At 41.3% G+C, this 57,671-nt stretch carries 56 protein-coding genes, 3 pseudogenes and 2 CRISPR repeat arrays (1 of these 61 running past the window's edge); of the genes and pseudogenes, 13 read left to right on the top strand and 46 right to left on the bottom strand.

Annotation, left to right across the window (positions count from 1 at the left end; all coding sequences use genetic code 11):
* The 13 genes and pseudogenes from H580_RS0111860 to H580_RS0111920 all read right to left on the bottom strand — a co-directional run.
* Positions 1-218: pseudogene (locus H580_RS0111860) on the bottom strand (RNA-guided endonuclease TnpB family protein); the annotation flags it as partial.
* 5 nt (positions 219-223) lie between these two features.
* The gene (tnpA, locus tag H580_RS0111865; RefSeq protein WP_028594981.1) at positions 224-622 is read right to left on the bottom strand and encodes an IS200/IS605 family transposase; all 399 of its coding nucleotides are present in this window, start codon (positions 620-622) and stop codon (positions 224-226) included.
* A 300-nt stretch (positions 623-922) separates the two neighbouring features.
* Entirely contained in the window at positions 923-1,681 is a 759-nt protein-coding gene (locus tag H580_RS0111870; RefSeq protein ID WP_028594982.1) for a glycosyltransferase family 2 protein, read from the bottom strand.
* A 90-nt stretch (positions 1,682-1,771) separates the two neighbouring features.
* Complete coding sequence (locus tag H580_RS0111875) at positions 1,772-2,956, bottom strand: aminotransferase class I/II-fold pyridoxal phosphate-dependent enzyme (protein ID WP_028594983.1); 1,185 nt, start codon at positions 2,954-2,956, stop codon at positions 1,772-1,774.
* A 1-nt stretch (position 2,957) separates the two neighbouring features.
* The gene (locus H580_RS0111880) at positions 2,958-3,887 is read right to left on the bottom strand and encodes a D-alanine--D-alanine ligase (RefSeq protein WP_028594984.1); all 930 of its coding nucleotides are present in this window, start codon (positions 3,885-3,887) and stop codon (positions 2,958-2,960) included.
* A gap of 9 nt (positions 3,888-3,896) precedes the next feature.
* Positions 3,897-5,375: an aminotransferase-like domain-containing protein gene (locus H580_RS0111885; protein WP_028594985.1), complete on the bottom strand. Its 1,479-nt coding sequence runs from the start codon at positions 5,373-5,375 to the stop codon at positions 3,897-3,899.
* Positions 5,376-5,445: 70 nt separating this feature from the next.
* A complete protein-coding gene (locus H580_RS0111890) occupies positions 5,446-5,784 on the bottom strand; it encodes a CHY zinc finger protein (protein ID WP_028594986.1) in 339 nt (112 codons plus the stop codon).
* A gap of 132 nt (positions 5,785-5,916) precedes the next feature.
* A CRISPR array of direct repeats spans positions 5,917-6,416; the repeat unit is 32 nt; unit sequence GTTTCAATCCACGCATCCATGTAGGATGCGAC.
* 315 nt (positions 6,417-6,731) lie between these two features.
* On the bottom strand, positions 6,732-7,610 hold the full coding sequence (gene cas6 / locus H580_RS0111895; RefSeq protein WP_028594987.1) for a CRISPR system precrRNA processing endoribonuclease RAMP protein Cas6: 879 nt from the start codon (positions 7,608-7,610) through the stop codon (positions 6,732-6,734).
* A 9-nt stretch (positions 7,611-7,619) separates the two neighbouring features.
* Complete coding sequence (locus H580_RS0111900) at positions 7,620-8,408, bottom strand: hypothetical protein (RefSeq protein WP_028594988.1); 789 nt, start codon at positions 8,406-8,408, stop codon at positions 7,620-7,622.
* Positions 8,386-9,411 carry a hypothetical protein gene (locus H580_RS0111905; protein ID WP_051217430.1) on the bottom strand — a complete coding sequence of 342 codons (1,026 nt, stop codon included), beginning with the start codon at positions 9,409-9,411 and terminating at the stop codon, positions 8,386-8,388. Before H580_RS0111905 ends, H580_RS0111900 begins: the two co-directional genes overlap by 23 nt.
* 1 nt (position 9,412) lies before the next feature.
* A complete protein-coding gene (locus H580_RS0111910; protein ID WP_036605157.1) occupies positions 9,413-10,132 on the bottom strand; it encodes an RAMP superfamily CRISPR-associated protein in 720 nt (239 codons plus the stop codon).
* Positions 10,129-12,291: a Cas10/Cmr2 second palm domain-containing protein gene (locus H580_RS0111915; protein WP_028594991.1), complete on the bottom strand. Its 2,163-nt coding sequence runs from the start codon at positions 12,289-12,291 to the stop codon at positions 10,129-10,131. The genes H580_RS0111910 and H580_RS0111915 overlap by 4 nt, the downstream gene beginning before the upstream one ends.
* Positions 12,291-13,163 carry a DUF6602 domain-containing protein gene (locus H580_RS0111920; protein WP_028594992.1) on the bottom strand — a complete coding sequence of 291 codons (873 nt, stop codon included), beginning with the start codon at positions 13,161-13,163 and terminating at the stop codon, positions 12,291-12,293. Before H580_RS0111920 ends, H580_RS0111915 begins: the two co-directional genes overlap by 1 nt.
* Before the next feature lie 365 nt (positions 13,164-13,528).
* Positions 13,529-13,825: a CRISPR direct-repeat array (repeat unit 32 nt; unit sequence GTTTCAATCCACGCATCCATGTAGGATGCGAC).
* A gap of 914 nt (positions 13,826-14,739) precedes the next feature.
* On the opposite strand from H580_RS0111920, the pseudogene H580_RS26660 reads away from it, so the two are divergent.
* Positions 14,740-15,199: pseudogene (locus tag H580_RS26660) on the top strand (glucan biosynthesis protein); the annotation flags it as partial.
* A gap of 118 nt (positions 15,200-15,317) precedes the next feature.
* On the opposite strand, the gene H580_RS0111935 reads toward H580_RS26660, so the two are convergent.
* The 7 genes from H580_RS0111935 to H580_RS0111965 form a co-directional block, all read right to left on the bottom strand.
* Positions 15,318-16,979: a DUF6138 family protein gene (locus H580_RS0111935; RefSeq protein ID WP_028594995.1), complete on the bottom strand. Its 1,662-nt coding sequence runs from the start codon at positions 16,977-16,979 to the stop codon at positions 15,318-15,320.
* 100 nt (positions 16,980-17,079) lie between these two features.
* Positions 17,080-17,772, bottom strand: coding sequence for a DUF4274 domain-containing protein (locus tag H580_RS0111940; protein ID WP_028594996.1), 693 nt, complete (start codon positions 17,770-17,772; stop codon positions 17,080-17,082).
* A gap of 70 nt (positions 17,773-17,842) precedes the next feature.
* Positions 17,843-18,202: a hypothetical protein gene (locus H580_RS0111945; protein ID WP_028594997.1), complete on the bottom strand. Its 360-nt coding sequence runs from the start codon at positions 18,200-18,202 to the stop codon at positions 17,843-17,845.
* Between the two features lie 83 nt (positions 18,203-18,285).
* Positions 18,286-19,083: a hypothetical protein gene (locus H580_RS0111950; protein ID WP_028594998.1), complete on the bottom strand. Its 798-nt coding sequence runs from the start codon at positions 19,081-19,083 to the stop codon at positions 18,286-18,288.
* 403 nt (positions 19,084-19,486) lie between these two features.
* On the bottom strand, positions 19,487-20,044 hold the full coding sequence (locus H580_RS0111955) for a GNAT family N-acetyltransferase (protein ID WP_028594999.1): 558 nt from the start codon (positions 20,042-20,044) through the stop codon (positions 19,487-19,489).
* 189 nt (positions 20,045-20,233) lie between these two features.
* On the bottom strand, positions 20,234-20,527 hold the full coding sequence (locus tag H580_RS25885; protein ID WP_245583559.1) for a transporter: 294 nt from the start codon (positions 20,525-20,527) through the stop codon (positions 20,234-20,236).
* 327 nt (positions 20,528-20,854) lie between these two features.
* Positions 20,855-21,760 carry a copper amine oxidase N-terminal domain-containing protein gene (locus tag H580_RS0111965; RefSeq protein WP_028595000.1) on the bottom strand — a complete coding sequence of 302 codons (906 nt, stop codon included), beginning with the start codon at positions 21,758-21,760 and terminating at the stop codon, positions 20,855-20,857.
* Between the two features lie 254 nt (positions 21,761-22,014).
* Here H580_RS0111965 and H580_RS0111970 point away from each other — a divergent pair, with 254 nt between their 5' ends.
* A complete protein-coding gene (locus H580_RS0111970; RefSeq protein WP_028595001.1) occupies positions 22,015-22,575 on the top strand; it encodes an NAD(P)H oxidoreductase in 561 nt (186 codons plus the stop codon).
* A 187-nt stretch (positions 22,576-22,762) separates the two neighbouring features.
* Here the strand turns inward: H580_RS0111970 and H580_RS0111975 are convergent, their stop codons facing one another.
* The 7 genes from H580_RS0111975 to H580_RS0112005 form a co-directional block, all read right to left on the bottom strand.
* Complete coding sequence (locus H580_RS0111975; protein WP_028595002.1) at positions 22,763-23,077, bottom strand: hypothetical protein; 315 nt, start codon at positions 23,075-23,077, stop codon at positions 22,763-22,765.
* Positions 23,078-23,183: 106 nt separating this feature from the next.
* Positions 23,184-24,698 (bottom strand): ABC transporter permease/substrate-binding protein, encoded by a 1,515-nt coding sequence (locus H580_RS0111980; RefSeq protein ID WP_028595003.1) that lies wholly within the window; start codon positions 24,696-24,698, stop codon positions 23,184-23,186.
* A complete protein-coding gene (locus tag H580_RS0111985; RefSeq protein ID WP_028595004.1) occupies positions 24,695-25,666 on the bottom strand; it encodes an ABC transporter ATP-binding protein in 972 nt (323 codons plus the stop codon). Before H580_RS0111985 ends, H580_RS0111980 begins: the two co-directional genes overlap by 4 nt.
* 197 nt (positions 25,667-25,863) lie before the next feature.
* Complete coding sequence (locus H580_RS0111990) at positions 25,864-27,753, bottom strand: alkyl/aryl-sulfatase (protein WP_028595005.1); 1,890 nt, start codon at positions 27,751-27,753, stop codon at positions 25,864-25,866.
* A 273-nt stretch (positions 27,754-28,026) separates the two neighbouring features.
* The gene (locus H580_RS0111995) at positions 28,027-29,868 is read right to left on the bottom strand and encodes a M56 family metallopeptidase (protein WP_245583554.1); all 1,842 of its coding nucleotides are present in this window, start codon (positions 29,866-29,868) and stop codon (positions 28,027-28,029) included.
* On the bottom strand, positions 29,865-30,275 hold the full coding sequence (locus H580_RS0112000; RefSeq protein ID WP_028595007.1) for a BlaI/MecI/CopY family transcriptional regulator: 411 nt from the start codon (positions 30,273-30,275) through the stop codon (positions 29,865-29,867). Before H580_RS0112000 ends, H580_RS0111995 begins: the two co-directional genes overlap by 4 nt.
* Positions 30,276-30,435: 160 nt before the next feature.
* Positions 30,436-31,173 (bottom strand): hypothetical protein, encoded by a 738-nt coding sequence (locus tag H580_RS0112005; RefSeq protein ID WP_028595008.1) that lies wholly within the window; start codon positions 31,171-31,173, stop codon positions 30,436-30,438.
* A gap of 555 nt (positions 31,174-31,728) precedes the next feature.
* Here H580_RS0112005 and H580_RS0112015 point away from each other — a divergent pair.
* Positions 31,729-32,283 carry an SMI1/KNR4 family protein gene (locus H580_RS0112015; protein ID WP_028595009.1) on the top strand — a complete coding sequence of 185 codons (555 nt, stop codon included), beginning with the start codon at positions 31,729-31,731 and terminating at the stop codon, positions 32,281-32,283.
* A 127-nt stretch (positions 32,284-32,410) separates the two neighbouring features.
* Positions 32,411-33,796 (top strand): SMI1/KNR4 family protein, encoded by a 1,386-nt coding sequence (locus H580_RS0112020; protein ID WP_028595010.1) that lies wholly within the window; start codon positions 32,411-32,413, stop codon positions 33,794-33,796.
* Between the two features lie 237 nt (positions 33,797-34,033).
* On the opposite strand, the gene H580_RS0112025 is transcribed toward H580_RS0112020, so the two are convergent.
* The 3 genes from H580_RS0112025 to H580_RS0112035 form a co-directional block, all read right to left on the bottom strand.
* The gene (locus H580_RS0112025; RefSeq protein WP_028595011.1) at positions 34,034-34,234 is read right to left on the bottom strand and encodes a hypothetical protein; all 201 of its coding nucleotides are present in this window, start codon (positions 34,232-34,234) and stop codon (positions 34,034-34,036) included.
* Positions 34,235-34,280: 46 nt separating this feature from the next.
* A complete protein-coding gene (locus H580_RS0112030) occupies positions 34,281-35,573 on the bottom strand; it encodes a dicarboxylate/amino acid:cation symporter (protein ID WP_028595012.1) in 1,293 nt (430 codons plus the stop codon).
* A gap of 180 nt (positions 35,574-35,753) precedes the next feature.
* Positions 35,754-36,818, bottom strand: coding sequence for a DctP family TRAP transporter solute-binding subunit (locus H580_RS0112035; RefSeq protein ID WP_028595013.1), 1,065 nt, complete (start codon positions 36,816-36,818; stop codon positions 35,754-35,756).
* Between the two features lie 84 nt (positions 36,819-36,902).
* On the opposite strand from H580_RS0112035, the gene H580_RS0112040 reads away from it, so the two are divergent.
* Together H580_RS0112040 and H580_RS0112045 are read left to right on the top strand one after the other, a co-directional pair.
* Positions 36,903-38,531: an ATP-binding protein gene (locus tag H580_RS0112040; protein ID WP_036605159.1), complete on the top strand. Its 1,629-nt coding sequence runs from the start codon at positions 36,903-36,905 to the stop codon at positions 38,529-38,531.
* A 71-nt stretch (positions 38,532-38,602) separates the two neighbouring features.
* A complete protein-coding gene (locus H580_RS0112045; RefSeq protein WP_028595015.1) occupies positions 38,603-39,337 on the top strand; it encodes a response regulator in 735 nt (244 codons plus the stop codon).
* A gap of 65 nt (positions 39,338-39,402) precedes the next feature.
* Here the strand turns inward: H580_RS0112045 and aiiA are convergent, their stop codons facing one another.
* The 8 genes from aiiA to H580_RS24110 form a co-directional block, all read right to left on the bottom strand.
* Positions 39,403-40,161 carry a quorum-quenching N-acyl homoserine lactonase AiiA gene (gene aiiA / locus H580_RS0112050; RefSeq protein WP_028595016.1) on the bottom strand — a complete coding sequence of 253 codons (759 nt, stop codon included), beginning with the start codon at positions 40,159-40,161 and terminating at the stop codon, positions 39,403-39,405.
* 143 nt (positions 40,162-40,304) lie between these two features.
* Positions 40,305-41,303 carry a hypothetical protein gene (locus H580_RS0112055; RefSeq protein WP_028595017.1) on the bottom strand — a complete coding sequence of 333 codons (999 nt, stop codon included), beginning with the start codon at positions 41,301-41,303 and terminating at the stop codon, positions 40,305-40,307.
* Between the two features lie 257 nt (positions 41,304-41,560).
* Complete coding sequence (locus H580_RS0112060; RefSeq protein ID WP_028595018.1) at positions 41,561-42,094, bottom strand: hypothetical protein; 534 nt, start codon at positions 42,092-42,094, stop codon at positions 41,561-41,563.
* A 100-nt stretch (positions 42,095-42,194) separates the two neighbouring features.
* Positions 42,195-43,082 (bottom strand): CPBP family intramembrane glutamic endopeptidase, encoded by an 888-nt coding sequence (locus H580_RS0112065; protein ID WP_245583555.1) that lies wholly within the window; start codon positions 43,080-43,082, stop codon positions 42,195-42,197.
* 82 nt (positions 43,083-43,164) lie between these two features.
* On the bottom strand, positions 43,165-43,785 hold the full coding sequence (locus H580_RS0112070; RefSeq protein WP_028595020.1) for an ABC-2 transporter permease: 621 nt from the start codon (positions 43,783-43,785) through the stop codon (positions 43,165-43,167).
* The gene (locus H580_RS0112075) at positions 43,778-44,644 is read right to left on the bottom strand and encodes an ABC transporter ATP-binding protein (RefSeq protein ID WP_028595021.1); all 867 of its coding nucleotides are present in this window, start codon (positions 44,642-44,644) and stop codon (positions 43,778-43,780) included. The genes H580_RS0112070 and H580_RS0112075 overlap by 8 nt, the downstream gene beginning before the upstream one ends.
* A complete protein-coding gene (locus H580_RS0112080; RefSeq protein ID WP_028595022.1) occupies positions 44,641-45,024 on the bottom strand; it encodes a GntR family transcriptional regulator in 384 nt (127 codons plus the stop codon). Before H580_RS0112080 ends, H580_RS0112075 begins: the two co-directional genes overlap by 4 nt.
* 221 nt (positions 45,025-45,245) lie before the next feature.
* A complete protein-coding gene (locus H580_RS24110; RefSeq protein ID WP_051217431.1) occupies positions 45,246-46,478 on the bottom strand; it encodes a phosphatidylinositol-specific phospholipase C in 1,233 nt (410 codons plus the stop codon).
* A 232-nt stretch (positions 46,479-46,710) separates the two neighbouring features.
* Here H580_RS24110 and H580_RS24115 point away from each other — a divergent pair, with 232 nt between their 5' ends.
* Positions 46,711-47,055: a hypothetical protein gene (locus H580_RS24115; protein ID WP_051217432.1), complete on the top strand. Its 345-nt coding sequence runs from the start codon at positions 46,711-46,713 to the stop codon at positions 47,053-47,055.
* A gap of 189 nt (positions 47,056-47,244) precedes the next feature.
* Positions 47,245-47,946, top strand: a complete 702-nt coding sequence (locus H580_RS0112095; RefSeq protein ID WP_028595023.1) for a MerR family transcriptional regulator — start codon at positions 47,245-47,247, stop codon at positions 47,944-47,946.
* A 91-nt stretch (positions 47,947-48,037) separates the two neighbouring features.
* Here H580_RS0112095 and H580_RS0112100 read toward each other — a convergent pair whose 3' ends face one another.
* Genes H580_RS0112100 through H580_RS0112110 form a run of 3 tightly spaced genes read right to left on the bottom strand, consistent with a single transcriptional unit; the run spans position 48,038 to position 49,457 of the window.
* Complete coding sequence (locus tag H580_RS0112100; RefSeq protein ID WP_028595024.1) at positions 48,038-48,568, bottom strand: GNAT family N-acetyltransferase; 531 nt, start codon at positions 48,566-48,568, stop codon at positions 48,038-48,040.
* Between the two features lie 58 nt (positions 48,569-48,626).
* Positions 48,627-49,100 (bottom strand): GNAT family N-acetyltransferase, encoded by a 474-nt coding sequence (locus tag H580_RS0112105; RefSeq protein ID WP_028595025.1) that lies wholly within the window; start codon positions 49,098-49,100, stop codon positions 48,627-48,629.
* Positions 49,101-49,115: 15 nt separating this feature from the next.
* Positions 49,116-49,457 (bottom strand): DUF1904 family protein, encoded by a 342-nt coding sequence (locus H580_RS0112110; protein WP_028595026.1) that lies wholly within the window; start codon positions 49,455-49,457, stop codon positions 49,116-49,118.
* A gap of 142 nt (positions 49,458-49,599) precedes the next feature.
* On the opposite strand from H580_RS0112110, the gene H580_RS0112115 reads away from it, so the two are divergent.
* The gene (locus H580_RS0112115) at positions 49,600-50,736 is read left to right on the top strand and encodes a serine hydrolase domain-containing protein (RefSeq protein WP_245583556.1); all 1,137 of its coding nucleotides are present in this window, start codon (positions 49,600-49,602) and stop codon (positions 50,734-50,736) included.
* Positions 50,737-50,823: 87 nt separating this feature from the next.
* Here the strand turns inward: H580_RS0112115 and H580_RS0112120 are convergent, their stop codons facing one another.
* The gene (locus H580_RS0112120; RefSeq protein ID WP_028595028.1) at positions 50,824-51,846 is read right to left on the bottom strand and encodes a serine hydrolase domain-containing protein; all 1,023 of its coding nucleotides are present in this window, start codon (positions 51,844-51,846) and stop codon (positions 50,824-50,826) included.
* A gap of 74 nt (positions 51,847-51,920) precedes the next feature.
* On the bottom strand, positions 51,921-52,775 hold the full coding sequence (locus H580_RS0112125; RefSeq protein ID WP_028595029.1) for a MerR family transcriptional regulator: 855 nt from the start codon (positions 52,773-52,775) through the stop codon (positions 51,921-51,923).
* A gap of 279 nt (positions 52,776-53,054) precedes the next feature.
* On the opposite strand from H580_RS0112125, the gene H580_RS26665 reads away from it, so the two are divergent.
* The 4 genes and pseudogenes from H580_RS26665 to H580_RS27005 all read left to right on the top strand — a co-directional run.
* Positions 53,055-53,492, top strand: a complete 438-nt coding sequence (locus H580_RS26665) for a transposase (RefSeq protein ID WP_245583557.1) — start codon at positions 53,055-53,057, stop codon at positions 53,490-53,492.
* Positions 53,468-53,656: an IS3 family transposase gene (locus H580_RS25890; protein ID WP_245583558.1), complete on the top strand. Its 189-nt coding sequence runs from the start codon at positions 53,468-53,470 to the stop codon at positions 53,654-53,656. Before H580_RS26665 ends, H580_RS25890 begins: the two co-directional genes overlap by 25 nt.
* Before the next feature lie 718 nt (positions 53,657-54,374).
* The gene (locus H580_RS0112135; protein ID WP_028595030.1) at positions 54,375-54,821 is read left to right on the top strand and encodes a DUF6386 family protein; all 447 of its coding nucleotides are present in this window, start codon (positions 54,375-54,377) and stop codon (positions 54,819-54,821) included.
* A 261-nt stretch (positions 54,822-55,082) separates the two neighbouring features.
* Positions 55,083-55,287 (top strand): annotated as a pseudogene (locus tag H580_RS27005) (hypothetical protein); the annotation flags it as partial.
* Between the two features lie 10 nt (positions 55,288-55,297).
* Here H580_RS27005 and H580_RS0112140 read toward each other — a convergent pair.
* From H580_RS0112140 to H580_RS0112150, 3 genes are all read right to left on the bottom strand, one after another.
* Positions 55,298-56,158 (bottom strand): TniQ family protein, encoded by an 861-nt coding sequence (locus tag H580_RS0112140; protein WP_028595031.1) that lies wholly within the window; start codon positions 56,156-56,158, stop codon positions 55,298-55,300.
* A gap of 133 nt (positions 56,159-56,291) precedes the next feature.
* Positions 56,292-57,413 carry an NAD(P)/FAD-dependent oxidoreductase gene (locus H580_RS0112145; RefSeq protein ID WP_028595032.1) on the bottom strand — a complete coding sequence of 374 codons (1,122 nt, stop codon included), beginning with the start codon at positions 57,411-57,413 and terminating at the stop codon, positions 56,292-56,294.
* Positions 57,414-57,576: 163 nt separating this feature from the next.
* A protein-coding gene (locus H580_RS0112150) for an HAD-IIB family hydrolase (protein ID WP_028595033.1) crosses the window boundary here: on the bottom strand, positions 57,577-57,671 show its 3' portion. 667 nt of this gene lie beyond the right edge of the window; the window shows 95 of its 762 coding nt (coding positions 668-762); its start codon lies beyond the right edge, outside the window; the stop codon is at positions 57,577-57,579.

Consider the following 57,671-nt stretch of genomic DNA (forward strand, 5'->3'; position numbering starts at 1 on the left):
AAGACACTTTTCGCATCCTTGATCGCTTGGTTTTTTACCGCACTTGGCAGATTAGCAAAAACGTCCTTTGTCGTCTTCTTTGTACTTTTCATTTCTTCTACCATTTCGGCTACAAGTGCATTAATGACTTGAATATATTCTTGTCCACTTCGCTTCAACATCTTGATTTGTTCTGAGGTTGGAAGTAGTTTTACTTTGACTGTCACTGTTTGACTCATGCGTATCACCCCCTCGTCTTTTGTTGCTCTACATAACGTTTAACTATATCATTGGATACATTTCCTGCCGTAGAAACAAAGTATGATCGTGTCCAAAGACTAGGCAAATGCCGAAGATGTGGAAATTCTTCGCGTAGTTGTTTAGATGTGACGCCTTTCACTTTTGCCATAATATCAGCAGGACTTAAAGAAGGCAGAGCATTCAGAAACATGTGGGTATGATCTTTGTCGCACTCAAGGGCTACAATTTCAATACTTAGTTCCGAACATACGTCCTTCACAATCTCCTTGAATCGTTGCTCAACTTCTGACTTTAGAAATATCTTTCGCCTGTATCGTGGACAAAACACAAAATGATAGTTAAGCAAGGATACCGTTGTGGATGTTCTTCTATATTCATTCATGCTAGCATTGTATCAGTTTATAGATAAAACTGAAACAAAAAAAGACAAAAGTCAACAACTTTCGGATACTTAAAGCACCACAAACCTTCGGTTGAGTGGCACTCCGTATACGACCTCACTTTCATCCCATATCTAAAGAAGTGGGCTTTCCCGTTTGGGAAGGGCTGTAAAAATTACGTTGACGGGGCTGTATTTGTGGCTTAGTGTTATTTATTAAATCGTATATTTGCCCAATAACTTAAAAATAAAGGTGGCCGTTGTTGAACGACCACCTTTTCTTACGCTTATCTATTTCCCCGCTTATTTCCACAATCGTTGATAGGCAGGATAAAGTCTTAAATCACTGGATTGCTGCACATAATGCATATACGCCTGCTCCAGTTCTTCACGATTAACCATGTGTTGATGTCCTAACATGCTGCGAATACTATTCTTTGACATCGTTGGGCCAATTTGAAGCTTACGCAGCTTCATTTCATCCGTCCATGGACTGAAATAGCATTTAATAACAAACGCAGGATCCGGAACATCAACAAATGGAAAGTGTGAAAAAGATTGATTCGTGGAATGTCTGCCAACCGTATAGCCTCCATGTGTATAACGATGGATGAACCTTCCGGCTTGCGGTAATAGGAAGCCATGATGTCGCTGTTTCACGAGAGAAACTTCGGGGTTAGGTGCTGTATAACCATAGTCAGGATCATCGACTAGAAAAATAGTTCGCAAATGATACATAGCACTACCCTGCGCTTCAAGTTTTGAAAAAAATTGCTTTTTATCTGTAAAGCAAAGAAACTCCGTCGTATTCAACACCATTTTCCAACCGTTGCACTCCGCTTCGATTTCCATCACTTCACGATCAACGAGAAAAGCGTCGAACTCTGCTACTTTGGAATCTCGAACTTCCCAATGCGGAGCAAGCTTCTTGCATATATCAACTGAGCGGTCGGTAGAACCACGATTAATCAGAATACCATGCTCAAACAACGGGATATGATGATTTAGCCACCATGGAAGTAAATACTCTTCATTGTAAAAATGAGAAATAATCGTATTCATGCTACGATCCCCCTTTCATGTTTACAATATGACCGTAGCATGAAAAATGGTATCTGCTATTATCCTCGTGACATGCATCTTATCGGTTCATCAAACAAACTGTATCATTTGCATAAATCTTCCCATCCGCTCCAACACTCTCTCCAAATCAACGAGCGACGTTGCGTAAGAGCAGCGGATAAAGCCCTCTCCACCAGTGCCAAATACATGTCCCGGCACAACCGCCACTTTCGCTTCACCCAGCAACCGAAGAGCAAACTGCTCAGAGGACATACCTGTAGATACAATGGAAGGAAAGGCATAGAAAGCTCCCTCCGGCTCGTGACAGGTTAACCCGATTGCATTTAGGCCAGCTACAAACAACTTGCGGCGCTCATTGTAACTCGCCATCATTTCATCTTTGGCCGCCAAGCCATACCGCAATGATTCAAGCGCAGCAATTTGTGAAATGGTAGGAGCGCTCATGGCCGTATATTGATGGATCTTCAACATACCAGCTATTAATTCATTCGGCCCGCATGCATAACCGACCCGCCAGCCTGTCATCGCAAATGCCTTAGAGAAGCCGCTGATGACAATGGTGCGCTCTTTCATGCCTGGCAAAGAAGCAATACTGACGTGCTTACTTCCATAAGTCAATTCTGCATAAACTTCGTCCGAGATAACAACTAAATTGTATTTGATCATAAGTTCAATAATGGGTAACCAATCTTGCTTAGTCATTACTGTTCCAGTCGGATTACACGGATAATTAATCATCAAAACCTTTGAATGCGGCGTAATCGCTGCTTCAAGTGCTTGTGCTGTCAGCTTAAACTGCTCTTCTGCAGTAGCGTGCACCTCTACAACTTTTCCTCCATGTAAATGGGTAATCGGTTCATAAGCGATATAGCATGGTGCTGGGATTAGCACTTCATCACCGGGATTTAGCACGGTTCGCAGCGCTAGATCAACCGCTTCACTGCTCCCCACTGTCACGATAATTTCTTGCTTTGGATCATAAGATAGTGCAAAGTTGCTTGAAAAATAAGCCGAAATCTCCTCGCGCAGTTCCATTAATCCAGCATTTGAGGTATATTTCGTGTCACCTTCACGTAATGCCTGAATACATGCCTCACGTACCTTTTCCGGTGTCAGGAAATCGGGTTCACCAACCCCAAGGGAAATGGTATCCCCGCCAGTTACATTAAGATCAAAAAATGCGCGAATTCCAGATGGTCGAATATCCTTTACACGTGAGGATAAAAATTGTCCTGAGCCTTCTACTTTAAGCATACTACACCATCTCCCATTCCTGTTTCCGTACGTGCAGTGAGCTGGATATAATACGATCTAACAACTGTGCAAAGCTCATACCTGCTGCGGCTGCACTCTTCGGAAGGAGGCTGTTGGCGGTCATCCCCGGTAACGTGTTGATTTCCAATACATACGGTATATCCTGACGCAATATCATATCAACTCTTGCATATACTTTACACTGAAGCAGCTGATAGCTGGCAAGTGCAGCCTCTCGCACACGCTGCTCTATGAGAGGAGGAAGCTCAATCACTTTCTCCTCAGCCCCGCCATTCTCATATTTTGCTTTGTAATCGAACCACTCCGAGTGGGCAGCACGAATACCGATAATCGGGAATACTTCACCATCGACAATCGAGCAGGTAAGCTCAGTACCTTTTATATAAGGCTCAATTAAAATGGCTTGGGCCAAGCGGAAAGCCTCTTGAACAGCTGGCAGCAGTTCCTTCTCATTATGCACAATTTGAATACCGATGCTAGATCCACCCATATTCGGTTTTACAATAATCGGATAACCTAGCGATTCCACAGCTTGAGGATTACAGTCGTCCATCCCCTGCCAGTATAGGCCCGCAGGCGTATACACGCCTCCTGCCTTCAACAACATCTTCGACAATTGTTTATTCATACACAGGCTGCTAGCAAGAACACCGCTCCCTGTATATGGAACGCCCAACGTTTCCAGCGCTCCTTGTACCGTGCCGTCTTCACCATATTGACCATGCAGTGCCAATAGTGCGAGATCAATACCCGCCTGCTGTACCAATGTAATTACATCCGCTCGTTGGTCAATAACAATTGGAACTACCTCATACCGAGTGCGATCCAAATGATTAATCATCTCTTGACCTGTCTGTAAAGAAACCTCACGTTCGGTAGAAATACCACCCATTATGACACCAATCTTCATCATGACACCTCATTTTTTTAATTGATCGCCGATAATCTGAATACCACGTTGGATATTTTCATCCGATACTCGTGAGAAACCAAGCCGCAGTGTGTTCGTCCCTTCGCCTTCTTGAATAAAAAATTTGTCTCCCGGGGTAAAAATAACGCCCTGTTCTGTGCAGGCTTCCAATAGCTCGCGTGTATTCACGCTTGACGGGAAGGTTAGAAATAAATGCAATCCCCCGTCGCCAGACAGCTGCGCATCAGGTAGATAGGCTTCGCAGCATGCCTTGGTTAACTCGTATTTGCGCTTATATTCCATACGCGCTTTTTTTACATATTTATCGAAATTTCCATTGAGCAAGTATTGATAAAGTATCGCTTGATCAAATGTTGATGTATGAATCGTTCGTGCTCGCTTGATACTTTCTAAATTGTCGATTAGAGCCCGATCTCCCAGCACCCAACCTACTCGCAAGCCAGGGAACAGCACCTTGGAAAGACTACCAATATAGATGACTCCGTTGCCCTGTCCTGCTGTCGCAATTAATGGCGCAACATGCGCTCCCGAGTATCGCAGCTCCTCATTGAACCCATCTTCAATGACCGGAATTTGATAGCGTCTCATTAATTTCATAACAGCGCTGCGTTTCGCAGGCGACATGACAATACCTGTAGGATTATGATAGGACGGTGTCAAATAAGCTAGGTCAAAGCTGTTTGCTTGCTTTTGCAATACAGACTCAAGCTGTTCTACATTAATACCATCACGCTCCATCGGAATGCCGGTAATGTCAAATCCATGCAGCTTCAAGTTTTTTATTGCGGTATGATGCGTTGGATTTTCACAAATGGCTCTCCCTCGACGTCCAGAAGGTCGTAATGCGGAAAGCACAATGTCAAAGCCTTCAGTGAAGCCACTAGTAATCAGCATTTCCTTACCGCTTGTATCGACGCCCTTGTTCTCCATATAATGCATCAGATAATCAATTAATGGTTTGTAGCCCTTGGCATAGCCATAGTTCAACAGCACTTGCCCTTCGATTGCCATCCGATCCATAAAGGCGCGCTTTACATCTCCGAGATCAAACAATTGTTCATCTGGAGCAATGCTTGTAAAGGAGATCGTTCCTTTTTGAGCGCGAATTCCCTGCTTCATCAAATCCAATTCCACTGCTGATACAGCATAATCGTTCATTCTCGCCTTCCAATCGATCTGCCAAGCTGTAGAGCTATCGCTCTCCCCGCTACTCGTATCCAAATGACTGATCATCGCAGCTACATAACTGCCTTTGCCGGGAATGGTGTATGTAAATCCGTCATCCTCTAATCCTTCATAAGCAGCAATAACGGTATTGCGACTCACCTTAAGCATATCGCTCATTTCTCTTGTGGATGGCAGCTTCTGATCGGCTTGATAGGACCCTTTTATAATTAAACGTTTGACGTATTCTTTTACTTGTAGCGCGACCGGACGGTCACGAACGACTTCAAAATCTTGGAACATGCTTCATCGCCCCCATACATAATGATGGCATACCAACGGAGAGAAAAAAAGAACCACCGCATTGGATTTTTCATCCGTGGGTGGTTCTGTCGCTTTCGTTCGATTCAAAATAAATCGAATAGTGCAGTGAGCAGCGCTCATTGAATGCAGCCTGGCAATAAGGACAATCGTTCGTATTCATATACTGCAGGATCGTCATCTGGCCACGACAACTTCCGCACAAAACAGCTTTTTCGTCAAATTGTTCCTGCGGCCAAGCTTGAATGTCGTGGTCTTCATTCTCTTCGTGGCATTTGTAACATGGGTAATAGCGATTACAACAATAAAATTTGATAGCGATAATATCTTTCACTGTATGATAGTGCGTGCACCGGGTCTCACTATCTATGATTGCGCCGTAAATTTTCATTTTTACTTCCCCTATGTCCACGGATTTGTGGACGGATTTAATCGGATACATCATTGGTTTTGTATACATCCATATTAATTCTCCTAGGATGCGACTAACAGCATCCAGACAAGTACTTGTATATCCCAAGCTGTTTCAATCCACGCATCCATGTAGGATGCGACAGAGACAATGACGACCGTTTACACCGTTCACTATAAGTTTCAATCCACGCATCCATGTAGGATGCGACAAAAAATTTGTCTCCAGGCCAAACGGTTTGATTCGTTTCAATCCACGCATCCATGTAGGATGCGACAGAAGCAGACCACAGCGTTGCGGCTCTTATCGCAGTTTCAATCCACGCATCCATGTAGGATGCGACTTGAGCTAACGATAGGGACGTCTACTTACCTGATAAGAGTTTCAATCCACGCATCCATGTAGGATGCGACTAATGGCGTTGCGCCATCCACGCTTGAAGTAAAAGTTTCAATCCACGCATCCATGTAGGATGCGACCCTGTATTTTTCAGGATATATTCTTGCAGTTGGTGTTTCAATCCACGCATCCATGTAGGATGCGACTGATGGCCTGAATGACTTCGGTCGGTATAGTATCGTTTCAATCCACGCATCCATGTAGGATGCGACAGCGAAATTACAGCAATAAAAGAACATTAGTTCTTCTTTTGCTGGGAACAGTCAATCAAATAGTGCACATATCCCCAAATCAATAGACGTGCATGCAACAAAAAAGTAAATAACTAGAAAATAATTGGTGCGAATGTCCCAAGGATTTTATGTGCACTTCACATTCGCACCAAGCAATGATAGTTCGATCAATCAGCAAAAGTCGTGCTTCCATCATACTCTATTCCACTTTTAAATGCTATCTGGTAACTTGAACATGCATTATCTATTAACTTTTAAAGTCTATAACCATGTATCTAAAGAACATAGTCATTTTTACGCAAATACAACGTCAACCTGACCGCATCCAAAAGTCGTATTACGACCAATATGAAGCGTCCGTGCAGCATTCAGCCAAGGAACAAAAGGAGTCAAATCCCCTTCTAGCGTCATTGCACCCAACATACCGCTCATATCCATCGTTTTACTACGACGATTAGAATAGCGCTGGACTTCGCTCAAGTACAAACCTGATGAAATTGTGCGAACGGCGGATGACCATTCAACTAGCTCCGAGATAGTATCTGACGATGCATGTCCTCCATAGCGTTCGGTTACAGCTGCTACTCTTCGAGTTATATTTCGGATTACAGTAGGAAAATCGATATATTGCAGCAACTCCCCATTACGACGTATTCGCAACGGCGTTATACATTGAATCGAACAACGTGTAACATTGGATTGAGCAGATACTGTAAGCACTTCGGAGGTAGCTGCGGCTACATCTACCTCACCATTGCGCCAAATCGGACTAAACTGCTCTCCGTGCAAAATATCGACCAGTCTAAATTTTTTTCTGCTGGCTCCGAGTTCGTAGCACCGTTCATTCGTCAAAGCCTTTACCACATCGTTAAAGTAATCAGTTGCATTGCCCAACAGAATTAGCTTGAAAGATAACATATCCCCATGTCGGTACATGGATCGATATCTTGGAACCTCGATTAGATAAGGATTGACGATGTCCTGATTGCCAGCGCCAAAGCGACGATTTTCAAATAAATACTTGTATGCTGCGGCTTGCTTCGATAACTTCCATCCGATTACACCATGAAGGGTTGATCCCAGAAAAGGCGGTAATTGAACGGGATCACAACATTCCAGACGAATCATTAACGGCAAATAAGATAATGAAAATGCTAACGTTTTACTCGACATGAATTCAACTTACTCCCATTTTATCTGTACGAGACCATGAGGCAATTTCTGTTGCTTATCGAAATAGATTGCACTCTTCTGTTCTGTATCATTGTTATCGATATATAGACCTGATAGAATTGCCCCTTTATAACCACCGAGCAGTATGATCAATTCAGATGTACTATCGTCTTTTAATTGATATAAGCAACCCTCTGAACGTTCCTTTACCTCTTGCAAATCAGCCCTATCTTTCGTATCTCCCATATTTAGCATACTGAACTTCAACTGCTCAACATACTGATGAAGGGTATGTGCTGTCTTCTGTTTCACACGTAACAAATACTCTTTAGGATCTTGATCACAATACACTACCCCTTGGTACTGTACACCTGCATTCAACATCTCTACAGCAACATTTGGGAAAAATACCTCTATCTTTGCAGTCGACTCCGTATCCGTTCCAGCATGCTGCACTTTATACAAATTACGCAGTCGAATATCTTTACGATCAACGCTAATATCATCTACCATCAACTGCGTTGGAAGAGGAGCAAACCCGCTAGCTCTAAGCGCCCCTTTCATAGAGGACCCTGGTATGTAATATTGTGCGCTTTGCGGATTGTATTTATTATAGGAACCATATTGGTAAAATGGATAGATGACATTTGCTTCCTTCATTTCTTCTTCTGAGTCAACTATGATCGCTTCAGTAGCAAAGTCCCCAGCAATACGATAGAAGCTATGTTGCTCTCGCGGGGAAAGCACTAAGCTGGAAATTGTCTGTAGTTGAAAATTATACGTTTTTAGTGATGCCAAGTAATGACCTCCCTTCGATGTCTAAGGGGAACAAACATGCATGTCCAAAAACAACATCCCGAGCACGATGAGGGAACGGCGATGAAATGGATCGACCTGCCTGTTGCCAGCTGTTGTTTACAGATACGATACTGCCTGCATCAATAAAGCTGATGAACTGCCCTGATAATTCGTTATTGTCCCACTTACCGAAAGCTTCATATGGTCGACGCTCCGATGTATACAGTTGGATGAAAGATTGTTCGTAATTGATATTTTTGGGCAACAGCATCCCCATATTTAAAAAAGTCCGCAATCCATCCTTTACCGCCCACTCCTCTGCTCGTATCGCAGTAATCATATATTGATTTAATCCTTGAGAGGCGCGAGCACCTAAGAAAAATCGTCTGCTGTCACTTTGAGCATGGTGCAACGCATCTAGTAGCTCCGCTGATTCCAGGCTATCATCGAGACATAGGTAGAAGGAAAATGCAGTGACATGCTTATCTTTTCCTGTTTTAGATTCCTTCTCCAAAACAGTAACTTCAGGTACAGAATATAAGTTAGGATCAAGACCCGGTATGTTGAACCTCACACTATCGATTGACGCATGAATTTGTTGCCCTGATCGAATATGCACATACGGAAAAACATTGGCTGCATGCTCAGGATTAACAATAAAATTTTCGAGCTGCTCCTTTTTGACATACACGCGCTTTTTAATCGCTTGGTATATTTGTTTGGCCGTAAGGCGATCCCCAGCGTTATCATGCTTAGGTAGTCTAGCTGCTTGATCTAGTAAATAAGATTGCGGCACTGGTAAGTGATCTAGCGGCATCATATTAGACAATGATACATACATTTCCTCTTCCCGAATTTTCGAAACTAGCAATGCCGCTTTCTGAGAGGAGTAGTAGTCAGCATACATGTATATGAGCGCACCAAAAATCTTCTGTGAGTCGGGTAATTGAGTAAGCCGGCCTTGCAGCGACATTTCAATCTTATACGTCTTGATAGCGGTCAACCTACTCGTCCTCCCCCATAATCTCTACTTGTATTTTACCGTATCCACGACTTCCAGAGTTACCAAGACGATACACGCCATCATTAAACTGCTGGATCGCATCAATGATAAGTGTTCTCACCGTCTGAGGTTCAATCGATAATTTGTTCATCATGTACATGTTAATTTCGCCTGTAAACTGTACGCCAGGACGTACGGTCTTATAAGTTCGTGGATTAGCTGAGATAGCAGATGCTGCTCCATCATTTCTGATTTCAATCGTGTTTTTAGAGTCGATGGAAAATGGATCAGCTGCGTGGCAAGACAGTCGCAAATCATTAAATAATAACTTCGGCGTATGATTGAATCCTTCCAGTCCAAACAAACATTCCGCAGATGCTTGTTTCTTTACACGCTTAAATCGATCCGACACTTTCTTTTTTCGTTCCTCTTCAATTTTCATTTGCTCTAACTGCACTTCGTTTTCTTTTTCCGTTCTTTTCAAATAAGTTAGGTAACTTTGTTTAATTTCATCCGCATCCGATAGAACACCTTCATTTACTAGATCGCGAACGATTGTACGCAAACTCCCTTTGAAGGAAGAGGCAGGAATGTATGGATTGCCTTCATGATCCGTAACAGTAAACAAATCGACACCGCCAATTTCAAACGTGGCTGGCGATCCTCCGATAAATAAATTCGAAAGCGTAGTCACTTTAAAACGAATCGTTTCGATACTCATCTCTTTTTCCCCCTGTATGACTGCTGTCCTTTGTTAAATGATCGTTGTGCATTTTTATGTGGTGGCTTCGTGTTTTTCGCTTCTTGCCCGGGTGATAATTTGGGATTGCTTTTAAATTGGATCGATAACTCATTGTACTGATAAAGGATGTATAGAGAGTCGATATAGTCCTGGGTCCACAGTTGTGAACGTTTTGCCGTACGTATAAAACTGTCCTTGTCAAAAAATAAGTTGGGAGGTGCTTTCTTCTCACTCGCTCGTTGCTCCTCTAACTCATTGATCGTTTCTTCTGTTCGATCATTAAAATAATGAATCATCTCAGCAGCCTTGTAGATATCGATTTGCTGCCTATTCTTTAGTCGATGAAACATAGAGCTAGAAATGCGAAGCGTGCGATAAATTTTAACGTTTTCCGCTTCCCTCGTTGTTTCCTTAGCTGAATACTCTGTATGTTTCACTAATATGTCTCGAAACGTCTTCCTATTATCTTGACTGGAAGCACTTCCCGTTTTCTTAAGTGAGTAAAGCAGACTTTGTTCATACAAATACCGTAACGCCTTATTGAAAAACGTTTTGCGGATATCGTTACCGTTATATTCCACGCGGGAATTAGATTGTTGGTCTTCGCTAATATTGAATCTTGGATCTGAAAACAATAACAGTAAGCGAACGTAAGACTCTAGACGCTTACGCTGTTCAGGCTTAACATTCAAAAAATGTGGAGCTTTCTGGTACGTCCCCCGCTTCACTAAAAGCTGTTTGATAAGTGATTCGAGAATTAATAATTCGGATTTTGCTAACTCTATGTTGCTGCTGCCGAGATTCGCAGGCAACAAATGATAGAGTACGGCGTTGCTGTATTTCACATCGGTCTTACATATCGTAGGGTCAGTAATTTTTTCAAGCAAATGATAGAAGAAGTGATGACCTACATACCCTTGGCTTATTGCTTGCTTCAGACGCTTAACCATGTTTAAGAAGTGTCTCCAGTTCGGAATGTCTGCGTAGACTTCCTTCTTATCTTTAGGCGGATCAAAGTCATAAAACACATACTGATTGATGCTTACTTTGACATACGAAGCAGATAATTCCTGTAATGGAGGTACCTGTTTGGCACACTCTACTTGTTGCTGTACCCGCTCATAGTAATAACGAATTGGCTCACGATTGAATGTAAAGTCAATGCCGATACTCATGGAAAGCGGTTGAAGATTGGTACCATACGTTATGTTGATTGCTTTTATTCCTTCATTTAATTGCTCCAACAGATTTTTACATATGTTCACACCTTCAGTCAGCCACGGTGAAGCGACCGCAAAGAAAATGTCATCGCCTGCTATGTAGAGCGGATAGAGAGTAAAATGATTGCGTTTATCATTCTGCGTGTCCTTAGATTTATCACGTTGCTTGCCTTTATTTTTATTTTGATAACTCTGTGCTTGACGATGTAAGGATTCCAAAGAAATATCGCTTGATAACAGGTCACTTACCGCTTTATACCCCTCATATGTCTTGATTTGTCCAAACCAATCACCCATTCCATCCAAATCGGCTTTTATCACCGCAATACGGAAATGGTTCTCATTCCCCTTCTCCTCATTTGAAAAAAGCTCGTTGATCGTACGAGAAAAAGCGGGATACTTGCTGTCATCAATAGTGGATTTACTTTTCCTATAAGATGGAGGAACTTTATTAAATTGAAATAACAGCTCATGTTGCCTTTCAATCATCGCATTTAGACATGATGTTTGTCTAAGTCTCTCTTTACTTTCTTTGATCGCTTCTAGCTTGTGCTGACCATTTACAATCTCTTTCTCAAAGTAAACATATTTGACCAACAGTTGTCCTGCAAACGATTTATAGTAATCTTGAAATAAACAATCTGCTCTATCTATAATTTCGTTCGGATGTAACGAAGTCATAAAAATACATATTCCCGAGCACTTCAACAGTTCTTTTGACACGTGACTGCTAAATACCCCAGTGTCCCCTTCCAGTCCGATATCTTGAAAGAACTGTTCAGAGATCAGTTTCGAGGAGTTCATAATGTCTTTTAACGTGCCGCTGTTCGACTGATTTTCTTGTATATTTACGCACAGGACATGATAGAGAAAGGTTTGTACTTTGTCGATTGAAAAAGCTACGATGTACTGCTTCATCAAATTCCCTCCCTCTGAAAATCAAATAGTTTGGCATATGCTCGATGTGGGAAAAGGATCGGATTGTTAATCAGCATTAGTAGCTGGTTAAGTTGGAAGTTGAAAGTAAGCAAGGATATTTCGTTTCCATCGGAATTATATACTTTATATTGCTCTAGATCGATATCTGCTAATTTCTTGTTTTCTGCCTCAGAAAGTTTTTCGACACACTCATAAAAATTAAGTTGTTCAAACCAATCGGATAAGTTCTTATGATCAGTATACTTAATATCAATCCGTCCTTGACCTGATGATTTATCTTCTTGAACCGCAGATAAGACAATATCAAAGCCGTCGGAAATGCCCTCTTTAACTTGTGACTGAAGAGCACATAGGATGCGAATCGGTCTTGTAGAAGCTTGTGTTGACGCTGGTTTATTCGCTATTGAAGTCGCCATTCTTGCTGTGGAATCATCAGAAGTACGCAATTTTTTTATACTTTTAGTCCACTTTTTAATGGCTATTGGAGTAAGACTTTTACTTTTGCACTCCACGACGACAGCAACCGCTTCAATCGGGATAAATTTAATACGTCCATTTCGGAAGATATAAGGGGTATACGTTTCATCCATAATCGCTAGATCTACCTCTCTAGAAACATTACCTTTCGAATCGATGATAAACACAGACGACTCGATAACAAACTTTTTCGGAACAATCATCTCAAACAATTGCTTCCATATATCTTCTCGATTCGAACCGACAGTCGTCCCATGTAAATCATGCTTCATGTACAACTGCTCTACAATCGACTTCTCTAATTGGCGATAATTTGCACGAATGTTTTCAATCATGATTTGTTTTGGTGGCTTAGTGTTCGATTTCGTTGTCATTTGACTCCTCCATTGCGTTAAATGTTGGCATGATTATTACGTTGAATAAGTGGGCTCTATAAGCTTGGTAACCTGATTTAATACTCCATATAACACCATATTTCTACGTGAATCACCTGAACTCCTCTCTGTTCAAATCAAATTTCGGTTGAATTCCCCTAAAGTCGACAATCATCAACCATATATGCTGCATTTACGTGAATAACAAAAAGACGGACCTTCTCTCTAGCATACAAGCTAGACTTAGCGAAGGTACCGTCTTTTCAAACTTATTTTATCAACACAACTATTCTCGCTTTTATTTCAACCATCATTGTAGGATGCGACTGTTTGCAAAAGGAACTATCCACGTATGGTTCAAAGACATTTCAATCCACGCATCCATGTAGGATGCGACTGGGATAGTCGAGCATGTCTTCCAGAGGGCAGAATATGTTTCAATCCACGCATCCATGTAGGATGCGACGAACGGCGAGGACACGCCGGAACGTAAGGCGATGTTTCAATCCACGCATCCATGTAGGATGCGACCACATCTCTAAAGCATTTGTTGAGGAGGCAGAGGTTTCAATCCACGCATCCATGTAGGATGCGACTCAGCGCTTTGATCGCGACGTTTACACCATCAATGTTTCAATCCACGCATCCATGTAGGATGCGACTCACAGCGAATTTCCATCAAAAGAAGAACGTTAATTCCCCTTTTGATGGAAACATTAAAATAAAAATTATATTTATTACCAAAAAAGAAGGTGTGCACGAAACGAAAAAAGTAAATAACTAGAAAATAAATGGTGCGAATCTCCCGGGAATTTCATGTGCACTTCACATTCGCACCACGAAATAAATAAAGAGATCGCTTTTACTATCAACTCTATACATCAGATCGTGGTTTCGAATTCATAGCAAGGTCGCTAAATATTCCACTTACTCTTTCATACTGTCTCAGTGTTCCCTCAAATGTAAAGTTCAACTTCTGTAATACTTTGGTTGAATTCACATTCCCCAGCTCTACATTGGCTTCAATCAGATTAAGCCCTAAAATTGAAAATCCGGTTATCTATTAAAGAGCGAATAGCTGTCCTCTTCCCCAAAATGTTTTAGCAATGTCATATCCGATTTCTGCTGTTGCATGTTCAAAATTTTTATCATGTGTTTGAATCTATAATATGGAACTCTCTATCGGATGTGTATTATGTTTACATATTCTCAGAGCCGAATAAAAGAATATTCATACTATAGTATAATAGTGGGATGTTTGCGTCAACTTCTCACGTTAAAATAATATAGTATTTTGTACATATATTTATATGTTTCACTAGGTTTCGTTTAGCTTAAACCTGTTTCTGATATATACACGCAATAAATTCCACTGATACATTCAGTAAATCTCAACTAGGAAGGAACAAACTAATGATTTGGGGAAATGTATGATTTTTTTTGCTTTTGATAGCAGGATCGTCTGTGAATACTACCTTATCCGTTCAATTGAAGAAGAACTTGGATGCAAGCTCCCCTCTTCTTATATAGCCCTAATGAAACTGAAAACGACGGAGTGCCGAAGAACACCTGCTTAGGCCTTGTGAACGAAGAAGAATATGATACTTCTGAAGAGGACAAGACAAAAGCACTTTACAAAGTAGCTCACGGCAAATTTTCTCCGTTATTTGGAGGAACTTTGCTCTCGAGTAACAGAAGTTGATCAGATTGAGATGAAGATTCGCACAGTCTGTACAAAAATTGTTGAGGAAAAAGGTTATTTTTCCTTTCATGCCAATGAGTTATCATATTTAATGTATGATGTGCAGTTTTGGCTGTACACCAAATCATATCCAGAAACGAATCGCGAGCAGTACCTTGCTGTTTATGAGAAGATGATTGCCTTCGGTGGCGAATTTGGTCAGAGCGGCTACGCACCTAGCAGTATTAGCGAATGGTTGGATCGGCGAAAACAAGAAGGAGGAATCGTGAAAGATCATGAGCAACTTCGCTTTACAGATCGGTTCACAGCCGAACTGTTTAAAACCAATTTCTGACATCTGAGTAATATAGCCGTAACAGAAATAACACCTATTCCCTTCCATCTGTTGCAAGAAGATAGGTGTTATTTTTTCTTATCCATGCCCGATCAATGATTTTTAAAAGGATATACGTTTAAAGTTGTCCCAACAGCTCCTCCAAGCTTTCTTTTAGGGGCGAATCTGCTTTCTTGGCTGCTGCGCTCAGTTTCTTCACACTCCCGAAAATCCGGCACACAACCAGCTCGACTTCATAGACTTCTTTACCCTTTAGTGCCTCGACAAGTGCATCGGCAAGCTCAGGACGATCGATGATCAGATTTTTGACCTGTCTTCCTTCTTCATTGCCTCCTAGCAAAATGGAGACAATCACAGGCATATGCTCTGCCTTTACGCCATGAGCCTCAATAAATGCTTCTGCATAGCTATCCTGCACCATTTGATGCTCTGTATCCACCAGTTCCATATAACGGCATACTAATGGAAAATAAGCTTCGCTGTACAATCCGAGGCCAAATACGGCGTAAGTGCCCGGCATGACGGATTTTTCTCCCGGCTCCACATCGTTGTACCACGCGAACTCTTCCATCGCGGTATCCGCATATTCCGCAAGCTTAGGAAATAGGCTCGGATAGCTGAGCGCATTGGCAAAAAACTGATGCAGCTTGGACTTCGCCAGTTTTTTCAACGGTAGAAAATGTTTTTGACTACTTTTTAACTTTATATGGTAGCCTTTCGGGAAATCTTGTCGCAACAGTTGGATGATATAATCAAGTGCTTCCCTGTAAGCCGTCTCTTCTTCAGAGAGGATTCGGATGTCGATCGTCTGCATGACATCATTGTTTCGGGCCTCTATCTGTTCTCCTCGATAGGTACTCTCAAATTTTCCACTGCCTATTTTTAAATAGTCCGCTGCTTGTTTAGAACCTAGAATGACCGCCAACTCTAGATACTTCTTCCGAGTATCCGGCTCTGTAAAGCCAATCTGCAAGGCTGCATATAGAAAGAATTCCATTTCTTCTGCATCCACAGAAGGATGATCCCCCTGTTCCTTCGCGACCCAATGGGATCCGTAATCTTCAGAATGGTTAAAATGCTGCGGTAAAAAATGCTCCTCAGACCATTCGCTGAAGGCTCTTGTATATTGAGTAATCCAATCATGTTTACGTTCTTGATTCGTCGTAAGCTTGTCGGAGAGCCGACGAATCAGAGGCTCAATCTCTTCAACTTTCTGCTGCATCATATCTGGATTGACCAAATGATAGGCAAAAAAGAATATATCCTTTTCTTTGGGCAGCACGGGCGGATCGGACAAAATCTTCGTTTGGATAAATTGCTCCAAAGATTGTTGAAGTTGAATCCATTTAGGTTCATTCAGCAGCTTCTTTGTTAGCATGACCTTCGACTGCTCCCACTCGAATTCAAATACAACCTCAAACTTGTAATTAAAGAACCGAGGGCCCCATTCCTCTGAAAGAAATAATTGCTCCATACGTCCGCATAATGCAGGAAAAAACTGTTCCGTCAAAAGCTCATCGGTTAACTCCGTAATATAGGAGCCAGCTTCGATTTTATACGAGTCGTCGCCCCAAGAAAATGGTTCATAAACATCAATATGAATCTTCCCATTCGCCCATGCAAACTTACCCTTGCGCCACGCAACACGAACATAGTCCTTAATACCTGCTTGCAAGCTGCTTCGGTCTTTTAATTCATCAATCCTCTTTCTTTCTTTCGCATAGATTGACATAACTTCCTGCCATACATCGTCCAAAAAAGCTTCAACAGCCTGATTCAACGGTTTCTCCCCTTTCATAGGTGCAAAGCGCTGCCGTCCGTTTTATTGTTCTACATTGCTGTATGTGCTGCTTGCAGCGCGGTTCTCCCCGCAGTAAAGATTAGGACAATCTTGCATTTATCCTTAAGGCAAGCTCTTTCCAACGCAACCCCGCTACTGTTTCCTTGAGCTCCGAATCGTCCTTCTCCAACCAGTAATCACCTTCTAGCAGCTCGTACATGTCAAGCAGTGTAATCTCGGAAATGGCCGAGTTCTCGAAGGCTGACATCATTGGTTCTGGACCGTCATCCCAGTTATACCGATTCACAATCGCATGCAGCAGAACCGAGGAATGCAAGCGACCGATTTTTTCGCACACTTTTTTTAGAGACTCCTCATATAAAATCTCATCTACGATCTCTTGTTCCTGTGCCGTCAAAGTTAGGCGAATCGCCCCCTCCGTCTCAAGCAGCAAATCGGCCATTTTGGTATCGCTGCGTGCTGCATTCCAAGCCGTCGCTAAAATACCACGCGTCGAATTAAGCTCCGCACCTGCTTCGATTAATTTATGAATCGCATCGGTCTGCTTGAATTTAACTGCCTTTTTAAGTGCTGTATCTCCAAGCTTATCCTCTAAATCAAGCGCTGCCCCCTGTTCGATTAACAGTTCAATCGCTTGGATAGGCATTCGATTGGTTAAAAATAGCATGAGAGGCGTTCTTCCCCGCTCGTCCTGTTCATTCACATTTAGCTTGGTTAGAGCTTTGCTAATCTCTTCTAGGTCCCTCATCTTGCTGACTTCTTTCCAATCCACAAAAAGTCGACCTCCGTTATCAATCTAGTATTTCTTGAACAATTGTATATGTATTTGATCTGAACTACGTTCAGCTTGGAAATTTTCCTTGAAGATAGGACTTCCACAAGTCATAAATAAATGGAATATCGATCTTGTTATCAACTGCTTTGGAAATAAGACCAAAATCATCCGACGTATATCCTGCCAATTCTGGATTTTTCGTAATACGAAACGTTTGCTTAAACGCAAATTCCCTAATATCTCGAATCATCTCATGTTCATCGGGAACGAGATGATTTAATTTTTCATAACTCAAACGCCATACACTATCAAATTCAGCAGCATCTCTTGCGTCTAACTCTGCGTCCCAATCTACTTCTTTATCGAAAATACTTTCAAAGAAGCCGTCTGTGCGGATGATTGCGAAAATTTCATTTATGGTTGTCAATGGAACCCTCCTCTTGAGTTGTACTCGTCCCTCATTACTATTTTAGTTATGCGCTCTTACCGTTGCAGCTCCACATTCAGGAACTACAAATATTCCCCAAAGTAGTCTTTCAACCTATCCGCACAGTACCGATCCTCGCCTCTCCAGGTTGCCATTGAGACAAAGTCAGTTCCACGTCCACGCTCTTTACGGTAATCATTCTGGGACTGTAACAGACCAGCGTAGCCCCATATTTCCATCACGCGATCTCGTTCATGCTGGTTGCTAGGAAAAATTTCTTTCCAGCGCTTCTCCAACTGTCGGGCTGCATCCTTTTCCTCGCATGCCTCTACGGCTTCGATCATTTGCTTGAGAATATCAATATCTTCGCTTCTAACCTCAAACTCCGCTTCCTGACTAAGTAGATTCAAGTCCATCATACAATAGAGCAGCCAGTTCAAACGGACGCCGCCCCATTTGATTCGCTCAAAATTAAGTACATTCAGATCCTCATCATCATAATGTTCCTTCGCCATCAGTTTATTGTCATTGCAATCGCCACAAGCACAGTAGTTTATTTGTTCTGCCGCCCGTTCTGCGAAAGTATGTATCGGTAATTGATGTGTCAAGGCAAAGCTGGACAGGGCGCTTCGTAAATAAACCTTGCGCGTGGATAAACTGTGTAGAAAGGCACGAACTACTATTTCTTTTGTTATTTTTCGCTCGTGCAGTTCTCTTAATGCCAGCACGCATTCCTCATGTGATAGCGTTATTGGATCGAACATTAGTCCTTTACTTTTCGCATATTGAAAGTCTTCTTCCGTATAGGAGTAACCGCCTGACCTCCATCCGCCAGAGCTCCAGAACGTGTTAATCAATATTTTTTTTGCTTTAGCATCCATTGCAATTCGACTCCTACTATTGAAATGTATTGTCTATCTTTTATGATACACTTGCAAAGCTATACGGTGACAGAGACGAATTTCACAAAAAAGATGAACAATTGCACACTTTATCAAAAAAATGCTAGTTCATCTCCACGTTACAAATAATTTTAATAGCTGAATGAAATATATCGAATACAAAGAAACCCTGCACCATTAAGTAGGCAGGGTTTCTGTACGACTTATCCTTACCTTTCCAAGTAAGTTTTCGTTTTTATTCGTTGTATCTTTTTTCGCAGCGAAGTATTCATACTCTTTCTTTTTATCCCGGGGATTTCATGTGCAATTCACATTCGCACCACGAAATAAATATAGAGGACGTTTCCTATAAGGTATGCTAATCTTTGAACCTTTTAATCATCTATGCATCAGATCGTAGCTTCGAATACATAGTAAGGTCATTAAATACACCATTTATTTTTTCATACTGTCTTAATGTTCCCTCAAATGAGAAGTTTAACTTCCGTAAGACCTTTGCGGAGTTAACATTCTCCGGTTCTACTTTTGCTTCAATTCGATTAAGCTCTAGCGTTGAGAAGCCGTAATCTAGCAAAGATTGAATCGCCTCCGTGGCGTATCCTCTACCCCATGATGTTTTAGCAATGTCATAACCGATTTCTGCTTTGGCATGTTCAAAATCCAAGTAATTGAAGCCACAAGAACCTATAATTTCATTCGATACCTTATCAATAATTGAGTAACGAATGGCTTTGTTATCTTGAGAAAGTTCATCTAGAAGTTTAATTAGATCTTTCGCTTGACTTTCCTCAGTAAAACTACTAACATTCATAAATTCGGTGACATCTGGATCAGACCAAATTTTAAATAAGCTCGGTGAATCCGACACCTTCATTTTCCTCATGTGCAAGCGTTCAGTGTGTAGCTCCGTATTCCAAGTAATCAATATTTTTACCTCCATTTTATAGTTGAAATAGTTGGTTATAAAATATTGACCATCTGCGCATAGTTCAGTCCCTTCATACAAAAAGATAGTTCCATTATACAAGGGAATACAAACTTTATCTATCATATTTACCCAAAATGTGGTTTTTAAATATGTATCTAATACAAATGGCTGCCTGCAGATGTGGCAGCCATTTCGAATGTTTTAAAAACAAGTAAATGAAACAATTTGTCTCAAATCAACCCCAAAGAACATCCATCTTCCGCGGAAAAATCTAAATCCTGATACTGAAGTTCGCCCTACAAAGGTTGGAAAAAACCAGAAGCTATCCCCATTTCTCAACCAAACGTACGTATTGCGAAACAAACAGCGGGATATGGCTCCGGGATCAATAGCAAGAGGAGACATTTGAGGAATAAATGGTGGAGGTGGAGCTGCTGGTACCTGTTGACCGGGTCCTTGAGGTCCCTGTCCTGGACCTGGCGGTGGAGGCATCATCGGTCCAGATGGCCCTGGCAATGGTACAAATGCCAATAGATTTCACTCCTTTTACAAGTAGGCTAAAACAATGTATGTTGGAGTGAATGCATTGGATTGGACGAATACCTATAAGAAAGTTACGTAAATAATTGCTGGTTCTTTATTTACGTAGTGAATTCGATAACACAGTGATTGGGGCTACACGGGACACTTTAAAGACCTTGATGGGCATCTATGCGAAATTGTAACTTTCAAAGTTTTATATAAAACAATACGAAAAATACAAAAAAGTCGATCCCTTAGCTAGGAAATCGACTTTTTAAATTGTTTCACTTCATTACTCCTCTATTTTCGAGCATCCTTACGCTTCTCACCTTCAATTGCAACAATCACTTTACTTTTGTTTTCAGGTTGTGTTCTATCAATCCGCCCAAGCTTTGACTCTACACCAGCACTATCAATTTTTCCATACTCTGTCGTGTCAAGCATCAATTGATCGATAAAGTAAATAGAATTTCCAAACGCTGCAGGTTTCTTACCCCACTCTCGTTTCTTGGCGCCTGGAGTGTTGTACTTATCTTCTGCCCACTTTACTTCAGCAAATCCATGTTCACTGATTTCAATATATTCCCTCAGATCTCTATGCTCTTCAATGAAACGCAAAGCTTCACCTTCAGGGAAAACATAACGGCTGGTGAACCCTTCCCCTTCTCTCTTTAATGCGTCCTTCTCGTATATAACTGGTAACGAAATAGCAATCTGCCGTGCATCTGATAACTCCCCTTCCATTAGCGTCTTCATTTGCATGACGCGTGAAGGAGTTTGAACGACCGTACTTTTGCTCTGCTTATGGTAGAAGACGCTACCACCGAGCTGTTCTGACAGAAAACGAAGTGGTACATAGGTACGTCCATTGCGAATCGTTACGGGAACATCCAGCGTTTTTTTAGTTCCATTAACCAATGCTTCTTGCTGCCCAGCTGTAATCCGGATGTCAATTGTTTTCGCTTTATTCGTAATGCTTATCGTTTTCGTATGTTTATCGTAGGAATAGTTCGTCCAAGTCGGATCATTGAATGCCACCAATTGCACTAACGTGCGACCCTCCAATGTTAAGACATCACTTTGCCATATGCCATCTATGAACACTTGTGGAGAAGTATGTAAACTTGATGCTTGTACATTGGTTCCTCCTGAAATAGATCCCCATACAAGGGCTGCTGCCATCATGCCTAGAAGCTTTCTCTTCATAACGTACCTCCAGAGTTGATAAGATATTTTTTGTATATGTACTTATATATATAGACGAAATAACGATTAAAAAAGTTTCTGTGGACTGCGTCTAATCACTAGGGAACTTGAGAGTACCTATAGCACTTCAAAGTACGTACTTCACAACTGGTTGTATATTGTCCATAATTGCAGCTATATCCGGTCATTACCCAATATGCTGAGCTGTTATTCAAAAAATTACCGGAATTCTACAATAGGAAGGTTGTTGAACGATGAAAGCTCTTATTACCGTAACCCATCCTCGTACAAATTCTCTCACTCATGCTGTGATGAATCGCTTTGTAGAAGGTCTTAAGCAAAATAACCACCAGATAGATGTATTAGACTTGCATCGTGATGGGTTCAACCCCATTTATACGGCAGAAGATGAGAAGGACTGGATAAAGCCAGATAAGATCTACGCTCCAGAGGTTCGTAAGGAGATGGATCGGATTGCAGCTGCAGACACCCTTGTTTACGTATTTCCATTATGGCAGTACAGCGTGCCCTCCATGTTAAAAGCGTATCTGGATAAAATATGGAATATGGGGTTGTTTGGTAAGATAGGTGAGAAAAAAGTGCTGTGGATTTGTCTGACCGGCGGAGATAAAGAGCATATGTCCAAATACAACCGCGAGGAGATGTTAAAGCACTATCTTAATGTAGCTGTATCTGGCTATGCTCGTGTGAAAGAATCCAATGTCGAGCTTCTATACGACACCCTCTCCGAGTCAAAGGAACATATTGAAAGTTTGCTAGAACGTGCTTATGAACTTGGGCGAAACTATGCGTAATGAGAAATGCTAGCGAATATGCTTGAAACGGAAGCTTGTTAAAGTACGTATTCCTTACTTTTGAAGCTTACGCAGCTCGCATGTTGACTTGTCGTATTTTAACATGCGAGCTTATTCTATGCTTACAATGCGTGGTTACTATCCTATTTTATTTATAAATCAAGCGTATTATCTTCATATTCAACAGTTACTTATCCTTACGGCAGTTGACGATAGCATTCGCTTCATCATCCCAACGCCAAGGTACCGACTTCCCTAATACATGCACGCCGCCAAGCCACATATCGATACCATTTAATGCTATCCAGTCAACTTTACTTTCCAGCACTTGTCGCCCCAGTTCCGTAAGGGAGATACTGCAGTTATGAAAGGAAGGTGGCGTACCTTGGAAATGTGGAAAAGACTCCAATCCTTCGATATGCAGAAGTGGCTGAGTACCTTGCGAAAGCTTAGATAATGCATGCCAATATTGCAAATCCCCCATGCCAAGCTCATGCAGCATCCCTTTTCCCCCTCAAAAGGTTACTATTTTCGAAAATGTAAAAAATGACAGGAAAAGTGCCTGCAACGCGACCTGCGCAGACACTTTCGATCTTCTCATATACTAGTTAAGGCAGCAAATGGTGTGATTTCAAAAATTGTTTGGCCACCGAGGCTGCATCTTTTTTCTCCACATTTACGTTGTAACTCATGAGTCGCATTTCATCATCCGTAATTTTGCCGGAAAGCTTGTTCAATACGTTTTCCAGCTCGGGATATTTCGCTAACGTATCAGCTTTTAATAAGGGTGCTCCTTGATAAGGTGGAAAAAGATGTTTGTCGTCCTCTAATACAGTAAGGTTATATTGCTGGAGTTCACTATCAGTTGAATAGGCATCAATCACATGAATGTTTCCAGCATTCAAGGCTGTGTATCTTAGTGCTGGCTGCATAATGTTGATCTTGGCGAATTGAATGCCGTACAACTTCTGAATACCTAAATATCCATCTTCCCGTTCAGGAAATTCCGGTGTGAAACCAGCTTGAAGCAGATGTTCGACTGCTTTTAAGTCAGAAATCGTGCTAAGATTGTATTTCTCTGCCAGAGCTGAAGGAACAGCAAGCGCGTATGTATTATTGTAAGCCATTGGCTCCAGCATCCGTAAATTCAATTTGTTCTGCAACCCATTTCTCGCTTGCTCAAATACTTTCGTTTGGTCTGTGCTTGCAGGTTGCTCTTTCAAAAGATCAACAATAGCGGTCCCCGTAAATTCAGGATATAGATCGATACTGCCAGATGTAAGCGCGGTATATACAAAAGAGGTTCCGCCCATATTGGGCTTCAGCTCTACGTTAAGCGACGTATTTTCTTCTATAAGAAGTTTGTACATATTCATTAATAATTCCGGCTCTGCTCCCAGTTTCCCTCCTATAACTAAATCTTTTTGGGGTTGAAACCCAAGAGATACAAAAATCAATAGAAAGACGGCGACAACAGTAGAAACAACCGATACCATTGACTTCTTAAATGAAATTTTTTCGATTTTCCTTAATAAAAAATCAAAAAGCAAAGCCAATACAGCAGCAGGAATTGCACCAAGGACAATAAGGCTAGTATCGTTCCGATCAATTCCAACGATAATTAAATCCCCAAGCCCACCTGCTCCGATAAGAGAGGCTATCGTCGTCGTCCCTATAATCAATACCATCGCTGTACGTATACCCGCCATAATGACTGGCATCGCAAGAGGAAGTTCCACTTTAAGTAAGAGCCTGCGATTGTTCATACCAAGACCTCTGGCAGCTTCAATCAAACTGCGATCTACTTCTGTAATCCCTGTATATATATTTCTAAGAATGGGTAGCAGTGCATAAAGAACGAGCGCAATGATGGCTGGCACTGTTCCAATTCCAACTAGCGGGATAAGCAGGCCAAGTAGAGCTAAAGAAGGGATCGTCTGACATACTGCAGCTGCTCCAATCACGATCTCAGCAGCTTTTTTCTTTCGTGTCAAATATATTCCTAGAGGAACGGATATCAATAGCGCAAAAAATAACGAGACAAATGAGATAGTCATATGCTCGATTAATGCGCTCCATAAGTCTTCTTTTCGATCGAGAAAGGTCTGCCACAAAGTACTCATTTGACGTTACCTACTTTCATTTTCACATGAGCCGATAAATGCTGCAGCATCGCTTGGCGATCTAATATACCAACAATTGCTCCGTCTCTTACGACGGGTACCTGCTCCTGTTGGGATAACAGCTCTAGTGTGCGTTCCAATGTGCTATTTACATGTAGCATTTCCATTCCTTCATAATTCCCTGTAAAGGAGGTTGAATCGGATATCAGTGTTGTCAGGTCAAAATCTGTGATAGGTAATTTGGTATCTGTCCTACCAATAAAGCTGCTCACAAAGTCATTGGCTGGACGATGAACTAATTCATCAGGAGTTCCCACTTGCACCAATTCTCCGTCCTTCATGATCGCGATGCGGTCCCCCAGCTTTAATGCTTCCTTCATATCATGTGTTACAAATACGATTGTTTTCTTAATCGATTTTTGCAATGTGAGTATATCGTCCTGCAGCTTTTCTCTGCTAATCGGATCTAGTGCACTGAAAGGCTCATCCATAATGATGATGTCAGGATCTGCTGCAAGTGCTCGAATGACCCCCACTCTTTGCTGTTGCCCGCCAGACAGTTCTCTCGGTTTTCTATCTCTATAAATGTGGGGCTCCAAGCCTACCATCGTCAGTAATTCATCTACCCGCTCCGCCATTTTATTCTTCGTCCATTTTTTCATTTCAGGTACAATGGCGATATTCTCCGCAATAGTCATATGAGGAAATAACGCAATTTGCTGCAGCACATAGCCGATGTTCCAACGTAGTTCGTGGATATCATAGTCACTGATCTTTTTTCCGTGAATAAGAATCGTGCCTTCCGATAGATCGATAAGTCGATTTATCATTTTCAAAGTTGTTGTTTTCCCGCTGCCACTTGGGCCAATTAAGACAAAGAATTCACCTTTATGAATAGTCAAATGTAACGATTTTACGATAGGTGCACCTTGATCGAAGTGCTTGGATACATTTTGGAATTGGATCATGATTTAACTCCTTTATTGCTTTTATACGAGTCCACTACTTGCCGTATTCAATCTTGTCTTCCTTAGACATATTGGTTACTGTTGAAACATAGTACTCATCATATAGTAAAAAACCGCGATGATCGCGGCTTTTTTATTAGATATTCAGTTGGAGCTATACCTATGATGTGGTTATGTTATCCTAACTATTTTTTACACTAAGGAGTTACAATATTGGACATAATGTCGAACGTATCCAAAAGCTCTAAAAATTCATTCAGTTTCGCAGAATCACCCGATATAGCTAAGTGACCATCTGCCAGTGCTTGTTCTGGTGTAAGTTGACCCGTTCCTATTTTATAAAATGCCGCTTTGTCGATAGTTAGGGCAGCATCCGGTTGGTCTACTGCTGCTGCTTTGTATGTCAACACACTATTTTCCACATACAGTGTGTACGTCTCGGTTATATCTGTGAAGGTCACATGTATCGTGACGGTGATCCCCTCCGCCTTTGGCCCATTCAATTTAATCGCCAACAGCTTGAAGAAGTCATCTACTGGCACATCGTTTAACATCTTCGATGAATTTTTCGTTTCGGATTTGACGCCATGTCTGAGTTCGTGGGCACCAGACAGATATACATTGCGCCAAATCGCAGATTCTGCTTGGAATCCCAGTTGTTCAAAGGCATCAGCTAGCAATTGCTTCGCTTCTTCATGCTCTGGTTCGTACATAACGACATGCTTCAAAATTTGAGCAACCCACCGGTACTCTCCTTTTTCATAATCGACTCTAGCTTGTTCGATTACCTTTGACGCTCCACCTATATATTGAACATACTTTTGGGCAGACTCAACTTGAGGTAACGGATTCAAATCGGATGGATTGCCGCTGTAATACCCTAAGTAAAAATTGTATATCGCTTTCACATTGTGCTTAAGCGTCCCATAATAGCCTCGATTTCCCCAATACGTATTCAACGTAGAAGGAAGTTGAATCGCTTCTGCGATTTCATCCATCGTATATCCATGATTAGCTAGGCGAACGGTTTGATCATGCATAAATTTGTACATATCACGCTGCATTTTTAAATGGTATAGGGCATTTTCCTTCCCAAACGCAGGCCACGCATGTATCATAATCAACGCTTCAAGCTCAACATTTTCACAAAAATCAATCGTTGTATCCAGAGCATGCACCCATGCTAATGCATCTCGTGGCTTTGCACCTCGTAGTGTATAGATTTGATGCATCGTTCTATTGGCATTTTCGGATGCAAACATGACCTTATAATCATGAATATAAAAATGCATCTCCGAAGGAGCTTCTGTGTTTAGAGCCAATTGGAATTGAAACGTGATGCCATCAATTTCTGTTTTAAGGAAGTTTTCCTGGACTTCGGTTGTAGGTGCTTTAAAGCTTATCGTACCACTACCTACATCAAGGCCTATGCCAGCGTTTATTTGCCCTGTTGGACCAATCGGCAGCATCGCTCCAGCTTGATATTGTGCACGACGACTCATGATTGTACCTAATAGTACTTGCTCACTCATCGTTTCTTTGGTGAAGTTTTCTGGGGCAATAATCGGGATATTTGCGTTCTCCGCATAGTGCAGTATACCATGGATGCCACCATAATGATCAATATGGCTTTGGCTAATAATAATGGCGGATACCGGTTTTTTGGGTCTATGTTTATAATACAGCTGCATGACTGCTTTGGCCGATTCTATCGTTGATTGTGTATCACACACAATCACTCCTGTTTTACCTTCGATCAGAATCGTGTAGGCTAATCCTTGACCTCGTACTTGATAAACACCCTCAACGACTTCAAATAAGCCTGTAATCGTCTGCAATTGTCCATTTCTCCATAAGCTTGGATTCACTGTCTCAGGCGCAGGGTCTTGCTCTATAAATTTCATTTGTTCGATATCCCAAGCAATTTCACCTTCATCATTAAACACTTTCGTTTCTAATGGAGCGATGAACCCTTTTTTAGCCTCTTCATAATCTTGTTTATTTTCAAAGTTCAACTCGTTATAAAAATGTTCGTGTACTTTTTTTGTAAAAGAAGTAGCTGATCGAGATGCAGCTTCATTTGCCATTTACGAATACCTCCGTATGTTTACTCACTTGTATAGTTGTCAAAACATAATGCGTAATGTGAAAACGCCTGCTATATTCATTGCTATTGTCTCCGTTTTTTCAATGTTTATGTTAAGCACAACAGCCGTATATAGACAGTCGCTTTCCAAACAAAGAAAAAGCCCATGAAATCCTAGTATCTCACTGGACCGCATGGGCTAACCGCTTCAATAACTTAGAGTAATTCGCGCTGGGCTAACTCGTATATTAGCTGCGCACGATTACACCTTATTTTATTTTTTAACCGCTTCTTTTAACAGTTCAATCTTGTCTTTTTTAGACATATCAAATGTAGCTGAAACGCTGTACTCATGCTTATCATCATGCCAGAACATATACTTTGGATAAATATCGGCTGGCAAATCATCCTCAAAGAAACCTTTTTTCTTCCCAGCATCTACGCCCATTGTATACTTAGAAATCGCAATCGTGTCTTTACCGTTCGTATATTCCAGACGAATAGTTGCCGCTTCTGTCCAATCTATCTTTTTTACGTAAATAGGTTTACCGCTCTTCTTCCCTTCGGCTCGTACTTCTTCAACGAATTTTCCTTCTGTTGGCCCTTCGATTCTAGCTTTTGAGAATGTAAATCCCTCTGGCAAGTTGGACGGCTGCTGTAAAATGGACCCTTCTAGCGTCGAGGCTTTTTTCTTGTAGTCCTCGTAGCTGCTGTAATGATCGATTCCACCCCAATAGCTTAGATCCAGTCCACTATTGATGTCTTTGTATTTATGATACAAAACAAACATGTCGCCTGTTTGTTCATGTAGTTGTTTCACTCTATTTTTCTCGTCTTCAATAAACTTTAAATGCTCCGCAGGTATGGATTTGGCTGCTTCAGCGGATTTTCGGTTAGCTTCGTCTATTGCTTTCTTATAGCTCGCACGTTCTTGCGCAGAATCTACTCCCTCAGGGTAAACAATCGCTGGTTGTGGTGTATGGCCTGTATGGCTTTCTTTAGCATTAACCAATGATACGCTGCCAAGCGCAAGAAGCATCGTTAATCCTAGAATAGATAATTTATATGATTTTTTATGAAAATGTTTAATCATGATAAGTCTCCTTTTCATTTGTTTATGAGTGGCAGACAAAGCAGCAACCCCTGGCTGCTGATGATGCCCAGTAAAATGCTCCAGCACGTGGAGAATCGTTAGCCCGTAGGCATGGTTTTGCTGCGGACTCAATCGATCCAGTGCACATGCATCACACGCAAGCTCTTGATGCTGCCTTGCTTTGTGAACAGCAAGCCATAGGAGCGGATTGAACCAATGGAGAATCAGTAGGAAGTGCATCATCCAATTGACAGCCACATCCCAGCGCTTAATATGTGCAAATTCATGCACGAGAATATAGCGCAGCTGATCCCTTTGTAGTGTTACAAGCAATCTGGGTGATATAACGATCGCAGGGTTTCGTAAGCCAACCACTGCTGGTCCGGGAATTTGCTCTGAGGCGACGAAGCGAACGTTTCGTTGTACATTCAATAACTGCTTCGTCTCCTGAAATAATGACGATAAATAAGGAGTGTCAATGGCTCGGCCTGCACGAAGCGCTTGTTTTAAGCGAAATTGATCAACTACGGTCTTTATAGTTAGTATCATAACGCCTGCAAACCATATCACCATCAGCATATTTATGAATCCGAATTGCTTGACAATGCTCCACCATGAAGCATCTTCTTGCCCCATCCCAGATAAAAGATTCTCATTTGTTCCATCCGTTATTTCGATATTGGAAAGCCCTTGAGCATAAACGCCATCTTCCAAGATCCCTCGCGTGTCCTTCCGCCAATGATGCCAACTCGCTGAATCTTGAACTCGCTCATGCACACTAGGCGCAATACTTTCCAGTGCGAACATATTGTATACACTTAGCGATGATTCTGGTGCCCATGGGAGCAGCAGACGGATGACGACAGGCATCCACAGTAAATAGTGCCATCTCGCTTCCAGTTTGTTTTTCATTATAAATTGCAAAACGAGTACAAATATAACTAATATGCTTGCCATGAAGGATGCCTGAATGACCCACTCGAAAATGGACAATAAACTTGCATATAAGGAAGAACCCATCATCTATCTCTCTTTTCTTGTTGTTTGTCGCTGCCATTATCGTCAAATAAAGCTTTCAATGCCTCAATCTCCTGGGTATTCAATTTTTCATCTTCTAAAAAGTGGGCCAGCATCGGCCTCCATGATCCGCCATACAGCTTTTTAACAAAAGATTTAGTTTCAGCTCGCAAATATTCCTGCTCGCTAATGAGCGGATAAAATAGCTGAAAACGCTTTGCACTATTATCTAGCTTCACCCCAACTGCTTCTTTCTGCACCAAACGGTTCAAGAGCGTTCGAGTTGTATTCGGACTCCATTGCATTCGATCCGCCATTATTTTTACGATTTCGCTAGACAGACGATTTGGATTTGTCCATAAAATACGCATAACTTCTAGTTCTGCATCGGTAATGGATGGTATGTGCTGCATTTGTGAAACCTCCACGGTCCATTTTCTCAGATTACGTGTAGACAATTTTCAGACTACGTATGTAGTTATATATTAGATACTACATTTGTAGTTTAGTAATGTCAACCTATTTAGTCGAGAAAAGTTGCCATATATTTGGTACCATGCAGCATCTTTATAACTATTTTTTCTTGATTGCTTTTTTCAAAATTTCGATCTTTTTCTTTTTTGACATATCAAATGTTGTGGATATACTGTAGCCATACGTATTATCCTGCCAGTACACATATTTAGGATAAATATGTTTCGGGAGCTCATCTTCGTAATATCCTTTTTTCTTCGTGGAATTTTTGTCTAATATAAACTTAGAAAGAGCAATAGTATCTTTGCCATTCGTATATTTCAGACGAATACTTGCGGCTTCTTTCCAATCTATCTTCTTTGTATAGAGCGGTTTTCCACTTTTCTTGCCTTCGGCTCTCGCTTCAGCAACGAACTTCCCTTCCGTCGGGCCTTCGATTGATGCTTCTGAAAACGTATAGCCCTTTGGTAAATTGGAAGGCTGCTGCAAGATTGAGCCTTTCAGCGTAGAGGCTTTTTTCATATAGTCCTCATACGTTTTGTAGGAATGCATCCCTCCCCAGAAGCTTAGATCAAGTCCGCTATTCAATACTTTGTATTTATGATACAGAATAAACATATCACCGGACTTCTCGCTTAACTCCTTTACTCTTTTCAATTCATTTTCAATAAACTTTTTGTCTTCTTCCGGAATAGCTTGGGTTGATTTGTCTTCTTTTTTAGCAGGCTTTTGCTGCGCAGCCTTATTCGCTGCTACCCCTGCTGTAAAGTGCAAGGTGGAGCCGAACAATAAGACTCCGCTTAGTACTGCAACTGCTGCTTTTGATGCTGTGTTCATAGTTGTGTTTCTCCTTTCTACCTCATTCTGATTTTTAAACTACAATTGTAGTTACAAGCTAATACTACATCTGTAGTTTGGTGATGTCAACCTATTTCCATAGAAAAGACCCTTTTATTTTTGTATCAGTAATTACATATAAGACGCTGAATTACAAAAAACTCCCCCTACTTATGTAGAAGGAGTAAATATACTTGTATCGTTTTTATATTCCAGTATTTATAACTCCATAATGAATAAGATCCTCATACTTACCTTCTTTATAAACATGCTGTACAAGCCTGCCTTCTTCCAGCATGGGTTCTGTGCTCTTCATTGTACATAGTCCTGCCTCCTCCATATACTTACCCAGCTTAATCCCATTTTATTAAGTGCCCTACATATGAGGATTCTTGATATAGTATAATAGTGGGATTTTATCGTCAATCGATTTACGTTAAAATAATATACAATTCTATTCATATGTTCGTTTACAGCACTACTCTGAATACAGTTTTACCTATTGCAGTTAGTCGATAAAAATTCCAAATATATCCTGCTAGGAGGAGCTGCGACATGGTATGGCAAGCTATTTTCGAAAGGTGTTACCACAAGTGTCCCGAATTGTCAGAACAACAATTAGAACGCTTTATACATACTTGGAATCAACCTCTATCCGAGCACGAAATTCAGGAAATCATAGAAAGACAGCGCAACCCTTTTCCAGTAACAGATCCCCTACATAAACGGTACCAACCCTTCCATCCTACAAAATGGAACATTCCGAACAAACGATTACCAACTGCTTACATAGAGTTGCTTCGTTATTCCAATGGCGGTGAGTTCAGCAATGGGGAAAGGCATTTTCAATTTTTTAGCGCTGATGAGTTGAGGTCCATGATGCTTGCCTATGAATTTCCCGAGTATATGCCTGGAGCTGTACCATTTGCCATGGATGGATGCGGCCATCATTATGCATGGGACATGAGAACAGACAAGCATCAAGATGAATATCCTATTCTCGTAACTCACTCAGGAAATTTAGGTTATGAGGATGCTGTGCCTATTGCTGAGACATTTATGGAACTGTGCAAAGGGACTATTTCAGCTGAACATATACGATATGGCTAAAAACAAAACTCGTACGGCATGCCTATTAAGTTTAGTATCTCTTGCATGATTTACTCTAATAGATGTATTGCATGATTATCCGGTTTATATCGTGAACTTTTTAACCATTACAATGTTGGAGGATACAATGGATCAATCCCTTATTGAACAATTCAATCAATGGCATGAAGAAGACAAACATCAGTATATCGTGGATACATTGTTGTCCATTCCCGAGAATGAATGGGATTATGAGGCTTTTAGTCGAATAGGAAGAGCCTATAACAATTTGGGCCTTTATGAAGAGGCACTCCAACAATTCGATAAAATTGCTGAAGAAGGACAACAAGATTCACTGTGGCATTATCGGGTTGGCTTTGCCCTATTTCATCTAAGAAGATTTGAAGACGCGGTTCAGGCTCTGCGTTCCGCTGATGAACTTGAAGCTGGTGATCCGAACATCGAATATTTGTTAACATTAAGTGTGCAAAAGGCTAAAAAACAGCAGCGAGAAGAGCTTCGGATTGCCGCGAAGCGAAAACATGCTATTGAATCGCACGGGTCAACAGCAGATAATATTCCTTTTGCGAATATTTCCTTAGATGATTTTTGGGAGGATAGTGAATATGCGAAACAATCTTATCTCTCTGATCCTCCGTCTGTTGAGATGATCCATTCAATCGAAGATGAGTTAGGATACAAGCTCCCCTCCTCTTACATCACACTGATGAAGCAGCAGAATGGAGGAATTCCTAAGAACACCTGCTTCCCAACAGAGGAAGCAACTTCTTGGGCTGAGGATCATATTGCCATTACAGGCATTATGGGCATTGGCCGAGAGAAAAGTTATTCCCTTTGCGGAGAGCTCGGCAGTCCGTTTATGATCGAAGAATGGGGCTATCCCGACATCGGCATCGTTATTTGTGACTGCCCTTCAGCAGGACATGACGTAGTCATGTTAGACTACCGAGCATGCGGGCGAGACGGCGAGCCTGAGGTCGTTCATGTTGATCAGGAAAATGATTATGAAATTACATTTTTAGCTGATAATTTTGAAGCCTTTATTTGTGGACTTGTAAGTGAAGAGGAATATGATACTTCCGAGGAGGACAAGACAGAGGCACTTTACAAAGTAGCCCACGGGAAGTTCTCACCCTTGCTGGAGGAGCTATGTTCACAAGTATCAGAGGTTGACCAAATTGAAATGAAAATTCGTGCGATTTGTACAAAAGTTGTTGAAGAAAAAGGACATTTTTCCTTTCATGCAGATGAATTATCGTATTTGATGTATGATGTACAGTTTTGGTTATATACAAAGTCATATCCAAATACGAATCGCGAGCAATATCTGAAAATGTATGACCAAATGATTGCCTTCGGCGGTGAATTTGGGCAAGGTGGCTATGCGCCAGGATGGATTACCGATTGGCTAGAACGGCGCATGAAGGAAGGTCAAATTATACAGGAAAATGAACGCTTACGGTTCACCGAGCCATTCACTAAGGAATTGATGAATACCCTACTGGTTATTTAAAGTTATTTAAAGTTACTGAAAAAACAGCTATTATAAGGGATTGAATTCCACGCGCCTACAAAGAAGGTCGGTATGAAGTATATCCGATTTAGATGAACATTTCCGTAGGATACGATGGTGAACGCTACTCCTATAAGCTTCTAGCTTAGCCGAGTGACAAATGTGCAAATGTGCAGTTATTTACTCCGAAAATATCCTTTTTCGGAGTAATATTGACAAAAATGCAGTTATTTCGGTTTAGTTATCGATATCAATTGCATAATCAAGAAAAATAAATGCACGTTTGTCCAAATCCATCGAAAATGGATAATCTCTCGTTATAGTAACTGCACTTTTGTCCAAAGCATCGATAAGTGTACTATTGCATCGAAAGAATGCGAGTACAATTAGGAAGTAGTACGTCTGTTTCACACTACCTTTATAGGAACCAGCATGCATAAAGCCCCCATCCACTGTAACGTGGTATGGGGGCTTTATGTATTTCCTACTTTGCTTCTGTTACTGGCGTATTGGCAATAACTGCACGATTTTTAAAGTCACTATCAGCTGCATACTCTGCAGGTGGATGGAATTCTTTCTCCATTTTGGCCACGACAACCGTAGCGACGCCGTTTCCGATCAAGTTTGTAATTGAACGTGCCTCAGACATAAAGCGATCTACGCCAATCAAGATAGCTAGACCGGCAATTGGGATCGTCGGGAACGCTGCCAGCGTTGCGGCAAGTGTAATAAAGCCTGAACCAGTTACCCCTGCAGCACCTTTAGACGTGAGCATCAAAATTCCGAGCAATACAAGCTGCTCCCATACGCTAAGATCAACACCGTAAGCTTGTGCTATAAAAATAGCAGCCATAGATAAGTAAATGGATGTTCCATCCAAGTTAAAGGAGTAACCCGTTGGAATAACTAAACCAACAACGGACTTCGAACAACCATACTTCTCCAGCTTATCCATCATGCGCGGCAGTGCCGATTCCGAAGAAGATGTACCAAGTACGAGCAATACTTCATCTTTAATGTAGCGAATAAATTTGAATAGACGGAAGCCATACAATCTTGCGATACCACCCAAAATAAATACTACAAACAAGAACATCGTAATGTACACGCAAGTCATCAACAAACCTAGTTTTGTTAAGGAGCCTATACCGAACTTGCCAATCGTGTACGCCATTGCACCAAATGCTGCAATGGGAGACACTTTCATAATCATATTGACGACATTGAAAAATGCGTGTGACAGCCGATCAAATAAGTCGATGACTGGCTTTGCTTTCTCGCCCATAGCTGTTAACGCCAAGCCGAACAATACCGCAAAGAACAAGATCGGCAGCAAGTCGCCACTTGCCAACGCTGCAACTACATTTTCAGGCACGATAGAAACGACGAATTCCATCATGGTCTGATTGCCTTCCTCTGCCTTTTGTACATATGTACTTACGTCGCCTTGCACAGCAGCTGTGTCAAACCCTTCACCTGGTTTGATGACGTTGACTACGATAAGTCCGATCGCCAACGCAATGGTTGTAACGATTTCAAAATATAGCAGTGCTTTACCGCCGATGCGGCCAACTTTTTTCATATCCCCCATACTGGCAATACCATTCACAACGGTGAACAAAACGATTGGTGCGATAACCATTTTAATCAACTTAATAAAGACATCTCCGAGCACTTTGAGCTTCTCACCAAAGGCTGGAAAGAAATGACCGACCAAAATCCCAATAATTATGGCGATTACTACTTGGACCGTCAAATTTTTAAAATTGATTCTCAAGAGGAACACCCTTTCTTGTCAAGTTCTACAATGTGAAGAAAATGTGAATTTGTGTCCTCATTGTAAAAAAGAAAGCGGTTCCAATCAATAATGTGGTCATATTGGTCTTTTTGGTCTTGCTGTTGTGCATCTATATCGTTAATTATGAACGTTGATTAAGAAATTAAAGTTTCCACGCCATTATGGACTGTGTGTATCATATTTATGTCGAAGTGACTTAATTTGGGCCAGTAAAGGAGCTCCAACCTCTTGCTCCACCTGCTCGTAAATGGGGGCTAACTTCTTTAACCACTCTTCTCTTTCCTCAATAGTCAGCTGATGAATATCCATCAGACCGCTCTTTTTAATGTGCATAAGCTGCTGGTCATTTAACTGCTGAGCAAGCACCCGATTCCATTCGGTCGTCTCTGCTAATATCAATTCTAGTTCTCGTCGAATATCTGCAGGAAGCCCCTCCCAGAACGAGCGATTGACGATAACCGCATATCCTAAATAGCCATGATTGCTGATCGTCATATACCGCTGTACTTGATAGAGACGTTTACTATATATGTTCGAAATCGTATTTTCCTGTCCATCGACATCACCTCGTACTACGCTGTGGTACACCTCCGTGAAGGGCATCATGGACGTTTGCGCGCCAAATGCATGAAACTGCTGCTCCAACACTTCGCTCGGCAATATGCGGAACGTCTGACCCGCGAAATCTGCAGGATGAATTAATGGCCGCTGGGCACTTGTTACCTGCTTGAATCCATTGTTCCAAAAGGAAATGCCTTTCATATTTGCATTGGTCAGTTCACCAAGCAACTGCTTGCCAATCTCTCCTTGTAACGCTTCATCTACCGCTTGTTGATTAGGAAAAGCAAAAGGCAGATCAAAAGCTTTCCAACTTGGAAATGCATTGGTTAGATTCGAAAAAGACGGCGCAATCATTTGAATGTCCCCTCGACTAAGAGCGTCTAGCTCATGCTTGTCTGAATATAAGATTCCATTCGGGTATACTTGCACTTCAACCCGATCACTCAATCGCTCGCGAACGAGCTTGGCAAATCGTTCTGCGGCCAACCCTTTGGGCGTGTTTTCAGCAACAACATGATTAAACTTAATGACAATGCGATCTTTGAGCCCCGCTTGTTCTGCATCATAAGGCAATGGTTTGGACGTATGGAGTGGAAAACCGATTAATATAGCAGCAATGAGACCAACAAGTACAAATAACCCAATAGTAACGAAAGATCTCATTTTTTCTCCCCTTCCCTGTTGATTATTTCCATTTATTATTTCACAATGATAGAAAGACGTAAATGGTAGGGAGCGAAACTAGCCATGCACCAAATCAACATTCGCCACTTGCGATACATACGCAATTTGCCTGTATATGGTAAAATTGCACTACTTGCATTTGGTCTAACTTCGTTCTCTCTCTTAATAGGCGGCATCATCGTCGTAGGCATTATGACACGTATGACCGAGGATGAGCTTGGTCGCCGATTAATGACGACAGCGCGAACCGTTGCAGAACAGCCGCATATCCGAGAAAAGGTCCAGCTTCCGGTAGCAGCAGCACAAGACATCGCCTACGAAACGGAAAATATCCGAATGATTAATGAAGTATCTTATATCGTCGTGCTCAATATGGACCGAATTCGCTATTCGCATCCGATCACGGATCGGATCGGTAAGTCTATTACGGATGATAAAGACGTGGAGCCCGCGTTCGCGGAGCATTCTTACATATCTAAAGTAAGAGGCGAAGCTGGTCCCGCGCTGCGGGCTTATGTGCCAATCATGAATGTGCAGCATCATCAAGTAGGTGTTGTTATGGCTGGCTTGCTGCTGCCCAGCATCAACCAGATGATTTGGGAACAACGTGGGCCCATTGCGGCAACGCTCATGCTCGCCCTTCTATTCGGATTGCTTGGGGCGTGGCAGCTATCCCGAAATATTAAGCGGCAAATGTTCAATTTGGAACCGCAAGAGATCGCGCGCATCTTATTAGAACGCACAGCTGCTTTTCAAGCGATGCACGAGGGTGTTATCGCAGTAGACAACAAAGAGCGCATCACTATTTTTAATGAGCGTGCGAAGCAAATTTTTGATATCGAAGGCAATCCAGTTGGCCAGCCCATTCGTGATGTCATTCCAGATACGAGGCTTCCTGAAATTTTGACGTTGCAGCAGCCCATTTATAATCGAGAGCTCATCGTGCGCAACGCGGTGATTTGGAGCAATCGTATTCCTATTACCGTGCAGGGCCAGACTGTCGGAGCAATTGCTATTTTCCAAGACCGAACGGAACTAGCCCACATGGCGGAAGAATTAACAGGTGTTAAGGCATTTGTCGATGCGCTGCGCGTCCAAAATCATGAGTATATGAATAAACTCCATACGATAGCAGGCCTTATTCAGCTCGAACATTACGAACAAGCACTCGATTATTTATTCGAGGTATCTGAACGGCAGGAAGAACTGCTTTCCTTCGTTAAAGAACGCTTTTCAGATGAAGGGATCGGCGGACTGCTGCTCAGCAAAATTTCACGTGGTCAAGAACTTGGTATTCACGTAGAATTAGACAAGCGTAGTGGATTGACACAATTTCCACCGAAGTTGGATCGACACGATCTTGTGCTGCTGCTCGGAAACTTAATTGAAAACGCTTTCGATGCTTTGGAGTTGTCTGAACGCGAATGTAAAGAAATAGTAGTCAGCATAGAACAAGATGATGAAGTGCTGTCGATTATGGTCGAAGACAACGCGAACGGAATGGACGAATGTACACAGCAGCATATGCTTGAAAAAGGTTTTTCCACTAAAGCTGTCGACGGGCGCGGCATCGGTTTGTACTTAATTGGCAACATCATTGAAAAAGGCTGCGGCGAGCTTGTCTGTCACTCCTCTATTGGAAACGGAACATCCATGATTATCATCTTTCCGATGAATGAGGATGCATCTTAATCTGCAATGGATAACCATGTAACTATGTATAACTAGGTAAGATGATGCGCTTGTGAAAGGAGTCAAAATCCATGAATAAGAGGCAACCTCAAATAAATGAGTACCGTGTCTTGCTCATTGAAGACGATCCGATGGTGCAAGAAGTGAACCGCCAGTTTGTTGAAAATGTGACTGGATTTCGTGTTGAGGGCATCGCTGGAAACGGTGTGGAAGGTTTGAAATTGGTGCGGGACTTAGAGCCCGACCTCGTATTTCTTGATATGTTCATGCCTGTACAGGATGGCGTCGAAACCCTTCGGCAAATTCGGGCTGAAGCCCTTCCTGTCGATGTTATAGTGGTGACTGCGGCTAAAGATCTGCCTACAGTGAAAAACATTATGCAAAAAGGTGTCTTCGACTACGTTATCAAGCCTTTTAAGTTCGAGCGTATCGCGGCGGCACTGGAGCAATATCGAGCGTATCGTCAGGCGCTGCACGAAGAGCGCCATATTACACAGGCAGAACTGGATGCGATTTTACGCAGCACGACTACGGGCTTTGTATTAGATGCTGGGGCGACATTGCCGAAAGGCTTGCAATCAAGTACCATGCGACAAGTCATTCATTTGCTCCAGCACCAGCGTTCCTTTTTAACTGCGGAAGAAGTAGCTGACGGTGTGGGTTTGGCGCGGGTAACTGCCCGCCGTTATTTAGAATATTTGGTTCAATCAGGATCTGTTCGCCTTGATATCCGATACGGCAGCGTGGGCAGACCGGTAAATCGTTATGGACTTCTATCATCTGTCGATCAGCACGAACGTTCTTAACATCTCTAAGGATGTAGTTGCAAGTGAGAATAGAAACATTTCTCCTTTACAAATGTTCTTCCTAATTAATAAAATTTTGGATATACTTCCTGTACCTTTCCTTGGTCAATATCATGACCAAAGAAAATGATGTTCGGCTGTATTTCCTCCATTTTCTGTTTGATTCGCTCAATAGATTGATTGGCCTGCCTATGATCGTACGTAAAAAATGGGGTCCCTTCTTCATAATTGCTTCGCGTATACGCCATATCTACAGTTAATAAAATAGGACCTGTTTTCATCGTTGTCGCAAGCACGGATTGATGCCCAGGTGAATGTCCAGGCGTAGACAAAAGCTGTAACCCTGGGAACGGTTCAGTATCACCTTCTACAATCTTGTAATTCAGATTTGGCAGCAAGCATTCTGGAGGCGCATATGCAGAGTTCCTCTGTCTAACCATTTCCCATTCCTGCTGTTGAATATAAATCGGTGTATCAGGAAAATAAGGATTACCTCCAGCATGATCCATGTGAAGATGCGAATTGATCACTGCGATCATATCACTTGGTGAGTAACCTGCCTTTTTTAGCACAGAGACAATATGATCATCACGCTCCATTAGCGGAATGATTCGTCCTTCGTATAAAGTACCCTTAAAATAATCGGGGTTGTTCATAAAGGATTCAGGCATTCCCGTGTCAAATAGGATCGGACCGTCCTGAGTGACCAATAAAAAAGACCAAATTGGGATGGTCACTATCTGACCTGGCCGTACCGTTTGATTAAGTATGGAACAATCCAAGGAAACTTTGCCTGCTGGAAGCCAATACAATTTTTCGATCATTACAATTCACCTCTATTAAAATGGATGGTTGCGATATTTCTAAAGTAGATATAGATTAAAAACCTCCTAGACAAATAGGAGGTTTTAGAAAGCTAGGATGGCTCCGAATACCTTTGTCTTCGTTTCACATAAATGCCGTAACTTTATTGGATGAATTGGGAAGCGTTGAAATCATTGAAATAGTGCACTCCGTCATGCAACAGGTCCGTCGATGTCTTTTTTCGATTCGTATTAAACCAGAGCTTATCACCATGGGCAACTCCGACACCTTCAATTTCAAATAATTCTGGATAGGTAGAGGAAGTAATGCGGAATGAAAGATTATTATCTGCTTGAATCGTACCCGAAGCACTTGCTACATTACGATAAACAAGTACAATGCTGACATTTTTATATGTCATCGGTACAAAGATTGTATCTTTATAAAGACCGAATCCTTGGAATACATAGGAGCCGATGTTTGATAAAGGGCTGCCGTTAACGAGTGCATTTTGTGTATTTATACTAAAGGCAGTTGATAGATTAATCGTCCCACTGTTGGCAGTTAGCGGAATAGTTCCTTTGTAAAAATTATGTCCTGTTTTGAAAAGAAACGTAATGTTGTTGGCATCTTTACTGAGGATTTTTACACCTGACATTGCCTTATCCGTACCATTTAGTTTGATCGTATAGTCACCAACTTGGTAATACGTGGAGCCTACATACTTCAGTTTTACAAGACTCATATTGCCAGCTTTCATCGTGATAATAAACATATAGAGTTCGCCGTTGATCGTGCTAAGTACCATATCGTTGGCATGGTATAGGTTAGTCGTGTAGGTCGTACCGGTGTCACCGTTTGTCATAAGATTCGTCGCACCTGTGGTCATATTCGTACGGTAAATGACCTGCTTGGCATTGCCATTGGCAACTTTAACGGTATAGGTATAAGTAGAACCCACGGCAAATGCCTGTGCGGAATTTCCACCATTCGCATTTTCAAGCGTTGAGACAGTCGTATAGGTGTTGAAATAAGCGGCACTAGCTGTGATCGGGAGCAGCATCGTAGATATAAGGAGAAGGACTACAAATAGGTTCAACCCTTTCTTGGGCCTCACGGTCATGTTAATTGTACCTATTCTTCTGGGAAATATACTTTTCATACATCATACCTCCAAATCTTTTTGTGATGATAGGAAGAAGTTGTGGTAAAACGTTCATCGGGGAAATCGTAGACTTATTTCGTGACATAAATATACCCGCAGCCCTATGAAAAGTCCAGTAATTTCTGGATATAAAAAAATAGCTGCTGCAGCTTACTCAAAATAAAAAAAGCCCGCCTAAACGGACTTTTCTTAAGTAAAAACAATTTAATTTCTACCAATCATTGTTTCTGAGAATGTTATCAATTCTTCCTTCGTCAAAGGATTATCCGCATTCGTAAAGATGCTGTAAGACTTATCCTTGCCATACCAAGTAAGTACGTTTTCTTGTGGTTTTTTATTTGCCGCATCTTTTTAGCTGGGTAATATTTATACTCATTCTGCTTTTTACTATGTTTTGAATCTACCTCGTAAAAATGGATACGCACATAGTTGTCCCCATTTGAAAACTTCATCGACGATGCTTCTATTGTGTTCCATGTGTATTTTTTAGAATGTACTGCTTTGCCATTCTTTGCTGCTTCCTCTCTCAAATCTTGCTTAAACTTTGGATCTAAATTGGCCATATCTTGTAATTGATAGAGTCGATAACATTCATCAATTGTAATGTTCGCCTTTCCGTTATACAACTTATCAAATTCTTCTCTACTTAATCGTTTGTTTTCATTCTGGGAAACGGAAGCAGACGTAACTGTTAATTTTTGATTCAACTGTGCCACTACAGTGTCTGGTTGTTGAATTGAGCTAACACTTGGCTTTGCATCAACCAATGAAACACTGCTTAGTGCCAATATCGTGGAAATTCCTAAAATGGATAAGCTATAAAAATGCTATAGCAGTAGACTCAGAAGCTTTATTTAAATAGTTAATAATGATCATACATTCATTTATTTAGTTTGTAAGAGAATCATCTCGCTTCATTATCCTTTTCTGTACGAATAGCTTAACCCCCAATATTACGAGGGATACAACACTGCCTCCAATAATCACCACTAGAGGAATCATGCCTATAGTCCCTGGCATGGATTCATCAAAAGTTATCATCGGTGGTGAGCCATATGCCTTGGCCATGACAATAAATCTCATTATTTCTAAATACGCAAGATGAAATCCAATCGATGCCCATATGTTCCCGCTCCATAGACGAACCAATTGCAACACAAGTCCAAAGCTTAAAATGAGTATGATGTAACCCATATGAATACTGTTGCCCGGAGCCATTCCAACGAGAACTTGAAGCAGAGTTACCGATATAGGAACAGAGATAAATAGCAGCATTTGCAATGGTATAGCCAGCCATGTGGCAAATCGATCACGCAGCACATCATATAGGAATCCTCGCAGTCCCAATTCCTCTGGGAAAGCTTCGTATAAGAAAGCGATAATGATATTTATGAACAGCGCAGCAAACCACTGATCAGGTGCATGCCATTGTACATTGGCTATTAATCCTTGAGTACTGAGTATAATGAAACCCACCGCAGCGAGCGCTATTGCAAAGAACATGCCTGTAAACAAGTGATATAACTTTTTCCACGAATATTCCAGTGTTCTAGGTTTAACTCCAGTTATCCGATACACATATCGATACAAATATAAAATAGTCGGAACAATAAGCGCAGTCATTACGATGGCTTGAACCCATTGTTGACCCATCCTTGGCAACCCAAACACCTGCTCAGCTACTGCGGCTGAACAAGTAGCGAGGAACAATCCTAGTACTATGGTTGCCCACCCAGCAAATATGAATTGTATCCATTGCATAGTTTTCATTTTCATAGGACAAGCTCTCCTTTACTTATTATCTATACCGTTACCTTCTATATGAATCTTTAGCCTTACAGTAGCATTTACTTCTATGTTATAAGTCCTTCTTCGTAAACAGATATACCGTTACATAACAAGATGCAGCAAACAATATTAAGGTACTACATAATGATCCATATACGAGTGGATAATTAATTCCATTTAGAGATGCCCTGTGAATGGTCTGAGCTACGGGATCTGCCATTATAAGAAATAGGCATAGAAATATAACATTTAACACAGGCGCCCCTTTTTCACTTAAGCTGTAAAAAAGCGGCAAGTATACGGAAGCTAGAACAAGCACAATCGCAATAGGAACCAAAATATCTATCATGCTGTAATCTACGGTGATGTACCCAGGAACGGCTATTTTCACTAGCGAGTGAACAATATAAGAAGCAAGTACTGCAATAATGATACAAATGAGAGATATCACATATTTGGCCTGCACAATATGTTTGCGACTGACAGGTAATGTAACTAGAAAATGATGATTATGATTTTTAGTATCGTTAAGCGTAAGGCTGCTAATTGTGGAAAAGGCTGTAATGATACCGACAAAATGCATAGACATTTCTTTTTTCATAAAAAATATACAGAATATTGTAAAAATTAAGATACTCATTGCTAAAGATGTTTTTGCCGCTATGAAGTCTTTACGAAGTAGGTTAAGCATGAACGCGGCCTCCTTTGGCGTTGTAATAGATAATGTCTTCTAAGGATGCTTTTTCAAATACAGCGTAATTGCCAAATAATTGCTCGGCCGCATGCCTATCCTCCACTAATCCTTCAAATCCGAAAGCCGTCTCACGCACCCCAGCAAATTTCTTTCGAATGTCCGAATCAAGCAGTTGCCTGTCTCCTTTCACTATTGCGTACCTATCAAGCACTTCATCTTTCGGTTCACTAAATACGAGCTCCCCACGGTTAACGAAACTAATATAATCAGCAATACGATCCAAATCCGTTGTAATATGGGTCGAGAAAATAATTGTATTTCGCTCGTCCTGCATCATCTCCGCAAGTAGATCAAGTAATTCTCTTCTAAACACAGGATCAAGCCCAGAGGTCGGCTCATCCATGATGAGCAGCTCTGCCTCATGAGATAGAGCCACGGCAAGCGCAAACTTTATCTTCATCCCTTTGGACAACTGTCCAATCTTCTTCTTGGGCGACAGCTCGAATCTTTCCAAATAACGATTAAACTTTTGTTCATTCCATTTCTTATAGAACGGAGCAATTATACGCTTCATATCACGAATCGAAACATCTTCATAATAAAAGCAATCATCTGACACGATACCGATGCGCTGCTTAATGTCGATCTCCTGTTTAGGCATGTCATACCCTAATATTTTTACGCTGCCAGAATCGGGGCGAACCATACCGAGCATCATTTTAATTAAAGTGCTTTTACCGACGCCATTTGGTCCAATCAGTCCGGTAATATACCCTCGCTTCACATCCAAAGATACGTTGTTAACCGTAAATTGAGGGTATATTTTCGTTAGATTACGTAATTCGATTGCATTCATGATGTCTGATCCTCCTCGAACAATAGTGTCAGATGCTCCATTACATCTTGCTGACTCATGTTTAATTCTTTGCTGTCTTGGATGACTTCCAATAGCTTCTCTTCTAATCGTTTCATTCGTTGCTCCCGAATAAAGTCTTTGTTGGCTCCTGATACGAAACAACCTTTGCCTACCACGGAATCGATAAGCTGCTCTTTCTCCAGCTCTTCATAGGCGCGTTTCGTTGTAATGACACTTACTTGCAAATCTTTAGCTAGCTGCCTAATCGACGGAAGGCTATCACCGGCTTGCAATTCCCCACTTAAAATACTCTGTCTGATCTGGTTCAATATTTGCATGTAAATCGGATCGCCGGATGCATTGGAAATAATAATGTTCATGTTCTACCACCTGGTTTATGTTAATCGATTAACTATCGTATATATACAATATATACACTATTTACTTGTACGTCAACATATGAATGGATGTACAAATGAAGTTTAAGTATTTTACCTATTGATCTATCCTCCATTGAGAATATCAACTTGGCTCATGCACAATGAAAAAACCGCCTAACGGCGGCTTTTAAAGGAGATATTCAGATTCGTTCTAGAGACAGTTAGACTGAAAATTTATTAGTCGCAATGATTCTTTGCACTAAGCTTGGGATCGGTTTGTTCGGGAAATCCATAATTATCGTACCTATTCTCTTCGACGCTGTTTGCTCCAAGTAACTGTACATACGGGAATTAAGACCTTCAATACCAGGGCTACCTTCTGCAACCGTATAAGGATAGGCACCAGCGGATGTCCCAGATGTAAAATTGAGATACCAGTCTGTGTGTACACCATCTACAGCACGATCCAAAAGTGATTTGACATGATTCCACTTACTACCGATATGAAATACGGTTGGTACTTTGTATTCATCTTGAATCCGAAGAACAGCATAAGAGCTCTCAATCGAGAACGTTGCATCATCCTTCCATGCCGTTGCATCTACACCTAGAGAAAGATTGGACTTAAAACGGCGAAGCAGCACAATTTTCCCCCGCACCTCATCTAATCTTGGAACGTTCTCATCTAAATACCACATCGATTCATTGCCTTCCAAATACCAGCGGAACGTATCTTCAAAGCTTCTCGTGTCATCCGCATCGTCGTATTCATGTTTTACCGACATAATAATCGTCTCTCGCGGATGATCTTCTAAAAATTTCAGACATACATCTCTGACTCCACCGCCAAACATTAAATGCTGGTACATTATACCGTGGTGAATTGCAAATCGATTCTCAATATGGCGACATCGAATGTCTATGAATCGAATACCAGCATCCAACTGCTCTCTGAGCGTCTGTGTCTGGCAAATGGCCAAGTCCCCACCATATAAGGCACAAGTATCATGTGTACCAGGAATGTTAAGCTCAGACAATAATGGATTTCCCGCTATTTTATCCATCCATCCGTTAGTAGGCAAACGCAGTGATATCGTAATCTTGTTCCAATTATCTCCGGAAACTTGCGTCGCAATGTATTTGCCTGCACTTTCACCATGTAGTGTAATTTCCCGTTTATGATCATGGCGGGCATCGTATTGATCATTTCGGAATGAAATGGTATCGCCATTTTGAAATTGCATATGGAGGGTATACCACGCTGAACTTGCCCAATAGTTAAGCTCTTCACGTTCCTCACGGCTGTTGTAGGCTGCAAGACTTACATTTTGAAAATTATGATCAGGCCTTGATACCCCATCCCAGTCATAATTATCGGTATCCGTCACCCAAATTCGTACCATTTGTAGCGGAGTATTATTGGTTATTTTCAAATCCGTTCGAATAGATGCCATCATTCTCCTCCTTTATGTACATTTGTAGCACTCAATGATCCTAACTCACGAAAAATTATATGATTTCCAATTAAGTACGATACCAAGTCTATCAGTAGCTATTCAAGTTAGTAATTAACAATCATTTGTGAAAGGAAATTGATTACTGATATCCATCATGTATCACCATTATTTAGGCAGATGCATAGAAATATAGCATCAGACAATATCTGATAAGCAATGGAGGGATATCATGACGAATGAATTGCATTCACAATTCGATGCATTTATTAATAGTGCTGCATTTTCACTAGACCCGTGTACGGTCGCAACCGCTATCGCTTTAACGAATCAGCCAGTAAGGGAAAAGCTTATTGAAAAATTCAATGCAGGATATATGTATAATGGATATGGATGTTTAAAAGTTGTTGGGAATCTAGGGGTTTCCTACGTTGCTTTTAAATTTAGTTGTCCTGCTGGCGTTCATTGCTTTATCAATCCATCATTTGTAGCAGTAGTTAATTTAGTAACAAAGAAAGTTATAGATATTATTGACCCTTTTCATGTTTCAGAATATGAAGAGTTACGATTGAATTAAATGGTACTTCCTATTTCGTCCATGAAATCGTACCGTTAAAATTATTGTTGAAGATAACTATACGTGGCAGTGGATGCTCTCGCAGTTGCTTGTCACATTAGTGAAAGGATTTACTACACTGGACAAGCGCAAAACCTTATAATTAACTTTATTGTTCTACTAGATACAAGGGAGAGGCTCAAGTTGACGATGCGTCCTAAAAAACTGGCGTCCACATTCATGATCAGCACCAGCACCTTGCGAAATTACGAAGCTAAAGGCCTTATTCCCCCTGCTGAACGATCTGCTAATGGCTATCGTGTTTATACGAATTTGCATGAAACTTATTTGGCGTGTATTCAAGCAATGGCTCCAGCTTTCGGAATGGAAGTAACTACGGAGGTACTGCATAGCCTCCATCAAGCGAAGCCGTACGATGCTTTATGGTTAGTGCGGGAGCGAGAAGTCGCTTTGCATGAGGAAAAAATGAGATTGGATAAGCTGATCGAAGATATTCAACGATATACAGAAGGAAGTCCAGCTCTCCATCAAGAAATAAGACTCTCTATAAACGAAGTCTCAGAAATAACGCAGGTTTCCAAATCAGCAATCCGCTATTGGGAGCAAGCTGGCTATGTGACGGCAGATAGAGACCCTACTAACCATTATCGTCATTATAACAGGGCACACTTGCTTAAAATTAGGCTGTTGCAAGTACTGCAAAACTCTGTTTATTCAGAAGACACCGTCCAATTGAAGCAATCGATTGCTTCAGCGGAACATACAGATTCATCACACCTCCTACAACTGGCTAAAAATATCCGTTCGTATTTCAATCAGCTCATCGAAATGCAAATACGAGGGATCGCGAATCTGTACTCATTAATGAGGCTAACACAAACTCCTCAATAGCGAGATATCGAGCCTAGGTAACATCTGAAGAAGGACAAACTACCTAAAGCATAAAGAAACCGTCCTCTCTCCAAAGGACGGTTTTCTTTACTTATCGATCAGTACCAACCTTTTTACTATCTATCTTGTACACCTTGCTATACAAAATATCTCTATATTGTGAAAACTCATCCTCAGTGAGTGTCCTAGGGTAACTCATCACCTGCAGCGGAACATCCGGCTGTCCTTCCTGAAGTGATGGTTGTACATATCCGAAATCATTGAGGTGAAGCCCCAATCGTTCATAAAAACCGATTCTCCTCTGAGCCAAGTCCGTCTCAGGCAACTCGACTTCCAAAATAACGGGATTTTGTGACTCGCCAATGTAATCGCTCATTAACTTGCCACCGATACCACTTCCCCGCCCAGCTGGGGTGACCGCAATATGTTCAACAAAGCAGAACATGGAAAATTCCCATACAGCCATGAAAGCAATCAATTGATTCATGTCATTAACTTTCGAAATGATGCGGTAGTGTGGATCGTCTAACAACTGCTTCTGTCCATCATACGTTCTCCGCTCATATTCAGGAAAGGAATCTTGCATAATCTTATAAATCGTATCGAAATCTTTTTCGTTCATGTATAATTTCTCCTTGTGTAAACTGATTATTGGTCATCTGTTTCGACAAAATGTTTAACTACGTTAATTGTTTCATCATTTTAAAGTTTACTAGTGTAACACCGTTTCGCTCAACATTCTGTGTTTGCATGATTTGGTATCCTCGATTCAAGAAAAAGGGCTTTGCTGTAATACTTGCATCCGTGCTCAGCCGCGTCAGAGCAAGTTTATTGGCCTCGAACTCAACCATATTTACTAATGATGAAGCGACTCCTTGCCGTTGAAAATCTTTATGCACGTACAGCCTATCCAAATATCCACTATGGGACATATCAACAAAGCCAACCATTGTTCCGTTTATATGAGCGACATATGAGATGTTGTTACGTAAAGACTCTGTCCACAGCTGTTCTTTATGCAATTGATCGTCTTTAGACGCCCATGCGTCTAATTGTGCTGACGAATAATCCCGAGCGTTAATGGCATGTACAGTCTCATAAAAAAGCGAAATAACTTCTTTTATGTCGGAATCCATATACCGAGTGATTTGTATACTCATCTCTATTCTTTACATAGAAGCCGATGTTTTCGGTAAAGCATTCAATGGCTTCCCCTCTTTGTAGTAAAGCGAAGGTGATAATATAACAAAGAAGATGTGTGGATGCTGACATCCATAGTCACTTACCTTTGCATATATCATAGAAGCAACGGCATCATGAATTTCTTGTTCACGTTGAAACATATATATTTCTACCGATAACGGTGAATTAGTAATTTGATCCACATGAAGAAGTTCTATTTTCACAATCTCTCTTGGAATATCAACAATGTTAGAAAATTTCTCAATAATAGCCGGTGATACTTGTTCGATAATGCTTTTATCAAATCCCTTAAATCTCAAAAATGGCATACAATCAATTCCCCTTCTACATACTTATTATTAGTATACAGCTAATTAACGTACTTTAATATCACTGAATTTTTGCGATTTTATACAATTAAAAGTATATAATTTACACGATACATTTTCGCACCAGGAGGTTTCGATCATATTGAATAACCAAAACAATCATTCCTATGATTTAAGCAAATTAGCTGCGATGCTGCACAAAGACCATATCGCATGGAGCTTCCGCAATATGGACAAGATCATGCCTAAGAACGATATTCACGCGTCAGAGCGACCCTTTTTGTTTGAAAAGAAAGAACTTCCACTAACGGAAATTAACTATGAATTTGATGGGCGCAGCAGTAACGTTGCCGAGTACTTGCAAAAGGTTTCTGCTACCGGATTTCTCGTCATTCATGACGATACGATTGTGACAGAGCAGTACTACAATGGTTATAACCAGCATTCGACCGCCATGTCGATGTCTGTAGCCAAATCGATCGTTTCTGCTCTCGTTGGGATTGCAATGGAGGAAGGTGCTATGCAAGATGTCCTTGATCCTGTCACATCGTATTTGCCTGAGCTTATAGGAAGCGGCTTTGACGGGGCTAGTATTAAAGATGTGCTGCAAATGTCATCCGGTGTACGCTTCAATGAAGACTACATGGATAAGGATGCAGAAATCCACACCTTTTTGAGTGACGTGTTCGGTGAAAAAGCTGTTCCAATCTCGAAATATGTACAGCAGCTGACAAAATTACAGGAGCCAGGTCAGTTTGAATATAAGAGCGTCGACACGCAAGTGCTTTGGATGCTGCTTGAAAGAACGACAGGTACAAATGTTTCTACTTACTTAGAAGAAAAGCTTTGGAAGCCGCTCGGTATGGAGCAGGATGCTTATTGGAGCACCGATCTACATGGCAATGAAATAGCATTCACCTTTATAAACGCGACACTACGGGATTACGCTAAGTTCGGAAGATTGTATTTGTATAATGGCAACTGGAATGGGAGCCAAATTATATCTGAGCAGTGGATTAAGGAATCGGTCACACCCGATAGAGCGGATTTGATGCCAGGAGCAGCTAATGATTTCTTCGGTTATGGATATCAATGGTGGTCTCCACTAGGCAGTGACGGAACGGAGTTTATGGCACGAGGTATATACGGACAGCATATTTACGTGAATCAAAAGGAACGAACGGTTATCGTTAAATCGGGGGTTGATCCTACCGTATTTAACATTCATGACTATGAGGCAGTTACGGCTTACCGTACGATCATTGAGCATTTGACGTAAGTAAGTTGGACAAGGGACTGCTTAAAAAACCATCCTATGATTGTTTCATCAGGATGGTTCTCATGCTTCAAGTGTAATAACTTGTATTTACGATATACATGCGGGGACAATGCATTCTTTAATCAATGTCCATCTATCATTAGCATTCATCATGAAGGATGATGATATGGTTACAACGAGATTTAGTTCTGGAATGCAGCAAATGACATTTCCACCATCCCCTAATGCTAAGTTTGCACGAACACCATCCTCCTCTCGTAACCACCAAAGATAACCATAATGATTGGCATTCAGCGCCGTTGATTCCTCTATCCATTTATGCGGAATGATCGACTGATTATCCCATACCCCATGCTTCAAATATAGCAAACCGAAACGTGCCATATCACGCGTGCTTAGTGTAAGACCCCAGCCTCCAGTGGAATAGCCATTCGGATCGCGAACCCACCCTCTCACCTTATTCCCGAACAAGTCCTCGAAGCCAAATGACTCCATTTCATAGTTCGGAATTTCTTTCATACCTATGCGGCAAAATAAGTGCATGTTGGCGAACTCACGAGCACTTTTCCCTGTACTGCGTGTAAGGATAGCTGACAGTAAGTGTGCTCCTGCAGTGGAATACTTAAAGGAGCCAAGCTCCCCGTTCTGCCCGAGCATATCCAGCGTATAGGTTATCCAATCTTGCTGCATGCATAATTTATCTAAGGGTTCACGCCAGTCTTCAAATGGATATGGAACTGTCATAGTGAGAAGATGTTTTATAGTGATTTCATGTTTTTTCTTACTCGTGGCATCGGGCACATATTCAGGGAAGAAGTCCAATATTTTTTGGTCTACACTTTTAAGGTATCCCTGTTCTACAGCAATACCAATAAGCGCAGATAGAATACTTTTCGTTACAGATGCTACATGATGTGTATCATTCGGGCTGTAGCCATTAAAATAATTTTCGTAAGCGATACACCCATTTCTTACAACAACGATACCATTTATATTTTGATAGTTGGATTGCACCAAATGTTCGAGTTCAGCAAGTTTATTGGCATCCATTTTCAAAAGGCTAGGGTCAGTGACTTGCCATTCTGCTGTTGGATTGTCGATTCTTTTCATGTATATGTACCTCCTATACTGTCACTAACCGTGATGATTTTTATGTGGTAAGTATCTAGGAAAGTGTCTTGTCTTCAGGACTCAAGTGTCTTAGGTCGTGCGGCTATTTTTTTCCTTACAGGGAAATACACCTCTGTGACCATCTCCTCAGGTGCTGCACCCTGTTTGGGATCGGTTACATAGATTTCATAGGGTGAATCCACCAATTCATAGTTTTCATGTTCTATCCATTCTCTCAGCCTAGCGTAGATCGATGTCAACTCTGCATATGCTCCAGTTAAAACCGTCTTTGCACAAAGACCAGCAGGTAAAACTCTCGTTCCCTTTATCGCTTCTTTAATGGGAATCGCAAATTCCGTATCATTCCCTGATGGATTGAATTCTGGACTATGATAAATTGTCATCGGCGAACCTAGCATCATTAGTTGTTCAGTCGCAATCTTTTCATACAAGCTGTTAAAATACATACCATATCCAGTAGTGTAGTCTTCCCTACTCATCATTTTGCGTAAATATAAAATATTCATTGGCTGGGACTCTACAAGTTGTACGTTTATTTGATCTAGATAGGCCATAATCGGAATGCCCTTTTCTAAATTTAAAATATCACTAGTCATTTGCGTTAAAGTGTACTCCATCGCATGCAGCCTATCTTGTATTTCTCTTTTCTTTCGATGAAGAACAGAGCAAAGTTTCTCTTCTGCTACATCCTCTTCCAACTCCAGAATAGCTTTGATTTCTTCGAGCGAAAAGTGATACGATTTCATGCGAGTAATAAAGAGCATTGTTTTGAGCTGCTTGATGGAGTAATATCGATAACCGTTCTCTGGGTTAATCTCCTCCGGTTGAATTAAGCCCATCTCCGCGTAGTAGCGAAGCGTTTTTGTAGAGACTTCGCATATTTTCGAGAATTCACCAATCGACAGCACTAGATCTCCTCCGTTCTCTCTTTTGTACTGAGCTACTTGTTGCATCGCTATCGGAACTTGCTGCCATTTCACTGTACACTTTCCCCTAAGGGCAAGGTCAACACCAAAATGACATCAAGTTATTCGCTAAATTGAATTTTGACTCCGCTTTATGAACAAGCGCTCGTTACTGACGACTCAAAAATCCCCATTCCAATTGGAGTGCACCCCTTATAGTGGACATTGGATAAACACCCCTGGTGTTACAACCGATGAAAACCTATAGGGGGTGCTTTTGTTATGGCGAAGAAGGGGCAAACATTCGTTTCATACAGCTTCGAGACGAAGAAGAGAGCAATTGAAATGCGGCTTAGAGGGATGACCAAAAAGAAAGTGGCAGAGGAACTAGAGATAGCCGACATTGGACGGCTAAAGCATTGGATGCGTAAGAACAATCATATGGGCGATTTTGGACCTATGGATCATCGTGGAAAAAGAGAGCAGTACATGGATGAAAGTCGCTACATCAAACGTTTAGAGATGGAGAATGCTGTCCTAAAAAAGTGGTTGGCCATTACGAAGGCGGAGGTGTACCAGAGAAGCATAGGCTCGTCCATGAGCTCCGTGAAAGCTTTAGTGTTACAGAGCTCTGTAACGAGGTTGGAGCCCAAATCAGCATGTCACGACGAGACAATTGTTATGACAATGCCTCAATGGAGAGTTTCTTCTCACACTTAAAAGTGGAAGGTCTCTACCCTTATAATATTCGAACCGTCGAAGAAGCACAAATGAGAATTGAGAGCTACATCTATTTTTATAACAACAGCCGTCCACAAAGAAAATTAAACAAGCTAACTCCGGTACAATACCGAAATCAGCTTGTTGGCAGTAGTGTTTCTTAATTGTCCACTAAATAGGGTCTTGACCAAAATAAAACTAAGCCTAAAGGAACTGTTATCTCTCGAAAATGACGTCACAGTCATTAAGCTATTCTTGCTAATAGCTTGTCTATATTTAAATCTTAAAGGTTTAATTCAGCAATGGTATACTTAAAAAGGTATAACAAATAACCGTCCCAGGGGTTTTGGAAAGCTTTCCCTCAGAAGGTTTGCATTTTCTTATTCAATTCAGTCGAAATGCTTCTTTTTTGGGGTAGTACCAGCGTAGCTGACACCATCCACAAACGCATGACTACCACATCGCCATCAAGCTAGGACCATCGCCCCAACGGAACCCAGCGATTTTCTTCGTCCAGCTTTTCACCGAAGGGCAAAAAAAATCGCTTGGCATGATCAATTGATTTTCGAGGTTTCCTTTGCATATAATTTCGACACAATTGGACCAAAACCCTTATTCTTATGCGTTATTTATCCACTTATTCGTCGTTCACCCGTTAGGTTTAGCCGCTAGTTACAGGGCCTCACCCTACTGGGGTAAAATTACCTGTAGGGCAGTCAGGGGGGCTAGTTCTGTAGCGCATAAAATTTTGTCAGAGAGACTTAGCCAAGTTACTTCTAAGTCTGAGGCTATAAAAACAATAAAGTCATTTGTTGGTATTTATGTAAAAGATAGGGCTAAACAAGTAAGAGCTTTTAAATGTGGATAATGGAGGGAAAGTAAATGCAGACTGCAAAATTTTCATTTTCAACGGATACTGCAACTCTGGCTGTTTTTGATCTAGAGGCTATAAAGCATAGAATAAATGATTCACCAGATTGGTGGAGTATACCTGAAGATGAGCTTGATGAAATAAATCAAGGAAATATTATATTTTTAGGCTTAGGTAGCGATGGGGCTTATAGTGTTGACATATTAGATAGTATGAGTGATTGTGATGGTTCACTGTATATGAAGGCTCCTTCAGGGCATATATATGTCGGTGCAGGAGAAGATACTACAGGGGGGGATTTAGAACCAGATGGATCTGAGTATATGTCAGGGATTTATTTAAAATTAGAAATTGGCAATTACTTAGTAAGATTTAAGAGAGAAGATAATGTAATTAAATTGTCGTTTAGTTTGGCTGATAGAGATTTTAATAAACTAGACTCTCCAATTAGTTTATAGGTGTCAAAGTGATTTTATGATACTTAATTTGAGGAGCCGAAGTCTGTTCCGCAAGAGTTTTCTCAACGTACCTATGCCTAGGAACCTCCCGAGGTTCCTACCCTTAAAACATGGGTGTAGCAGACGTGGTAAATCATGTAAACGATACAAGGGAGCGAAGCTTATGTTTCTGCGTGCGCATAGAAGAAATCGTTCTAAAACTCGAAAAGAAGTACGGGGAAGTTTTAAGAAAGATGGATATGCCAGAATTGCTACTGCGCGAAAAAGCTCTTCCAGCGCTATACAATGCAAGGTCTGCTCGATGAACTGGACATGATCGATGCTACGAACGGCCTGGGCAAGAATTAAAATTGGAGAGATCACCAGGTGCCAGATTGAACTTGATAAAGCACTGGAAACTTCGCAAGCTTTGATTAAATTAATCAACGTCCTTCTTGTGACGCCAAAATACTTCAAAGCATTCTGACCAGTTAAAGTCAGTATCTCAAATTGATTAACGATTCTGGAGAAATTTGCGCACAAAAAGAACTTTTATTAATGAAGAGGTAGTTTATGAACTCCTTTGCCAAAAATAAAAAATTGTTTCTTCGATCTCTCTTCAACTGAATATAAAAATTCCCAAAACTACTTAGCATCCTTTCAACATTATCTTCGTCAGATTTCGTTCTTATTTCATTTAAGAACTGGTGAAAACCCATTGGCCAGTTTATTAAAATATCCATAACACGTGTTTGGATGCTTGCAATTTCATTAATTGAGGCTTTCAATCTCGTGAATTGTGATCTAGATCGTAATTCTCCTACAAATGAAGCTAATAAGAAAAATGTATCGTCGAATTCGCTTAATTCTGCATCAATAAAGAAATTATTTAACTCTATTGGTCTTTTCGTAATAAGTCCCACTTTCTGATACACCAAGGTGGAGAGCATTATACACTCAATAGAAGCAATGTTTGATTCTGCTAACTTATGAGCGAAGCCACAATTACACTTTAGAATGTTTGCAATTTGCCATGTAATTGATTTACCACAATTTAAACATTTATCGATTAATAAACAACCATGATAGGGGCATGCCGAAACATTTATATGATGCCAAATCTTACGAAAATATGCTTTCTCCATTAAACAGTGAGGACATACTTTTGCTTTTAAAGTGGAAATTGATGATATATGTACTTTTGTATTGAAAGATTCAGATTTTGGCCTGGCCGCTGTTTCCTTCCACTTCATATTGCTTCCAGACGTTGACGAGGTTGCCTCGGCAGCTAGATTCATAGAACTGAACAGCAGTAAGCCGCTGATTGTCGCAAATGCTACTTTCATTGTCGCTTTCATAGTTATACTTCCTCTCATGATTGGGTCTCATGAGGTATAACACCATCAACTAGAGCAATTGTGGCGTAATTTTCTTATAAAAAGAGAAAATAAGAAAGCAGAAGATCTGCTTCTGCTTTTCACAACTTTAACCTTATTCCAATGCTGTTCGAATTTCGTAATCATTTATATCGATATCCGGGTCTATTCCTAAAGCCATTTTTGCGAGCTGCATACCGATATACGGGCCCATGGTTAATCCAGACGAACCAAGACCATTCGCAGCGATAACACCAGCCCATTCAGGAAACGCCCCGATAACCGGAAGAAAACCAGGGGTAAACGGTCGAAAGCCGACGCGTACCTCTTCAAACGTGCTGTTAGCCAACCCAGGCGCCAAGGTTAATCCTTTATTCAGAACTTCCTGCATGCCGCCAGCTGTTATTCTTGTATCATAGCTTTCTACATCATCTTCATGCGTTGCCCCCATGACGATCTTCTGATGGTCAAACGCTAACAAATATTGATCAGATGGTGGCATCACGACAGGCCAAGTGCTAGTCTCATGTCCATCTTGAACCTGTACATGCATAATTTGCGCTTTTTGAAAAGTAACCTTAAAGTTTATACCTAAAGGCTGTAGAAGTGGCTTCGCCCATGCACCCGCACAAACGACGACCATGTCAGCCGTGTAGCTTTCTGCACCTACTTTTACTCCAGAGACACGATTCAGCTGATATTGCAGCGTGGCATCCCCATCGATGAGGGTAGCCCCGTTTCTTTGAGCAGATTGCAATAGTGCATCTCTCAGTGCACGGCCATCTACCCTGGCAGCACCGCTAATGTGCACAGCATGATATCCTTCTGCCAACAGAGGAAACCGCTCACGAGTTTCATTTTCATCTAGAAGAGTTATCTCCCCGATTTCTGGTGCATCCTCTCTTCGGAGATGAGCTCGCTCTTCCATTTTGTTTATTTTGTCCAAATCATGATGAAGACTCAGTGAGCCAACTTGAGCATAACCCGTCTGCGTCTCACCCTCGCTTTTGAGTTGTTCAATCAATTCAGGATAAAAACGTGCACCAGCCTTCGCTAGGCGGTACCAAGCTTGATTGCGTCGTTGTGTTAGCCACGGGCATATGATACCAGCAGCTGCATCCGTAGCTTGTCCTTTATCTTTACGGTCTACGACCAGAACCTCTGCACCCATTTTTGCTAAGTGGTATGCGGTAGACGCCCCTAGAATTCCTGCTCCTACTACGATGACTTTCATTATGATTGCATTCCTTTCCTAAATCACTGTATCCATTATAGCGAATTCTGTCTAAAAGCATAACATGAACCATTTATTTTAGATAACAACAACCATTATCCTAGCAGCTATTCAGCTTAACGAAAGTGAAATACATCATCGTACAAAAGGACAGGCAACTTGCGATCTACTCTACGACTAAATGTTCGTAAAATAAGTGTTTAATTTTATCAACCACTCGTTCTTCATCATTAATAACCTGTTCCGTTGCCATGCTCGCAA

Origin of the sequence: Paenibacillus assamensis DSM 18201, assembly GCF_000422445.1 — a bacterium.
In the GTDB taxonomy this organism is placed as follows: domain Bacteria; phylum Bacillota; class Bacilli; order Paenibacillales; family Paenibacillaceae; genus Paenibacillus_B; species Paenibacillus_B assamensis.

Coding starts and splice junctions, on each gene's coding strand:
- H580_RS0112110 (WP_028595026.1), bottom strand. CDS start 49,457: ATGCCATTTTTGAGATTTAAGGGATTTGATAAAAGCATTATCGAACAA.
- H580_RS0112135 (WP_028595030.1), top strand. CDS start 54,375: ATGCAGACTGCAAAATTTTCATTTTCAACGGATACTGCAACTCTGGCT.
- H580_RS0112120 (WP_028595028.1), bottom strand. CDS start 51,846: ATGAAAAGAATCGACAATCCAACAGCAGAATGGCAAGTCACTGACCCT.
- H580_RS0111885 (WP_028594985.1), bottom strand. CDS start 5,375: ATGTTCCAAGATTTTGAAGTCGTTCGTGACCGTCCGGTCGCGCTACAA.
- H580_RS0111880 (WP_028594984.1), bottom strand. CDS start 3,887: ATGAAGATTGGTGTCATAATGGGTGGTATTTCTACCGAACGTGAGGTT.
- H580_RS0111955 (WP_028594999.1), bottom strand. CDS start 20,044: ATGGAGGTAAAAATATTGATTACTTGGAATACGGAGCTACACACTGAA.
- H580_RS0111890 (WP_028594986.1), bottom strand. CDS start 5,784: ATGAAAATTTACGGCGCAATCATAGATAGTGAGACCCGGTGCACGCAC.
- H580_RS26665 (WP_245583557.1), top strand. CDS start 53,055: ATGGCGAAGAAGGGGCAAACATTCGTTTCATACAGCTTCGAGACGAAG.
- H580_RS0111990 (WP_028595005.1), bottom strand. CDS start 27,753: ATGGCAAATGAAGCTGCATCTCGATCAGCTACTTCTTTTACAAAAAAA.
- aiiA (WP_028595016.1), bottom strand. CDS start 40,161: ATGATCGAAAAATTGTATTGGCTTCCAGCAGGCAAAGTTTCCTTGGAT.
- H580_RS0111910 (WP_036605157.1), bottom strand. CDS start 10,132: ATGAGTATCGAAACGATTCGTTTTAAAGTGACTACGCTTTCGAATTTA.
- H580_RS0111985 (WP_028595004.1), bottom strand. CDS start 25,666: ATGATCCAATTCCAAAATGTATCCAAGCACTTCGATCAAGGTGCACCT.
- H580_RS0112080 (WP_028595022.1), bottom strand. CDS start 45,024: ATGAACATTATTATTTCCAATGCATCCGGCGATCCGATTTACATGCAA.
- H580_RS0111975 (WP_028595002.1), bottom strand. CDS start 23,077: ATGCTGCATGAGCTTGGCATGGGGGATTTGCAATATTGGCATGCATTA.
- H580_RS0111995 (WP_245583554.1), bottom strand. CDS start 29,868: ATGATGGGTTCTTCCTTATATGCAAGTTTATTGTCCATTTTCGAGTGG.
- H580_RS0112025 (WP_028595011.1), bottom strand. CDS start 34,234: ATGCATGCTGGTTCCTATAAAGGTAGTGTGAAACAGACGTACTACTTC.
- H580_RS0111965 (WP_028595000.1), bottom strand. CDS start 21,760: ATGAAGAGAAAGCTTCTAGGCATGATGGCAGCAGCCCTTGTATGGGGA.
- H580_RS0112065 (WP_245583555.1), bottom strand. CDS start 43,082: ATGAAAATGAAAACTATGCAATGGATACAATTCATATTTGCTGGGTGG.
- H580_RS0112040 (WP_036605159.1), top strand. CDS start 36,903: ATGCACCAAATCAACATTCGCCACTTGCGATACATACGCAATTTGCCT.
- H580_RS0112000 (WP_028595007.1), bottom strand. CDS start 30,275: ATGCAGCACATACCATCCATTACCGATGCAGAACTAGAAGTTATGCGT.
- H580_RS25890 (WP_245583558.1), top strand. CDS start 53,468: ATGGAGAGTTTCTTCTCACACTTAAAAGTGGAAGGTCTCTACCCTTAT.
- H580_RS24115 (WP_051217432.1), top strand. CDS start 46,711: ATGACGAATGAATTGCATTCACAATTCGATGCATTTATTAATAGTGCT.
- H580_RS0111920 (WP_028594992.1), bottom strand. CDS start 13,163: ATGACAACGAAATCGAACACTAAGCCACCAAAACAAATCATGATTGAA.
- H580_RS0112095 (WP_028595023.1), top strand. CDS start 47,245: ATGCGTCCTAAAAAACTGGCGTCCACATTCATGATCAGCACCAGCACC.
- H580_RS0112035 (WP_028595013.1), bottom strand. CDS start 36,818: ATGAGATCTTTCGTTACTATTGGGTTATTTGTACTTGTTGGTCTCATT.
- H580_RS0112015 (WP_028595009.1), top strand. CDS start 31,729: ATGGTATGGCAAGCTATTTTCGAAAGGTGTTACCACAAGTGTCCCGAA.
- H580_RS0111970 (WP_028595001.1), top strand. CDS start 22,015: ATGAAAGCTCTTATTACCGTAACCCATCCTCGTACAAATTCTCTCACT.
- H580_RS0111950 (WP_028594998.1), bottom strand. CDS start 19,083: ATGGATGCTAAAGCAAAAAAAATATTGATTAACACGTTCTGGAGCTCT.
- H580_RS24110 (WP_051217431.1), bottom strand. CDS start 46,478: ATGGCATCTATTCGAACGGATTTGAAAATAACCAATAATACTCCGCTA.
- H580_RS0112055 (WP_028595017.1), bottom strand. CDS start 41,303: ATGAAAAGTATATTTCCCAGAAGAATAGGTACAATTAACATGACCGTG.
- H580_RS0112045 (WP_028595015.1), top strand. CDS start 38,603: ATGAATAAGAGGCAACCTCAAATAAATGAGTACCGTGTCTTGCTCATT.
- H580_RS0112005 (WP_028595008.1), bottom strand. CDS start 31,173: ATGAACACAGCATCAAAAGCAGCAGTTGCAGTACTAAGCGGAGTCTTA.
- H580_RS25885 (WP_245583559.1), bottom strand. CDS start 20,527: ATGATGCCTCCACCGCCAGGTCCAGGACAGGGACCTCAAGGACCCGGT.
- H580_RS0112070 (WP_028595020.1), bottom strand. CDS start 43,785: ATGCTTAACCTACTTCGTAAAGACTTCATAGCGGCAAAAACATCTTTA.
- tnpA (WP_028594981.1), bottom strand. CDS start 622: ATGAATGAATATAGAAGAACATCCACAACGGTATCCTTGCTTAACTAT.
- H580_RS0111980 (WP_028595003.1), bottom strand. CDS start 24,698: ATGAGTACTTTGTGGCAGACCTTTCTCGATCGAAAAGAAGACTTATGG.
- H580_RS0111875 (WP_028594983.1), bottom strand. CDS start 2,956: ATGCTTAAAGTAGAAGGCTCAGGACAATTTTTATCCTCACGTGTAAAG.
- H580_RS0111870 (WP_028594982.1), bottom strand. CDS start 1,681: ATGAATACGATTATTTCTCATTTTTACAATGAAGAGTATTTACTTCCA.
- H580_RS0112020 (WP_028595010.1), top strand. CDS start 32,411: ATGGATCAATCCCTTATTGAACAATTCAATCAATGGCATGAAGAAGAC.
- H580_RS0111915 (WP_028594991.1), bottom strand. CDS start 12,291: ATGAAGCAGTACATCGTAGCTTTTTCAATCGACAAAGTACAAACCTTT.
- H580_RS0112075 (WP_028595021.1), bottom strand. CDS start 44,644: ATGAATGCAATCGAATTACGTAATCTAACGAAAATATACCCTCAATTT.
- cas6 (WP_028594987.1), bottom strand. CDS start 7,610: ATGTCGAGTAAAACGTTAGCATTTTCATTATCTTATTTGCCGTTAATG.
- H580_RS0112100 (WP_028595024.1), bottom strand. CDS start 48,568: ATGAACGAAAAAGATTTCGATACGATTTATAAGATTATGCAAGATTCC.
- H580_RS0112140 (WP_028595031.1), bottom strand. CDS start 56,158: ATGAAAGCGACAATGAAAGTAGCATTTGCGACAATCAGCGGCTTACTG.